Below are 56,006 nucleotides of genomic sequence, written 5' to 3' on the forward strand. Positions count from 1 at the left end.
GGGGTCGATATCATTGTTGTGGATACCGCACATGGTCATTCGCAAGGTGTTCTGGATGCGGTGAAACGTGCCAAGACGCTGTCGAACGAGGTTCAGATCATCGCCGGTAACGTCGCCACTGCCGAGGCCACCAAAGCGCTGATCGATGCAGGTGCAGACGCGATCAAAGTGGGCATCGGGCCCGGCTCGATCTGTACCACACGGATGGTCGCGGGTGTTGGTGTGCCTCAGTTGACGGCAATCATGGATTGCGCCGCTTCGGCGGGGGAGGTTCCGGTCATTGCGGATGGTGGCATTAAATTCTCGGGCGATTTCGCCAAGGCGATTGCGGCGGGTGCGTCTTGCGCTATGGTCGGTTCGATGATTGCGGGCACGGATGAAAGCCCGGGCGAGGTGATCCTCTATCAAGGCCGCTCGTTCAAATCGTATCGCGGCATGGGCAGCCTGGGTGCGATGGCGCGCGGCTCGGCGGATCGCTATTTCCAGAAGGACGCCGCGAATGACAAGCTGGTGCCTGAAGGGATCGAAGGACAGGTGCCGTACAAAGGGTCCGCAAGCGCTGTTGTGCACCAACTGGTTGGAGGTTTGCGCGCGGCGATGGGCTATACCGGTTGTGCCACCGTCGATGAGATGCGCCAGAACTGCAACTTTGTCAAAATCACTGGCGCAGGTTTGAAGGAAAGCCATGTGCATGACGTTCAGATCACACGGGAAAGCCCCAATTATCGCGTGATGTAAGTTTGTGAGACCCTTCAGGGGGTCTCTCGAAATTGATCGTGTAGACGAACGGAAAACGCGATGACACCTGCTGCTCGGGTTCAGGCCTCGATCGAGATCCTCGATGACATTCTTGCCGGTGCACCGGTCGAGAAGGCGTTGACCGGCTGGGCTCGACGCAGTCGGTTCGCGGGATCTAAGGATCGCGCTGCGATCCGGGATCATGTGTTTGATGCATTGCGGTGCAAACGATCCTTCTCGGCGCTCGGTGGGTCCGAGACGGGGCGCGGCCTGATGATCGGTGCCGCCCGATCCTTGGACTCAGACCTAACGTCATTATTTTCGGGTGCGCGGTATGCACCTGCAGAGGTAACCGAAGCTGACCAACCCAGGTCATTTCAGAGCGACGCAGAACGTCTGGATATCCCCGAATGGTTGTGGCCTCAATTTCAGGCCGCGTTGAAGGACGAAGCTGAACTTGCCGCAGCCGCGCTACAATCGCGCGCTCCGATTCATCTGAGGGTCAACCTGCTGAAAACTGACCGACCCTCGGCCATTCAGCGATTGGCTGCCGATGGGATTACGGCGCATCCACATTCGGCTTGCGACACCGCATTGGAAGTTACCGAGGGCGCACGCAAGATATCAATGAGCGGCCCGTATACAGATGGACTTGTTGAGTTGCAGGATGCCGCGAGCCAAGCGGTAATTGCCGCGCTTGATTTGCAGCCAGGCATGCGAGTTCTGGACTACTGTGCAGGCGGCGGTGGTAAGGCGTTGGCTTTGGCGGCAAGGGCCCCCGGCGTTCACGTCTTTGCCCATGATGCCAGTCCCAAACGCATGCGGGATTTGTCAGCACGCGCGGCAAGGGCGGGCGCAGATGTCACAATCTTGACCACAGGCCAAGTCTCCAGTCAGGCGCCGTTCGATGTCGTTTTGACAGATGTGCCCTGTTCCGGCAGCGGATCGTGGCGCCGCGCACCGGCAGGGAAATGGGCGCTTACGCCGGAGCGCTTGGACGAGCTGACGCAGATTCAGGCCGCTATTCTACGAGACGTTTCACCTCTCGTTGCGCCCAAAGGCGTGCTTGCCTATGCGACCTGCTCGATGCTGACGATTGAAAACGACGGCATTATTGATGGATTCTTGGCCAGCAATCCCGAATGGCAGAGCGAATACCGCAAAACGTGGCTGGTTTCACACGGGACCGATGGATTTTTTGCTGCACACTTGACGCGAATATAAACTTTAAAACACAACCTTAAGAAGTTTATGTCACTGATCATTAAGCAGCAATTAACCATTGCAGGCAGATATTGATCAGAAATTGTAATAATCCGGGCTGTTTATGTCTATTCAATCTGAATTTACCCCCTCTCGATCAAGTGGATGGGGTATTGATCGTGGGCGCTATGCCTCACTGGCATTGATCGCCATTTTATTGAGCGTACTTTCCTTCTTTGACGTCTTGCCGCCACGGTTAAGTGCTGGGGTCGCAGCCGTTGGCTTGTCCTTCCTGGTAGTAGTGGTCTTTGCCTTGGCGCGCGCTTGGATATTGAATCAGATCGAAGCGCAAACATACGCTGCGATGACGGGTTTTCTAGAGCAAGAAACCGATGCCTGTGTCATTTCGGATGCGACGGGCGAGGTGCTAGTTGCAAACGCTCAGGCCAATGCGCGTCTTATTCGGAACGCGGGTACGCGACTAGATGGGTCTCTGCGTACCGTATTTGCAAACCCGTCGGCGGTGCTGTTGCGTTTGCAGTCTCATGCCCTGAAACGGGGCTTTTGGGAAGAAGATGTTGTCACGCGCGGACAAACAATACCCGTGTCTGTTTCAAAGCTGGGTGAAAATCGGTTTTGCTGGCGTTTTAGAATAGATGCACCCCAGATCTGGCGCAGCGTGCAGCGGCCGGTTCTGACGGTCGGACGAAATGACGTGGTGCTGGATGCCAATGATGCGGCAATCGAACTTTTTGGTCAGATTCCCACATGCCTCAAGCCGATGGTTCAAGCTGGCGGTGCAGTTGATGGTAGCATCATACAGATTAAAACCGGGGAAACCGAAGCACCATTCACTGTCACAACGCTAAGGCACAGCGGTATTGTGCGTGAGTTGCTTTTAACGCCGCTGCAGCACGCCGAAGGACCACAGCACACGACATCATTTGCAGATTTGCCAGTTGCGATCATGTGCATGTCTCCCGATGGAGATGTTAGCGAAGCAAACCACCTCGCAGTTGAATTGGTCGGTGAGATCCAACCGGGGCGGACGAATATCGAAAGCATGATGCAGGGGCTCGGCTATCCGATCAGGGACTGGCTGGCGAGTGCTGCCGAACAAGGCGCAGCACCGCGGTCTGAATTCCTGCGTTTGGTGCGCAAGGACAAAGAGGTATTTGTGCAAGTTACGCTGTCACGGATTCTCAGGGATGGTCAGGTTTGTCTTATTGCGGTTCTGAACGATGCCACCGAACTGAAAACGATGGAGGCGCAGTTTGTCCAAGGCCAGAAGATGCAAGCCGTTGGGCAATTGGCTGGCGGGGTCGCACATGATTTCAATAACTTGCTGACGGCGATTTCGGGGCATTGTGATCTGTTGCTGTTGCGCCATGACCAAGATGACCCGAATTACGGCGATCTTATACAGATCAATCAGAACGCCAACCGTGCTGCAGCGTTGGTCAGCCAGCTTCTGGCCTTTTCGCGCAAACAAACGCTCCGGCCCGAGGTGCTGGATCTGCGAGATACGATTTCAGACCTTATCCATTTGCTAAACCGTCTTGTGGGCGAGAAGGTCCGCCTGACGCTCAGTCATGATCCGGTGCTCAAATCCGTCTGTGCGGACAAGCGCCAGTTAGAGCAGGTCTTGATGAACCTGGTCGTCAATGCGCGTGATGCGATGCCTGAGGGTGGGGAGATTCGGATCGAGACCGAAGTAGTGACATTGGATCAATCGATCACGCGCGATCGGGCGACGGTACAGCCGGGGGAATATGTTACGGTCAAAGTCATCGATAGCGGCATCGGGATTCCTGCAGACAAACTGCAAAAGGTGTTTGAGCCATTTTATACGACCAAACGCACAGGCGAGGGGACGGGGCTGGGGCTATCGACTGTTTACGGGATCGTAAAACAGACTGGTGGTTTCATATTTGTCGACAGTGTGCAGGACCGGGGAACGGAATTCACCGTGCTCTTGCCGGTGAGTTCCCGGGTCCAAGAATCGGAGCCTGAGGTACCCGATACGTCAGAGGTGCAAAGTTCCCGATTGGGTGAAGGCGTGGTTTTGTTGGTCGAAGACGAAGCCCCGGTGCGCGCCTTCGCGACGCGGGCGCTTCGCTTGAAAGGCTACACTGTGCTTGAAGCTGAATCAGCCGAAGATGCGCTGCAATTGTTGGACGACCCCAATTTGCTGGTGGATGTTTTTGTTACCGATGTCGTCATGCCCGGAATGGACGGCCCGACCTGGGTGCGCGAGGCCATGAAAACACGGCCTGACGTGCGGGTGGTCTTCATGTCAGGCTATACTGAGGGGGCATTCGGCGAATCTGGTCCTCAGATCGAAAATTCCACCTTCCTGCCCAAGCCGTTTTCGTTGACCCAGCTGACCGAAGCGGTGTTTCAGCAAATGAATTGAAAACGCTATTCGGCAGCACGATACAATGCGTATTCTGCGGCGTTCAATGATTGGAACCGGAGTTCAGTTTGTTTTGAGAAGTCCATCGGGCAAGCGGGCGAGACGTTCTCACGCGGTAGATCGATTTTACATTCCAGCCGATTCTGAAGGAAATCCAGTATCTTTTGCTGGCTGTCATATTTGAAGATATGCGCAACACCTTTACCGTTACTGCGGGGTTGCAAAAAATCGGTTTGGCATCCCACATCTGCGTAGACCGGGCGGGGGGTTTGCATATAGGCGTCAAGGAATGCCTCGAAGCTTAAACCTTTTGTGGAATGCGGATGACCTGCCAATTCGGCGCGCGTTCGATATCGATACCAACTTCCCAACCAATCGACAGGTTCGCGCACAATGGCCATGACGTCCATTTCTGCATCAAACATCTTGCGAAACATGGTCTGGAAGAAACGATCATAGCGACGCATGTTCGCATGTTTCAGGTCTGTTGGTCCGGACACGACGATATCGGCCCTATCGCGTAAAGCTGATTGATACGCGGTGGAGCCGGTCTTTGGAACAGACAGAAGCGCAAGCCGCTTTTCATAGAAAACAAGCATTTATCTTTTCTCTTCAATGCCTTTCATGTCTCAGATTGTCGTAAACGACTCTTTAACACAATTGCTGAAGAGTAGTTTTCATAAGTTTTAGTTGAAATGTTCTCTTTTTGGTCCCATAAGGAACAAGAGGCGAACAAAGCAGCGATTGCCGCCCGATCAAGGGTGTGACAAAAGAGAAGGCGACAGGACAATGGCGGATCTTCTGACGATGAGCGACAAGAAAAACGCAGACAAGCAAAAGGCGCTCGACAGCGCATTGGCCCAGATCGAACGGCAGTTCGGCAAAGGCTCGATCATGAAGTTGGGCGAAGATTCCAAGCAGGATATCGATGCGAGCTCGACCGGGTCGCTGGGCTTGGATATCGCGCTGGGGATCGGCGGCCTGCCGATGGGGCGGATCGTCGAGATTTATGGCCCGGAAAGCTCGGGTAAGACCACGCTGACGCTGCACTGCATCGCTGAACAGCAAAAACGCGGCGGAGTCTGCGCGTTCGTCGACGCAGAACATGCGCTGGACCCTCAATATGCGCGCAAGCTGGGTGTGGATCTGGATGAATTGCTGATCTCTCAGCCCGACACTGGCGAGCAGGCACTTGAGATCACCGACACCTTGGTGCGGTCGGGAGCCGTGAACATGGTCGTGGTCGACTCGGTTGCGGCGCTGACGCCGAAATCCGAGTTGGAAGGCGACATGGGTGACAGCAGCGTCGGTGTTCAGGCCCGGCTGATGAGCCAGGCGATGCGCAAGCTGACCGGCTCGATCAATCGCTCGAACTGCATGGTGATCTTCATAAACCAGATCAGGATGAAGATCGGTGTGATGTTTGGCAGCCCGGAAACCACTACCGGTGGTAATGCGTTGAAATTCTACAGCTCGGTCCGTCTGGATATTCGCCGTATCGGTGCGATCAAGGATCGGGACGAAGTTGTGGGCAACCAGACCCGCGTCAAGGTCGTCAAGAACAAGGTGGCACCGCCGTTCAAGCAGGTGGAATTCGACATCATGTATGGCGAAGGCATCAGCAAAATGGGTGAGCTGCTGGATTTGGGCGTCAAGGCCGGTGTGGTCGAAAAGTCGGGTTCGTGGTTCAGCTACGGTGATGAGCGGATCGGGCAGGGGCGTGAGAATGCCAAGCAATATCTGCGTGACAATTCCCGTGCGGCGCTCGAGATCGAAGACAAAATACGTGCCGCGCATGGGTTAGACTTTGAAATGCCACCCGAGGCGGAAGAGGATGACATCCTCGAAGCTTAAAGCGTGCCTGAGGGGGAACCAAAGAAATCCCCCGCACCCCGGTAATGCTAAAATATCTGGAACAGGGTGGTCCCTCGGGGCCGCCTTGTTTCGTTTCGGATGGGCCAATGCTGTGGACACTCTTGGGGGGTGGGGCTAAACCTTTGCTGACCATAACGACTGCGCGCCGAGAGAGCCTTATGCCAACGCTGAACGACATTCGATCTACCTTCCTGAACTACTTTGCCAAGCAGGGGCACGAAGTGGTTGCGTCTAGCCCGCTGGTTCCGCGCAATGATCCGACACTGATGTTCGTCAACTCGGGTATGGTTCAGTTCAAGAATCTGTTTACTGGCGTCGAAACCCGCGACTACAGCCGTGCTACCACTGCACAGAAATGCGTGCGTGCAGGCGGCAAACACAACGATCTGGACAATGTGGGCTATACCGCTCGCCACCATACGTTCTTTGAAATGCTGGGGAATTTCTCATTCGGGGATTACTTTAAGCATGAGGCGATACCGTTCGCTTGGGAACTGATCACCAAAGAATTTGGTATCGATAAGAACCGTCTGTTGGCCACTGTCTATCACACCGATGATGAGGCATTTGAAATCTGGAAAAAGGTTGGTGTCCCTGAAGACCGGATCATCCGCATCGCTACTAATGACAATTTCTGGCAAATGGGCCCTACCGGCCCCTGCGGCCCGTGCACCGAGATTTTCTATGACCACGGTGATCACATCTGGGGCGGGCCTCCGGGTTCGGCTGAGGAAGATGGTGATCGGTTCATCGAAATCTGGAACATCGTTTTCATGCAGAACGAACAGTTCGAAGACGGCTCGATGGTCGAACTCGACATGCAGTCGATCGACACCGGCATGGGATTGGAACGCATTGGAGCGTTGCTGCAAGGCAGCCACGACAATTATGACACCGATCTGTTCAAAACGCTGATCGAAGCCTCCGCGGATGCGACCGGTGTTGATCCTTATGGGGATCAAAACGTGCATCATCGCGTGATTGCGGACCACTTGCGTTCAACTTCGTTCCTGATCGCGGATGGTGTGATGCCGTCAAATGATGGGCGAGGGTATGTTCTGCGCCGTATCATGCGCCGCGCGATGCGCCATGCGCATCTGTTGGGGGCCAAAGATCCGGTGATGCACCGCCTGGTACCCACGCTGGTGCAATTGATGGGTGCGCAATATTCAGAGCTTGGTCAGGCGCAGCCACTGATCGAAGAGACACTGCTGCTTGAGGAAACTCGGTTCAAGCAAACTTTGGATCGCGGTTTGAAGCTGTTGGATGAGGAAGTCTCGGGCCTACCTGAAGGCGATCCACTACCCGGAGACGCGGCGTTCAAACTGTATGATACCTATGGTTTCCCGCTTGATCTGACGCAGGATGCGCTGCGCGAGAAAGGTCGAACCGTCGACACCGATGGATTTGACGTGGCCATGGCCGAACAAAAAGCCAAGGCTCGCGCGGCGTGGGCCGGGTCTGGCGAATCTGCCGATCAGGTGGTTTGGTTCGATGTGCTGGATGCGGCCGGTGCGACCGATTTCCTTGGCTACGATACTGAAAAGGCCGAAGGGCAGGTCGCTGCGTTGGTGGTCGATGGTGCATTGGTCGACAAGATCGAGAAGGGTGGTACCGGCTGGGTCGTAGTCAACCAGACACCGTTCTATGGCGAGGCCGGTGGCCAGGTCGGCGACACCGGTGAAATTCGCAGGCTGGATGAGCGCGACGATATCGCCCGTGTTGAAGACACCAGAAAGTTTGCTGATGGCAAAGTCTATGCTCACAAGGTCACGATTGATCATGGGGAGATCTCAAAAGGTGACGCAGTTGAGCTGGAAGTCGATCACGCGCGCCGCACGGCCATTCGTGCCAACCACTCCGCGACGCACCTTCTGCATGAAGCCCTGCGTGAGACATTGGGTGATCACGTGGCGCAGCGCGGGTCGCTCAACGCATCAGATCGTTTGCGGTTCGATTTCAGCCATTCCAAGGCTCTGACACTGGAAGAAGTGCAGAAAGTTGAGCGAGAGGTGAACGCATTCATCCGCCAAAACTCAACCGTGGAAACCAGGATTATGACACCGGATGACGCCCGTGAACTGGGTGCTCAAGCTCTGTTCGGTGAGAAATACGGGGATGAGGTGCGCGTGGTTTCGATGGGCAAAGCACCCACCGGCAAAGGCCAGGATGGTGAGACATGGTCGATTGAACTGTGTGGCGGCACCCATGTGCGCCAGACCGGTGATATCGGAACCTTCGTCGTGCTGGGCGACAGTGCCAGCAGCGCGGGCGTGCGGCGGATCGAGGCTTTGACCGGTGATGACGCATTTAAGTATCTGTCGAAACAGGATCATCGCCTTTCCTCAATTGCGCTTGAGTTGAAAGCGCAGCCTGATGACGTTGTGGCGCGTGTGAAGACTCTGTTGGATGAGCGTAAGTCGCTGCAAAACGAAGTTGCGCAGTTGCGCCGTGATCTGGCCATGGCCGGAGGCGCGGGGCAGGGCGGTGGAGCGGAAGCGCGCGATGTGAACGGTGTGGCGTTCTTTGCGCAGTCGCTCTCGGGTGTGTCCGGAAAGGACCTGCCTGCATTGATTGATGAGCACAAAAGCCGTTTAGGAACCGGTGCAGTATTGTTGATTGCTGATACCGGCGGCAAAGCGGCTGTTGCTGCGGGCGTCACGTCTGACCTGACAGACACGGTATCTGCGGTGGATCTGGTCCGCGCGGCGGTCGCTGAACTGGGCGGCAAAGGCGGTGGCGGACGGCCTGACATGGCACAGGGGGGGGGCAAGGATGCCTCGAATGCAGAGGCTGCAATCAAGGCCGCTGAACAGGTTTTGGGAGGATAAGATGCCAGCACTTTGGATCGCACACGTCACTGTGACAGACGCCGATGCTTATGGAAAATACGCCGAGCTTGCAGGGCCGGCAATTGCGGCGCATGGGGGTGAATTCATCGCCCGCGCGGCACGTTACGTGCAGTTAGAGGGCAAAGAGCGACCACGCAATGTGGTCGCCCGCTTCCCAACCGTAGAGGCTGCGGTAGAGTGCTACAATTCTCCTGCATATCAGCAGGCATTGGATCATGCCCGTGGCGCCAGCGAGCGAGAGCTGGTGGTCGTTGAAATTACCGACTGAGAATCAGGCTAAATCTACCTTCGCATGAAATTTGCAAATTCTGCCCGGCCCCGAGCCGTGCGACCTGCCATGCATTTTAGCGTGGGCGGCTCTTCACGATCGCTCTGAATTTATACACATTATTACAATGGGTTGTGCGTACTTCCTGTTGATGTTGAACATATTTCTCTGTCCGATTGTGGCACTTCGCGCCACTTTCTTGCGCGGAAATGGTCACGAAATGTGACGAATTTCCGCCGTTTTTTCCGCTCAATCTCGGATTTGATTGCGTGACAACCACGGTTTGCGGATATGGTCCGGTATACAGATGGGTTCTGATCCACGCAGTTTGCAGGGATTAATAGGACTCGAGGGACAGCATGAAATTCTTTGGTACGACCATAGATGCCCACTTAAAGAGCGCTGCCAAGCTTGGCGGGCTGTTTGGTTTGGCTATCCTGATTAACGGTTCGCTGTTGTTTGGGACTGAAGCATCGGCGAAAGATGCCGCGTTTATCCCGAGTATCGCTGCCTCGCCACCACCCTCGGGTGCGCGTCAGCTTTGCGGTAAGTATTCCTGGGCATGTGCGCAAAAAGGTATCGGTTCCTTATCTACCAGCCAAGAATTGAAGCTTGTCAAAGAGATCAACCGCCGCGTTAATCGATCCACGCGAGAGGTCACGGATCAGTCGCAATACAAAACCAGTGAACTTTGGGCGCTTCCAACGTCGCGCGGTGGTGACTGCGAAGATTTTGCGCTTCTAAAGAAAAGAGATTTGATCCAGGCTGGTTTCGACCCTCGTAAACTACTGCTCGCGACAGTGTTGGATACGCGCAGAAACTCTCATGCTGTTTTGGTTTATCGGTCGAGCGGCGGCGATCTGGTCCTGGATAATTTGACCAATCAGATCAAGCCTTGGAAAGCGACGCGCTATCTGTTCCTGAGGATGCAAGACCCAAAGCAGCCACGAAATTGGGTCGGGGTTTTCGGTAAGAGCTAGAAAATCGTGAAACAAAAAAGGGCGCCTGTAATGAGCAGCGCCCTTTTTCAGCATTAGTTATCAAATATACTAGTATTAACTTTGTTTTTCGACTTTTTGTTTTTCGACTTTTTGTTTTTTGACTTTTTGTCTTTGGACTTTTTGTTCTTCATTTTTTTGTCTTTGGACTTTTTGCCCTTGGATTTCTTGTCATTAGACTTTAGTTCCTTCAACTTTCCGTCGTCCGAATTGTCGTCATCAGGCTCATTGTCATCGGGCTGGTTGTCATCAGGATCATTGTCATCAGGATCATTGTCATCAGGATCGTTGTCATTTCCGTTGTTGTTACCTCCCGGCGTCGACGAACCGGGGTCGTTGTCCGGAGAAGAATCACCGCTAGGGCCGGAACTTGAACTTTCCCGCTCAGATTCATCTGATGGACCGTCGCCAGATCTTTGGTCGGCGAAGCCGATGCTTGCAGTTGGCAGGTCGGTCAAAACAGCTGCAAATCGCGGGCAATCAAGAATGGTACGTTCCAAGATAGACTCGAAGTCGGCGCGTCGCTGGATATACCGGAGCATGCCCGAAGTAACCACGTCACACGCACAAAGCGTGTTCGAAGATACAGATTGTTTGGCCGTTCTCACGGTACATGTGCCAGCTGCCTGAGCGGAATTTACGAAGGTGAAGGGTAAGATTGCGGAAGCAAAAGCAATCGATAACAGTTTGGATCTAATGCGCATCGCACGCTCCTTAAGCACTCGTTAACTAATCTGCCGTTTACTCAAACGGCGTCACACTTTGAACACAAAGTCCTCTTTCTATCGCCTATATTCAAGCAAACTTTCTGTTGGATTTCTGTGATCCAGCTCACTCAAACGCGATTAACCCATAAAAAACAAAAAGAAGACCTGCTGTTGCACCAGGTCTTCTTTTTCTGTGTTGTTTCTAGCCTGACGCAAAAATGTCACGAATGTGGCAATGTTTCCAAAACGTGAACAAGTTCACAGCATTGATCAGGCTGATTTTGACATCCGTTTACGCTCATGCGGATCCAGATAACGTTTGCGAAGCCGGATCGCATTGGGCGTAACCTCGACCAGTTCATCGTCGTCGATATAAGCGATTGCCTCTTCAAGCGAGAACTGAATATGAGGGGTCAGCCTTACTGCGTCGTCCGAGCCGCTGGCACGCACGTTTGTCAGCTTCTTCCCTTTCAGCGGATTCACTTCCAGATCGTTGTCTCGCGAATGCTCTCCGATCACCATGCCCCGATAGACATCAGTTTGCGGGCCAACAAACATGCGGCCACGCTCTTCCAAATTCCACAGCGCATAGGCGACCGCCTGACCGTTTTCCATCGAGATCAGAACACCCGCACGTCGACCAGGAATCTGCCCTTTATGAGCCGCCCAGCCGTGGAAGACCCGGTTCAAGACACCAGTTCCGCGTGTATCGGTCAGGAACTCTCCGTGATAGCCGATCAGGCCACGAGACGGCACGTGGGCGATGATCCGGGTTTTGCCTGCCCCTGCAGGGCGCATTTCAGCCAGTTCACCTTTGCGCGTACCCGTGATTTTCTCGATCACCGCGCCAGAATATTCATCATCCACATCGATCGTGACTTCTTCGATAGGTTCAAGGCGCTGGCCGCTCTCCTCGCGGAACAAAACCTGAGGGCGCGAGATGCTGAGCTCGAATCCTTCGCGACGCATGTTTTCGATCAGAACACCCATCTGCAATTCGCCGCGACCAGCAACCTCGAAAGCCTCACCGCCGGGCGTGTCGCTGATGCGGATGGCTACGTTCGATTCGGCTTCTTTCATCAGGCGATCACGAATGACCCGAGACTGAACCTTTTTGCCGTCTCGACCGGCCAGTGGGGAATCGTTTATGCCGAAGGTCACTGTGATGGTTGGCGGATCGATCGGCTGGGCGGGCAGGGCCTCTTCGACTTGCGGGGATACAAGGGAATCTGCCACGGTGGCTTTGCTCATACCCGCAATCGTGACAATATCGCCTGCTTCGGCGACGTCGATGGGTTGTTGAGCTAATCCACGGAATGCCAGGATTTTCGACGCGCGGAAGCTTTCAATCTGGGTGCCGTCTCGGCTGAGTGCTTTGAGGCTGTCACCCGCTTTCAGAGTTCCACTTTCCACGCGACCGGTCAAAATGCGACCGATGAATGGATCGCTGCCCAAAGTGGTGGCGAGCATCCTGAACGGTTCGTCCTTTTTCTCGATCTGCTTGGGGGCGGGGACGTGATCAACGATCAGATCGAACAGGGCGGTCAAGTCCTTGCGCGGACCGTCAAGCTCCATATCGGCCCAGCCGGACCGGCCCGAAGCATACATGGCCGGGAAGTCCAGCTGATCGTCATCGGCGCCCAAGTTGGCGAAAAGGTCGAAACATTCGTCCAGCGCGCGATCAGGCTCGGCATCGGGTTTGTCGACCTTGTTCAGCACGACAATCGGGCGCAGGCCCAAAGCCAGCGCCTTTGAGGTCACGAATTTGGTTTGCGGCATCGGGCCTTCGGCGGCATCGACCAGCAGTACAACGCCGTCGACCATGCTGAGAATACGTTCGACTTCCCCACCGAAATCAGCGTGGCCGGGGGTGTCGACGATGTTAATGCGGGTATCCTTCCACTCAACGCTGGTGGCTTTGGCCAGGATGGTAATGCCGCGTTCGCGTTCCAGGTCGTTGCTGTCCATGGCGCGTTCTGCCACGGCCTGGTTTTCCCGGAACGCGCCGGATTGTTTAAGCAGCTCATCCACCAGGGTCGTCTTGCCGTGGTCCACGTGAGCGATGATTGCGATATTGCGCAGGTCCATGAGAGGTCAGCCTTTGAACGGGAAGTTGCCGCGCGCATAACGCGGCGCGACAAAATATACCAGCCCTAACCGGCGGTCAGTGGCCCGCTGTGGCTGAAAACAGGTGGATGATCAGAATGCCACTCAAAATCATGCCCAAACCCAAGACTGCGGGCCAATCGAGTTTTTGGCCAAAAACCAGAAATCCAATCAGTGCGATCAGGGCAATACCGAGGCCCGACCAGATTGCATAGACAATGCCCACGGGCATGACCTTTAACGTGAGGGCCATAAGATAAAAGGCTGCCCCATAGCCAACCACGACAAGAGCCGACGGCCAAAATCGCGTAAACTGATGGCTAGCCTGCAACGCAGTCGTGCCGATGGTTTCCGCGATAACAGCCAACATTAGGATTAGGTAGGTCTTTGGCACGAGCGATGCCTCTCTGAATTATCGCGAAAGGTTGAGCATACTTGCGATTATTTGGGCAAGGGGATTCAGATGCAGATGATCAAAACCCTAACTTTACCAAAGGTCAGGTAAACCCGACTATTCGGGCTTTTGCATTCGTGCTAAACACTCGATTGTTTTTAGTGTGTTTTTAATGAGTTTGATAAGATGACGACTTTTGCAAAATCGGTCATTATCGCTTCGGTTTTGATTGTGGCGTTGGGGTGGCTTGCAGACGGGGGGTCCGTCGACATTGATGCAGCCCAGAATGTTGAGCGGTTCACAGGTTTTCCGGTTTAGGCGCCCACCGAGCGATATCCTCGAAAAGGAGCTTTCGGGCTCCTTTTCTTTTCTTCAGACGCTAAGCAATCTTTACTGCTTTTCGATCGCTTTCAGCTTGGATCGATGTTCAGACAGTCTTTTCACCACGAATTGCCGCGCCTTGCGTTCCGCCAGCCTAACCCGGATTTCGGTCAAGAACGCTTCTTCCAGAGATTGCGAGGCTGCACCGAGAACGTCTCCAACCTCCACAAAGAATCGATCCTCGCCTGTCTCGTCCATAACCTTCATCGTGTCCTCGGCCAATCTGGCGGCGAGGGTAGTGATGGTATCGGACATCAGCGCGTATTCTCTGTCAGGCGGCGTTTCACGTAATCCGTCACATCTGTCATCAGCGTGTCCATGTGGCGGTCTTGGAAGAAGTGATCGGCACCTTCCACCTCATTATGGGTGATGGTGATACCCTTTTGTTCATGCAGCTTTCCGACCAGAGACGCAGTGTCTGCAGGTGGTGCCACACGGTCCGCCAATCCGTTGATGATCAAGCCAGAAGACGGGCAGGGTGCCAGGAACGAAAAGTCGTACATGTTTGCGGGCGGCGATACACTGATGAAGCCAGTGATCTCGGGGCGGCGCATCAGAAGCTGCATTCCGATCCATGCACCGAACGAGAACCCAGCGACCCAGCAATGCTTGGAGTTGTTGTTCATCGACTGAAGGTAATCCAGCGCTGATGCTGCATCGCTCAGCTCACCTACACCCTGGTCATACTCGCCCTGGCTGCGACCAACGCCGCGAAAGTTAAAACGCAGAACCGTGAAGCCCATGTTGTAAAAGGCGTAATGCAGGTTATAGACCACCTTGTTGTTCATGGTCCCGCCAAATTGTGGATGCGGATGAAGCACGATAGCGATCGGTGCGTCTTTTTCCTTTTGCGGGTGGTAGCGGCCTTCCAGGCGGCCTTCGGGTCCGGGAAAAATCACCTCGGGCATGTGTGCTTTGGTCCTGTTTTTTGACGCGTCGGCCCCGAGATTATCTTGACGGTAATCCTCAGGTACCTTAGAACGGTTCTAATTACATTGTGTCGCGTGAAAACGCTGTCAGTGGGAGATACGCACTGGCTCGGGCGACGTCAATGTTTTCGCGCAGTTCTTGCCTGAAGGAAACAAAATGAAGCTGTCGACCAAAGGCCGCTATGCGATGGTTGCGCTGGCGGATATCGCCCTTCAGTCCTCGGACAAACTCGTCACGTTGGGCGAGATTTCCGAACGTCAGGATATTTCACTGCCGTATTTGGAGCAGCTTTTCGTGAAACTGCGCCGAGCTGATCTGGTCAGTTCAGTACGCGGACCGGGTGGGGGCTATCGCCTGGCGCGACCAGCCTCGGAAATCCGTGTGGTCGAGATACTGGCCGCGGTTGATGAGACGGTGGATGCGATGCACAAGGGGGCAGGTGCCTCGGGCGCGTCTTCGGGCAGCCGGGCGCAGTCACTGACCAATCGGTTGTGGGAAAGCCTGAGCGCGAATGTTTACGTATTCCTGCATCAAACGCGGCTGTCGGATGTAATTCGGAATGATCTTGCACCGTGTCCCGCTGTTCCTAGCTTGTTCGCAGTCGTGGACGATTGATCTGATGACGTTTTTCTGTGTTCCGTCAAAACCCATCTTGGAAAAGATACATCTATGAAACGGGTTTATCTCGACCATAACGCAACCTCCGCTCTGAGGCCCAAGGCCCGCGATGCAATGATCGCGGCGATGGATTTGGTGGGCAATCCGTCCTCGGTCCATGCCGAAGGGCGCGCCGCAAAAGCGGTGGTCGAGAAAGCGCGGGCTCAAATCGCAACAGCGTTTGGGGCCGATGGTGCCGACATCGTGTTTACATCCGGCGCGACTGAGGCAGCGGCTTTGGCCATGGCGGGGCGCGATCTTCAAGGTGCAGCGATTGAACATGACGCGGTAAGAGCTTGGATTAATGAGGTTCTGCCTGTCTCCCAAGGCGGTTACGTTGACGTGCCGGACGCTTCCCGATCCACGCTGCAACTGGCCAATTCGGAAACTGGAATTGTTCAAACTTTGCCTGCCGGTCTTGCGGTCACCGACGCGACTCAGGCTTTTGGTAAGTTGCCGATAGCCTTCAACTGGCTGGGGGCTGAGATGGCGCTGATTTCAGCCCACAAACTTGGCGGGCCAAAAGGGATCGGGGCGTTGGTGATGAAACGCGGCACCGATCTTGCTGCGCAAATCAAGGGCGGCGGGCAGGAGATGGGGCGTCGCTCGGGTACAGAAAATGTCACTGGAATTGCGGGGTTCGGAGCAGCAGCTGAAGCCGCGTCCCGTGATTTAGCAAATGGCGTTTGGGAAAACGTTGCAGAACTTAGAAATATTCTAGAAAACGCTCTTGAGGCTGGTACGAAAGCTACTATTTTTGTCGGGAAAGACCAAAGGCGACTCCCCAACACTCTGTGCTTCGCCACACCGGGATGGAAGGGCGAGACACAGGTCATGCAGATGGATTTGTCAGGCTTCGCGATCAGTGCGGGCTCGGCCTGTTCCAGTGGCAAGGTTCGTGCAAGCGCCGTACTGACGGCCATGGGATTTGATGAGATGAAGGCCTCCAGCGCAATCCGCGTATCGCTGGGGCCGGAGACGGCAGAAGAAGATGTGCTGCGTTTCGCGGAAACGTGGCTTGAAAAAGAGAAAAAGCATCGCGCGCGGGCCGCGTGATCTGACGGAGGGTGAATTATGGCCGCTTTGGACCAGACCCAGGTGAAAGAGGGTGTCGATCAGGAAACCGTAGACGCGGTTCGCGAGGTCAGCACTTATAAATACGGCTGGGAAACTGATATCGAGATGGAGTATGCGCCAAAAGGCGTGAATCCCGATATTGTACGTCTGATTTCGGACAAAAATGATGAGCCTGAGTGGATGACCGAATGGCGTCTGGCCGCGTTCGAGCGCTGGACCCAGATGGAAGAGCCTAAATGGGCGATGGTGCACTACCCGCCGATCGACTTTCAGGACCAGTATTATTATGCCCGTCCGAAATCGATGGAAGATAAACCCAAATCTCTGGATGAGGTCGATCCCAAGCTTCTGGCGACTTACGAAAAGCTGGGTATCCCTTTGAAAGAACAGATGATCCTGGCAGGTGTCGAGGGCGCTGAGAATGCACCGGCAGAAGGCCGCAAGGTCGCGGTTGACGCGGTGTTTGACTCGGTTTCGGTCGGGACGACTTTTCAGGAAGAGTTGAAGAAAGCCGGTGTTATTTTCTGCTCGATTTCCGAGGCGATCAAAGAGCATCCGGAACTGGTCAAGAAATACCTGGGGACGGTCGTACCGGTCTCGGACAATTTCTATGCCACGCTCAACTCAGCTGTGTTCTCGGACGGCTCGTTTGTTTATGTCCCTCCGGGCGTGCGCTGCCCGATGGAACTGAGCACATACTTCCGCATCAATGCGGAAAATACCGGCCAGTTTGAGCGCACGCTGATCATCGCCGACAAGGGCTCTTACGTCTCGTATTTGGAAGGCTGCACAGCGCCTCAGCGCGACACTGCACAGCTTCACGCGGCGGTTGTCGAGATCATCGTCGAAGAAGATGCCGAGGTGAAATACTCGACCGTTCAGAACTGGTTCCCCGGAGATGAGAATGGCAAGGGCGGTATCTACAACTTCGTGACCAAGCGCGCCGATTGTCGGGGTGATCGCTCCAAGGTGATGTGGACGCAGGTCGAAACCGGCTCAGCCGTAACCTGGAAATACCCGTCTTGCATCCTGCGTGGCGACGATAGCCAGGGTGAGTTCTACTCGATCGCAATCACGAACAACATGCAGCAAGCCGACACCGGCACCAAGATGGTGCATCTGGGCAAGAACACCAAGTCGCGGATCGTATCGAAAGGGATCAGCGCCGGTAAGGCGCAGAATACCTATCGTGGTCTGGTGTCGATGCATCCAAAGGCCAAGGACAGCCGCAACTATACGCAGTGCGACAGCTTGCTGATTGGCGACAAATGCGGGGCGCATACGGTTCCGTATATCGAGGTGAAGAACAACTCATCTCGGGTCGAGCACGAGGCGACGACATCAAAAGTGGATGACGATCAGCTGTTCTATTGCCGTCAGCGTGGCATGGACGAGGAAGAAGCCGTGGCCTTGGTCGTCAACGGGTTCTGCAAGGACGTTCTGCAGGCGCTGCCGATGGAATTTGCGATGGAAGCGCAACAGCTTGTGGCAATCAGCCTTGAGGGATCAGTCGGCTGATGACACCAAAACCCCAACAGCGAATCCGAAAGGACGATGTCCTGACCGTGCTTGGCTATGCGTTGCCGGTGCTCGGCGGCCTGTTGGGGGTTGCTTACGTCAATACCAAGTACATGGACTTCATAAACCCGGTTTGGGCAGTGGGCGCAGGCGCGTTGCTTGGATGGATCATCGCCCGCGTGATCCGCAAGGTGCTGGGATAAGAACTTATCGGGGTCGCAATGCGCCCCTTGCGAGATGCTAAAGGACAGAAAATGCTGGAAATCAATAACCTGCACGTCAAACTTGAGGAAGAAGACAAGCAAATTCTGAAAGGGGTCGACCTGACGGTCGAGCCTGGCAAGGTGCATGCGATCATGGGGCCCAATGGCTCGGGCAAATCAACGCTCAGCTACGTGTTGTCTGGTCGTGATGGCTATGAGGTGACCGAGGGCGGCGCGACGCTTGATGGCGAGGATCTGCTTGAGATGGAACCGGAAGAACGTGCAGCCGCAGGTGTGTTTCTGGCGTTCCAGTACCCGGTCGAGATTCCCGGTGTGGGCAACATGACCTTCCTGCGCACCGCCGTGAATGCGCAGCGCAAAGCACGTGGCGAGGAAGAGCTGTCGGCGACAGATTTTTTGAAAGAGGTTCGTGCCAAGGCCAAGGCGCTGAAAATCGACGCTGAAATGTTGAAACGTCCGGTCAATGTTGGCTTTTCGGGTGGTGAGAAAAAGCGCAACGAAATCCTGCAAATGGCGATGCTTGAGCCGAAGATGTGCATCCTGGATGAGACAGACTCGGGCCTTGACGTGGACGCGATGAAACTGGTGGCCGAGGGCGTGAACGCGTTGCGTGATGAGGGGCGCGGGTTCCTTGTTATCACGCACTATCAGCGGCTTCTCGATCACATCAAACCTGACGTGGTTCACATCATGGCGGATGGTCGCATCGTGAAATCCGGCGGCCCCGAACTCGCGCTGGAAGTGGAAAACAACGGCTATGCCGACATTCTGGCCGAGGTGAACTGATGGCTTTGCCCCAAGCGAAACAAACGGCGACCGAGGAACGGCTGGCAGCGCTGACCATGCCGGATGCGGGATGCACACGCAAAGCGCGCGAAGCCGCAATTGCACGTGTACGCGCGATGGGTTTGCCCAGTCGTCGAGATGAATACTGGAAATATACCCGTCCAGACACTCTGGTCTCTGCGGAAGCTCCCAGTGCTGCTTTGTTCAAAACAGATGAACCGGCTCTGTTCCACGCGCTCGACCGGCTGAAGATCGTTTTCATTGATGGCGTATTCAGCCCGGAAGAGTCTGATGATCTGTCTCTGGAGGGTGTAACGATCGATCGGCTGGAAGATATCTGTTGCAAAGATATCCATTGGGCCAAAGAGTTATACGGCGTTCTTGAAGCAAAAGGCCAACAACCGGTGCCGCGTCCATTGGCGGCGTTGAATACGGCCTATGCGTCAGATGGAGTTGCCATTCATGTATCCGGCAAGCCGAGCAAACCGATTAACCTGATTTATCGCCATGAATCTGAAACGTCGGATGCGATCCTGCATCATGTCGTTCGGGTTGAAAGCGGTGCCGAAGTCACGATCCTTGAAAACGGACCCGCAGCGTCGCGCTTCAACAAATGCATGGAAATCGATATCGCCGACAATGGCACACTGCATCACATCCGTGCGCAGGGCCGGGATCATCAACGTCGTGCGGCGACTCATATGTTCTCGCGGCTTGGTAAGGAATCCGTCTATAAATCCTTCACGCTGACCGTGAACGGAGTTTTGACGCGAAACGAGCAAGTCGTCGAACTGACGGGTGACGATGCGGTCGCGCACGTGGCGGGTGCGTGTGTTGGAGATGGTGATTTTCTCCATGATGACACGGTCTTTGTCACCCATGATGCGGTGAATTGCGAAAGCCGCCAAGTGTTCAAGAAGGTGCTTCGCAACGGGGCGACGGGTGTTTTTCAGGGCAAGATCTTGGTAAAGGAAGGCGCTCAGAAAACCGACGGTTACCAGATCAGCCAGTCGCTGCTTCTGGACGATGACAGTCAGTTCCTCGCAAAGCCCGAGCTCGAGATTTACGCCGATGACGTGGCGTGTTCGCACGGTTCAACCTCTGGCGCCATTGATGAAACGGCTTTATTCTACCTACGCTCGCGTGGAGTCCCGACGGCAGAGGCAACGGACATGTTGACACTGGCCTTCCTGGCTGAAGCCGTTGATGAAATCGAGGACGAGGATCTGGCGGCTGATATCGTGTCCCGATTGCAAGATTGGCTGGCACGCCGCCGCTGATGCCTGTCACAACTGATATCGTGGCCACGTATCGCGGACCGGGGCGTGTGGTGCGTCGGCTGCTTGATATGGGGCCGCGCGAAGACCGCGCATTGGCGTTTGTGATGGCGTTCTGTGTAATAGGCTTTATCGCACAATTGCCCGGACTTGCACGGAGGGCTCATCTGGAAGGGATAGAGCTGAACATGCTGATGGGCGGGGCCCTGTTGGGATCGGTCTTTATTCTGCCATTGTGCTTTTATCTTCTTGCTTGGCTCACCCATTTCATCGCGCGGATGATGGGGGGCGTTGGCACCAGCTATGGTGCGCGGCTAGCCTTGTTCTGGGCGCTTCTCGCGTCAGCGCCTTTGGTGTTGCTGAATGGGCTGGTTTCCGGTTTCATCGGCCCCGGGTCAGCGCAAACACTTGTGGGGCTGTTATGGGTTGCGGTTTTTCTCTGGTTCTGGTTGTCGGGCCTCAAGCAATCGCAAAAGGCTGCTAAATGAATTCCACCGCACTGCTCAACCTGGTCGTTCTGACCCTGTCCAATCCAGCCGAAGCCGCAAGACGATTGCTCGCGTTGCGGCTGGGTACGGATGTACTGTGGCTCGCCTTCTCTCTCGCGGTGATCCTGAACGCTCTGGTCCAGTCTGCGTCCAGCTTCGTCCTGCCGCTTATCAGTCCGGATGTTCAGCAATTGGCTGAGCCACTATCGAGGACGCTTTTTGTTTCTGTTGCGGCAATCATGATCAGCGTCGTGACGTTCCTGTTAGTGGGCCGCGTCCTAGGTGGAACGGGAACGTTCAATGACTTCATGACGCTGATTGTCTGGTTGCAAATCCTGCAAATTGCGGGGCAAGCAATCATTCTAGCGCTGGTTGCGGCGCTGCCGTTTCTATTCTTACCGGCCAGTCTGGCGATGCTGGGTCTTAGCCTTTATATCACTCTGCATTTTCTCAACGAGGCGCATCGATTTAAGTCGTTGGGAAAGTCGTTTGTTGTGATCCTGATCTCTGGTCTTGTGGCCCTCCCGTTTGTTCTTTGGCTGATCCCCGCTGGGTCTGTATAGGGAAGTCCTGTCTATGTATGACGTACAAAAAATCCGCGCAGATTTTCCAATCCTGTCACGTCAGGTCAACGGAAAGCCGCTGACTTATCTAGACAATGGGGCCTCCGCGCAGAAACCCCAGGTAGTGATCGACGCGATCACGCAGGCCTATGCGCACGAATATTCGAACGTGCATCGAGGGCTTCACTATCTGTCAAATCTCGCGACCGAGAAATATGAGGCCGTCCGTGGCACGGTTGCGCGGTTTCTGGGCGTATCAAACGAGAATGAGATTGTCCTGAATTCGGGTACGACCGAAGGAATCAATTTGGTCGCCTACGGTTGGGCAATGCCACGCCTGCAGGCGGGGGACGAGATTGTCCTCAGCGTGATGGAACATCACGCCAACATCGTACCGTGGCACTTCCTGCGCGAACGGCAGGGCGTGGTGCTGAAATGGGTCGATGTCGATGCGACCGGCCATCTTGACCCTCAGGCGGTAATCGACGCCATTGGCCCCAAGACAAAGCTGGTTGCTGTGACCCAATGCTCGAACGTGCTGGGCACTGTGGTTGATGTCAAAGCAATCACGCAAGGCGCCCACGCCAAAGGCGTTCCGGTTCTGGTGGATGGCAGCCAGGGCGCGGTTCATATGCCCGTCAATGTCGATGACATCGGATGTGACTTCTATGCCATCACGGGTCATAAACTGTACGGCCCGTCCGGTTCTGGCGCAATTTTTATCAAATCGGACCGCATGGCTGAAATGCGCCCCTTTATTGGTGGCGGTGACATGATCAAAGAGGTTTCAAAAGATCAGGTGATCTACAACGATCCGCCAATGAAGTTCGAGGCCGGAACCCCCGGCATCGTGCAGACCATCGGGTTGGGGGTGGCGCTTGACTATATGATGGACCTTGGCATGGAGAGCATCGCATCGCATGAGGCCGGCTTGCGCGACTATGCAATGCAACGGTTGAATGGATTGAACTGGCTGCAGGTTCAAGGCACCACAGCGAACAAAGCCGCGATATTCAGCTTTACTTTGGATGGGGCAGGGCATGCCCATGATGTTTCAACCATTCTGGACAAAAAGGGTGTCGCCGTGCGCGCAGGCCACCACTGCGCCGGGCCGCTGATGGATCATTTGGGGGTCACTGCTACCTGTCGTGCCAGCTTTGGGCTCTATAACACGACGGATGAGGTCGACACTCTGATCGATGCGTTGGAGCTTGCCCACGATCTGTTTGCCTGATCGTACTGCGGATTTGCAGTTGCACCCGGATTGGAACGAGGGTAGCTAACGGCCAAGGCACCTGTAGCTCAGCTGGATAGAGCGCTGCCCTCCGAAGGCAGAGGCCAGAGGTTCGAATCCTCTCAGGTGCGCCATTTCACCCTTGCTAGTCGTCATATTACGCAGAACTGACGGTGCACGAACCTGTTTTTCCAGGCAAAACAAAACCCCCGCCAGAACTATCTGATGGGGGTTGTGCAACAGCGAAAGATGAAATGCTCGATTAGCCGCGCCACGAGCGGATGACACCGCAATCCATGTGAACGAAATTCGAACGATAGTACTGTCCAACGCCACCGGCACGACAGGCCATCGCTGCTTTGCCCATTTGCGAGACCGAGCGTGATGACAGTCGCAGATCAGCAGCCTGACCCTTCATATGAAGCGAATTCTTCGCAACACCCCGCGAGCGGCGGCGCAGCATTGCGTTGGTTTGCGGCGAGCGGTAACCCGACAGCAGCATGTATGGCTCGCTGACATCCAGAAGGTTATGAGTGGCCGCCATGATGTCGATGGTCCTCAGGTCCACTGACTTGACTTGATCGCTGCGCCAGTCGCGCATGAAGTGATTGACCTCTTTCACCGCGTCTTTGATGTATTTGCCATCAACCCAATAGACCATATCGATACGTTCACCGGTACGGCCGGAATACATGCGGATACGGCGAATATCACCTCCGCCGCGAAGGAAACCTGCTGCGTTGGAATATGTGGGGGCTGCAACAACTGCGGTTGCGGCGAATGCGCCCAATAGGGCACGCCGGGTCAGGCCCGAGGTACTGCTCTTGGTCATTTTTTGTTTCGTCCCGTACTGTTCCTGCCTGCACACGATGTTACGCGCGCCGTATTAATTTTTTCCCATCCCAGATGCGGGATTTATGGCACAGTAGGATTCAACAGCCAAGAAATCTTTGGTCGCAGTCAAATCAAGGGGGAAATTTCGGCAGTTTTTTGCGCAACTGATGCAAGTATGCTTGCTTTTGGCGCAGTTCGCGCGTCGGCGATGCAAACGCGCACCAGGGGTCAAAGAAGCGGTCTGGTGATGAATTTGTGAATAGACATCAGGCGCTCGGCAAAACATTATTTTCAGACGCCGGTTATAGGGCGTGACAAGTCATTGAAGAAACAGGGCCATCCTATGTCATTTGTTACCCGTGCTCGTTCAAGTGTTTTTATCGCCGCTTTCCTTGTGGCTTCGGCCTCAGTCGCGCAGGCGGGGACGGATGGCACAGCGTTTCAAATGGCCGTTGCTGAAAGTGTGTCCAACAGCCCGGCAATTGCTGAGTTTTATCGCACAAACGGGTTTGATCCTGTTTGGGTTGGCGATACGCCCGAACATGCTGCACGACGCAAAGCCCTGATCGAAGCGCTTTCGACGACCGATCTGCATGGATTGCCTGGGGCACGTTACGACGTCCAGACTTTGAAGACAAAGATGCAGGACGCGCGTAACACCCGTGATCTGGGCATGCTCGAGGCCGAGCTGACTCGGGTTTTTGTCAAATATGCCAGAGACTTGCACTCTGGTTCTGTAACGCCTTCACAGATTGATCCCGGCCTAGTGCGGGCGGTGGAACGACGCAGCGCCGCAGAGCATCTTGAACTGCTCGTTTCCAGCCAGGGTGATACCTATTTCAGGGATATGATGCCTCAATCGCGCCAGTATCTTGCGCTGTTGAAACAGAAGAAGGCGCTGGAAGCGCTGATGACACAAGGTGGCTGGGGCGAGACCGTTCCTGTCTCCAAGCTTGAGCTTGGGGACACAGGGAGCAATGTCATCAGGCTGCGCAATCGACTTGTCGCGATGGGTTATCTGAAGCCTACTGCCAGCCCAAACTATGATGATGCGCTGTTTGCGGCGGTGCAATCCTTTCAGGCTGCTCATGGTCTTGAGGCGGATGGCGTAGCTGGCAAAGGCACTATTTCCGAGATCAATCGCCCAGTTTCAGACCGCTTGAAAGCTGTTTACGTTGCGCTTGAACGGGAGCGCTGGTTACCCAAAGACCGTGGTGAGCGGCATATTCTGGTGAATCTGGCCGATTTTTCTGCCAAGATCGTCGATGACGGGCAGGTCACGTTTGAGACTCGTGCCGTGATCGGCAAAAACACACATGATCGCCGTAGCCCAGAGTTCTCGGATGAGATGGAGCATATGGTGATCAACCCAAGTTGGTATGTGCCACGCTCGATCATCACGAAGGAATATCTGCCGCAATTACGGGCCAATCCAAATGCTGTCGGCCATATCCAGATCACCGACCGCCGTGGCCGTCAGGTGAATCGTGGAGCGGTTGACTTTACCCAGTTCACTGCGCGTAATTTCCCGTTTTCCATGCGTCAGCCCCCGAGCAAAAGCAACGCACTTGGGCTGGTGAAGTTCATGTTCCCTAATAAGTACAACATCTATCTGCATGATACGCCTCAGAAATCTCTGTTCGCACGCGAGGTTCGGGCATTCTCTCATGGATGCATCCGTTTGGCGCAACCGTTCGAGTTTGCCTATAAGCTGCTGGCCAAGCAGGAAGAGGATCCTAAGGCGTTTTTCCACCGCGTTCTGAACACGGGCAAAGAAACGAAGGTTGAACTGGATAAAAAAATTCCGGTGCATCTGATTTACCGCACGGCCTATATTGGCCCCAAAGGCGAGGTGCAGTATCGCCGCGACGTGTATGACCGGGATCGCAAGATCTGGGAAGCGCTGCAAAAGGCAGGGGTGGTCCTGCCGGACGTTCAAGGGTAATCACGAGGCAAATCCCGCCACGAGGACGCCCGACATGCAGTTTACCGTTCAACAAATCGCCGATTCCCTGGGGGTCGTCGCAGAGGGCCAGACTGGTCTAACCATCTTGCGGGCAGCCGAGCCGGGAGATGCCGGGCCAACCGATCTGGCCATGGCGATGTCGCCAAAATATGCTGAAGCCTTGGAGACCGGTACAGCACGGGCCGCGGTTTTGTGGGATGGCGCGGACTGGAAAGCACTGGGGCTTGAGGCCGCCATTTTTGTGCAACGCCCCCGCATGGCGATGGCAGGGATCACCGCGATGCTGGATCGCGGGCAGGGGATTGCGCCGGGAATTCATCCATCGGCTGTCATTGATGAAACCGCCGAGATCGGGGTTGACGTAACGGTCGGCCCGCTTGCTGTTATCGGTGCGCGCGCGCGCGTCGGCGCGGGTTCGGTTATCGGCCCGCATTGCGTGATCGGTATGGATGCGTCGCTTGGTGAAAACGCTCTGCTGCGCGAAATGGTCAGCATCGGTGCGCGGGCTCAAATCGGTGATCGCTTTATCGCGCAGCCGGGAGCCCGTATCGGCGGGGACGGTTTCAGCTATGTCACACCAGAAGTCTCGGGTGCCGAAAATGCGCGGAAAACTCTGGGTGATCAGGGGGATGCAAAGGCGCAAAGCTGGTTGCGCATCCATTCGCTGGGTGCGGTCGAGATTGGCGACGATGTCGAAGTCGGCTCGAACTGCACTGTCGACAACGGGACCATACGCAATACTGTAATCGGTAGTGGATCGAAACTGGATAATCTTGTCCACGTGGGACACAACACCCGAGTCGGGCAGGATTGTTTGTTATGTGGGCAAACCGGCGTTTCTGGTTCGGTCGAGATTGGTAATAACGTAGTACTGGGTGGTCAGACTGGTGTTGTCGATAATATTTTCATCGGTGATGGCGTGATTGCCGGTGGCGGCACCAAGATTCTGTCAAATGTTCCTGCTGGTCGCGTGATCATGGGCTACCCGGGCATTAAAATGGAAAGCCATACCGAGATATATAAAGCCCAACGTCGTCTGCCCCGATTGTCGCGCGACGTCGAGGCGTTGAAAAAGGCTGTTTTCAAACAGCCTTCAAGTGATTAAATCATCCCCAAGGCGAAAATCAGGGGATCGAGATGAGCATCAGCGACCGCGTCATAGCAATCATTGCCGAACAGGCCGTGCTTGAGCCTTCGGATGTGACGCCCGACAGTACGCTCGAAGAATTGGGCATCGATAGCCTGGGTCTTGTTGAGAGTATCTTTGCCATCGAGGAAGAGTTCGATATCACCGTGCCCTTCAACGCAAACGAGCCCACATCTAGCGATTTCGACATTTCGAATGTGACAGCGATCATTGCGGGTATCGAAAAACTCGTATCGGAAAAGGTCTGACCGCCGGTATGAAACGCGTCGTCATTACGGGTGCTGGCACCATTAATGCGTTGGGCCATTCCGTCCCCGACACTCTGGAAGCCATGCGCGAGGGTCGTTGTGGTATCTCCGAGCTTGAGTTTCGTGATGTGGATCGCCTGTCGATCAAGATCGGCGGTCAAGTCCGGGGTTTTGAGGCCGAGGGCCGTTTCAACCGCCAACAGATGACGCTGTATGATCGGTTCACGCAGTTCACGTTAACCGCCGCCAAAGAAGCGATCGATCAATCCGGCATTGTATTCTCGGGTGACACAGCCGCGCGGTCGGGGGTGGTTCTGGGAACGGCCGGTGGTGGCGTCTCCACCTGGGATGACAACTACCGCTCGGTTTACGAGGATGGCAAAAATCGCGTGCATCCTTTTGTCGTGCCCAAGCTGATGAACAACGCGGCGGCCAGCCACGTTTCAATGGAGCACAACCTCAAAGGCCCTAGCTTTACAGTATCAACAGCGTGTGCGTCCTCGAACCATGCAATGGCGCAGGCATTTCAGATGGTGCGCAGCGGTGCAGCGCCCACCATGGTGACCGGTGGTTCGGAGTCGATGCTGTGCTTTGGGGGCGTCAAGGCATGGGAAGGGCTTCGCGTCATGTCAAAAGATGCCTGTCGGCCCTTTAGCGCAAACCGAAACGGGATGGTGCAAGGCGAAGGTGCGGGTGTTTTTGTGTTCGAAGAATACGAACACGCGCGCGCGCGCGGAGCAGATATCCTGTGCGAGGTCGTGGGATTCGCCATGTCCTCGGACGCGGCCGACATAGTTATGCCCAGCAAACAAGGGGCAGCACGGGCCATGGCCGGGGCGTTATCGGATGCACGGCTGAATGCAAGCGATGTGGGTTACATAAATGCCCATGGGACCGGCACGGCTGCAAATGACAAAACCGAATGTGCAGCCGTTGCTGGTGTGTTTGGTCCGCACGCCGACGATCTGATGATTTCGTCAACAAAGTCCATGCACGGACACCTGATCGGCGGTACCGGCGCAGTTGAGCTGTTAGCCTGTATCATGGCCCTGCGCGACGGGGTGATCGCCCCGACCATTGGCTATGAAGAGCCCGACCCCGAATGCGCGCTGGATGTGGTGCCAAACGAGTCGCGTGAGGCGAAAGTTAATGTCGCCCTTAGCAATGCTTTCGCCTTTGGTGGGCTGAACGCCGTTCTTGCGTTGAAGCGTATATGAAGAAACCGCCGTGTTATCACGGCGGCTTTCTTATTCGATGTTTTTGCGGGGCTTAGTTTATGGAAACATTCAGCCCGTCAAAGCCTGCTGTGAAGCCAGACAAAGACATGTCCATATTCAGAACCTGATCTGGCAGGCGCGCAGGAACCAGCGACAGCACCGCCTTTTGGCCTGATTTCATCGCGTCGATATCACCCTGAGTCAAACCCAGTTGCGCCACGCAGCCAACCGGAATGCAGTGGTGATAATTGTAAAGCTTGCGCGGTGCCCCATCGATCGACATAGCCAATTGCGCCTGCAGCAGGGTTTCGAGCGGTACAACAACATTCGCCCAAGCAACAGCGGCACCGCCTTCGGGCAGTTTTCCGATCGAAACTTCGGCAATCGGATCACCCTGTTGGTTATTCAGGATCTGAACCATCGCGCAGGGATCGTCTTCGCCTTCGGTTTTGATGCAGGAAATATTCCATTCACCCGTTTGTTCTTTGACGTATTGCTCGCCAACACGGGGACCGGATTCACCCAGATCCAGATCGCTGCCAACTTCGGCTTCAGCACCGGCTTCAGGTTGCTGTGCGGTTTCCTGCGCAAATGCTGTTCCGCATAAAAGTGCTGCGGCCGCCACATTAAAAGGGACAAGTTTCCTGATCATGAATGCCTCATCTAACTGATCCAGTTTTTTGTTTCCTCTATCACCGCAATTCAGTGGTGTCAGGGTAAATCCGAATTCCAGACCGGGAATTGATCGTTTTTTGCCGAAATGCGTGGGAAACACCGCGATCTGCAACGAAAAAGGGAGCCGGTGGAGCGGCTCCCTTCCTGAATATTTTCTCCCCGTCGGACTGGCCGACTTAGTTATGCGCAGACGTTACGAAAGGGGAACCCGTTGGTCAACTCCTAACCCTAAAAAACTATTCTTGCGTCTTTCGGTTTTTGTAGAATTTAAAAAAAGCCGTGCCCAAAGGCACGGCCAGTCGACAGGGAGGAAGTTTGCCCCCGCAGCCAAGCCACGAGAAGCAACATTTACTCTCGCAGCGAAAGGTTAACTTTGTATGCTTGCAGCAGATCGGTAGAATTCGGGACAGATTTTCAATGGACAACAAGATCTTCGTAGGCGGTGGTGGCGACGGCTATTCAGTGGCACAGGGGCTGTCGCTGAAATATGCGAACCGCCATGGCCTGATTGCTGGTGCGACCGGTACGGGCAAAACGGTTACGCTGCAAATTCTGGCTGAAGGCTTCTCACAGGCGGGGGTTCCAGTGTTTCTGGCCGATGTGAAAGGTGACTTGTCGGGGCTGGCGCTGCCTGGAAGCGAAACCCACAAATTACACCAGGCTTTTTTGGATCGGGCCGAGAAGATCGGGTTCGGCACATTCTCTTACGCCGCGTGTCCAGTCACGTTCTGGGATCTGTTTGGCGAGCAGGGGCACCCGGTCCGAACCACAGTGACCGAGATGGGCCCACTGCTGCTATCGCGATTGATGGAACTGAGTGAGGCGCAGGAAGGCATTCTGAACATCGCCTTTCGGGTCGCAGACGAAGAAGGCATGCCGCTGCTCGACCTGAAAGACCTGCAGGCATTGCTGGTCTGGATAGGCGAGAATCGCGCCCAACTATCGCTGCGCTATGGCAATGTCTCGACATCTTCGATCGGTGCTATTCAACGCCGCTTGCTGGTTCTGGATAATCAGGGCGGTACCAATCTGTTTGGCGAGCCTGCGTTGGACCTGGCCGACCTGATGCGGACAGATGCGAACGGGCAGGGGATGGTGAACATTCTGGCCTCTGACAAGCTGATGGGCTCTCCGCGCCTATACGCGACTTTCCTGTTGTGGCTGCTTAGCGAATTGTTTGAAGAACTGCCCGAAGTGGGGGACCCTGAAAAACCGAAGCTGGTGTTCTTCTTTGACGAAGCGCACTTGCTGTTCGAGGACGCCCCCAAGGTGCTGGTGGACAAGGTCGAGCAGGTGGCGCGCCTGATCCGATCAAAGGGCGTTGGCGTTTATTTCATCTCGCAGAATCCGGCAGACATCCCGGAAGATATTTTGGGTCAGCTGGGCAACCGGGTCCAACATGCGCTGCGGGCCTTCACAGCGCGCGACCGCAAGAATCTGCGACTTGCTGCTGAGACCTATCGTGAAAACCCAGCTTTCGATACTGAGACCGCAATCCGAGAGGTGGGCGTGGGCGAGGCCGTGACGTCGATGCTGCAAAAGAAGGGTGTACCGGGCGTGGTCGAGCGCACTTTGATCCGGCCACCGGGCTCACAACTTGGTCCGATTACCAAAGCTGAGCGTCAGTCGGTGATCAAAGCTTCGCCGATGGATGCAAAATACGGCAAGCGTATCGACCGCAAATCGGCGTTTGAGATTCTGCAGGCGCGCGCGGATGCCGCTGCGAATGCGGCGGAACAGGCGGAATCCGACGAAGTTCTGGAACAGCAGACCCCGGCAGAACGCGAATACGCCTCGGCCCGAAGGTATTCGGGCAACCGCGTTGGGCGATCGTCATCTCGTCTTTCGCGCAAAAAGGATACCTTCGCCACGGCCATGAGCGAGGCCGTGATCAAAGAGCTGAAAGGAACAACTGGCCGCCGCATCGTCAGGGGCATACTGGGCGGCTTGTTCCGCAATCGCTAGAATCCGGAGTGCGGCGCGCGCCGAACCAGTCGCGCGCCCATATTGTTATCGATTAAGCCGGCGCAGGCCTTCCTGTCTGCAATAATTATCCGCCTCGGGCACCGACATTTTGGTGGCCGGAAAATCGATTGCGCGGTCCCAGGTGACGCGGTCCTGGCGGTAAAGCTGACAGGTCACAACACCTTTGGGCGTCTGGACCTTGACCGGGGTGGTCTCCAATTGTTCAGGTGAGGGAATACACGCTGATAGCGTTGCCATCAGCGGGATCCCGATTGCGAAAACTCTGAGTGGTTTAATCATTGCGACTACGGTGCTCTCATCTTGGTTAACTGTCAGATCGTTACAACTCCGCACCAAACAAACATGGTATGGGGCACAGCGCGATGTGGTGGATCACGATACACCGATTTAGAGCGTTCTGACTCGCCGCACAATAAAACGCACCGATTAACGGTGCGTTAGGGGAATTTCGCAGGAAATTTTGCTTATTTCTCGGGGATCAGCCCTCTTGGACTGAATCTGAGAACAATCAAAAGAATCAGCCCCATGGTGAACAGGCGCATATGTGCGGCGCTATCTATCAGATGCGTCTTAAGTGCGCTGCCGTCAGGCATGCCTGAGGTTATCAGGTTCATCAGCCACAGGCCCATGGGTTCAACCTGAACCCACAGGAACCAGATCAGGAACGCTCCCAGTACGGCTCCGAAATTGTTGCCCGACCCGCCGACGATCACCATGACCCAGACAAGGAAGGTAAAGCGAAGCGGGTTGTAGGTGCCCGGCGTCAGCTGCCCGTCCAAAGTGGTCATCATCGCACCGGCGATGCCGCAGATGGCTGAGCCCAGAACAAAGATCTGTAGATGGCGGCGGGTGACATCCTTGCCCATCGCCTCGGCGGCGACCTCGTTGTCGCGGATGGCGCGCATCATGCGGCCCCAAGGGCTTTTCAACGCCATCTGAGCCATCCACAGCAGCACCAGTAGCACGATCAGGAACAGCAAAGAGTAGCCCAGCTTGACGGAAAGCGTCGAGGCAGTAACCGGATCCAGCCCGAACCACTCGGCCCTTGCAAGGAAAGTTGGGTCTTGCTGCAATTCAACTTCGTAGCCAACCACCGGTGAGGGGCGTGGAATGCCGTAGACGTTCTTGACCCCACGTGCCAGCCAGTCCTCGTTTTTCATGACGGCGATGATGATCTCGGCGATACCAAGTGTGGCAATTGCCAAATAGTCCGAGCGCAGGCCCAGCGCCGTTTTTCCGATCAGCCATGCTGCGCCCGCCGCCAAAAGTCCCCCGGCAGGCCAAGCGAATAGGACAGGAAGGTTCAAACCGCCGATATTACCTGCGACAGCAGGATCAATCGCTTCGATCGCAGCTACGTTGGGATCAAAAATTGCGCGGTAAACAAAAAAACCTACGACCAGAATACCGATGATTGCAAAGGTTTGTGTGCGTCCCTTGGGCATTTTTTGGGCCACCATCACAGCTGCAACCACGGTTGCCGCGCCCATCAAAAGCGACAGGATGACGCCATATCCTCCACCTGACCAGGCGCCGGGGGTTGGGGGTGTCGAGACCAGCACAACCGCCAGCCCGCCCAGCGCGACAAAGCCCATGACACCAACGTTGAAGAGGCCAGCAAAGCCCCATTGCAGATTCACGCCAATCGACATGATGGCCGAGATCAAGCCCATGTTCAGGATCAGGATTGCGGCGTTCCAGCTTTGGGTGAATCCGGTCAACAGGATGAGTGCGCCGACGACCACAAAAAGCAGCGTGTTTTTGACGGGCTCGCTCATATCACTTTTCCTTTGAACAAGCCGGTTGGCTTAAACAGAAGTACGATCAGCAAAATGGCAAAGCTGACAGCGAATTTGTAATCGGTGGACAGGAACTGCACCAAACCTGACGGCTCCAGATTTTCAGGTGCCAGATAGGTGAGCACTTTCTTCCACGCGTAGGTGATCGTCACCTCAGAAAACGCGATGATGAAACCGCCTGCGATGGCTCCCAGAGGGTTTCCGAGGCCACCCACGATAGCCGAGGCAAAGATCGGCAGCAAAAGCTGGAAATAGACAAATGGCTTGAAGCTTTTGTCGAGGCCGTAAAGCACGCCCGCAGTGGTCGCCAGCGCGGCAACGATGATCCATGTGATCATCACCACGCGCTCGGGGTTGATACCGGACAGCAACGCAAGATCCTCATTGTCAGAATAGGCCCGCATTGATTTGCCGGTGCGCGTTTTGTTCAGGAACCAGAACAACAGCGCCACGGCGACAACCGCCACGATCACCGTGATGCCCTGGGAGGTCTTGATAGCCAGCCCCTCACGCAGCCCAGTCATCGCCTTGAAATCTCGCGCCGAGACGATGAAACGCGCTCCGTCCGAGAACCTTTGGTCATCCGGACCGATGATGAAACGAACCAGCCCGTTCATGATGAACATCACACCCATCGAGACGATCACCAGAATGACAGGTTTGGCCTTCTGTTCCCGATAGAAGCGATAGACCAACCGGTCGGTGATCAGCACCAGAACGATACAGCCCAGAATGGCAAAGGGCAGGGCGAGCAGAGCCGTTGGCAACGGCCCGAAACTGACGCCTGCGGCTTGCAGGCCCCAAGTGACCAGCACCGCGATCATCGCGCCAAAGGCCATCGTATCGCCATGGGCAAAGTTCGAAAACCGCAGGATGCCGTAAATCAGCGTCACCCCCAAAGCGCCCAGCGCCAACTGACTGCCATAGGCGATTGCGGGAACAAGAACGAAGTTGGAGAGCGCCACAAGGGCGTTGAGGAAGTCCATTAGTTCGTTACCTCATTTTCCAAGTTCGTACGTCTTTTTGACCTGATTTCAGAGTGATCAAACACGAGAGTAGCTGTCACTGGCGTCATCCCCCCAAGAAACTCTTGCGAACTTCTGGATCGGCCAACAGCTCCTTGCCTGTCCCGGTATAGGCATTGCGACCCTGGACCAGTACATATCCCTTGTCCGCAATCTCCAGCGCCTGACGGGCATTCTGTTCGACCATCAGGATCGGTAACCCGGTGCGCGAGACCTCGATGATCCGGTCGAACAGCTCATCCATCACGATTGGTGAGACACCGGCGGTGGGTTCGTCCAGCATCAACACCTTGGGCTGGGTCATTAGCGCACGGCCCACGGCGACCTGTTGACGTTGACCACCTGACAGCTCTCCGGCGGCCTGATTGCGTTTGTCGCGGAGAATGGGGAAGAGGTCATAGACCTGTTCCATCGTCTGGCTGATGTCGTCGCGCCGGATGAAAGCACCCATCTCTAGGTTCTCTTCCACTGTCATCGACGTAAAAATGTTCGAGGTCTGCGGGACAAAGCCCATGCCGCGTACCACGCGGTCTTGCGGGCTGAGATTGGTGATATCTTCGCCATCCAGCCGCACAGACCCTTGGCGTACGTCCAGCATACCAAACACAGCCTTCATTGCGGTGGATTTGCCCGCGCCGTTGGGGCCGACGATCACCGCGATCTCGCCCTTGTCAACGGCGATGGTGCAGTCATGCAGGATGTCCGGCCCTTTGCCATAGCCACCAGTCATGGTGTCGCCAATCAGGAAAGGACCGCCCTCGACCCGATGCGTTTCACCGCTTTTGCGATGTGCTGGAGTCATGGTGCCGACGCCATGCGTATTGGTGATCGAGGCGTCCTTGTTGCCCTTGTCGTCCTGGTAGGGGTTGTCGCTCATGCGCCCGCCTCCAGCTTGTCTTTGTTCTTAAGGCCGGTGCCTAGGTAGGCTTCGATCACGTGTTCATTGGCCTTGATCTCGTCCAGAGTGCCTTCGGCCAGCACCTTTCCCTCGGCCATACAGATGACCGGGTCGCAAATCTTGCCGATGAAATCCATGTCGTGCTCGATAACGACGAAGGTATAGCCGCGCTCCTTGTTCAGGCGCAGGATCGTGTCGGCGATGGTCATCAGGAGGGTGCGGTTCACACCAGCGCCGACCTCGTCCAAAAACACGATCTTGGCGTCGACCATCATGGTACGGCCAAGTTCCAGCAGCTTCTTCTGACCGCCCGAGACCTGACCGGCCTTGTGATCGGCCAGATGTTCGATTGTCAGGAACTCCAGCACCTCATCGGCTTTCGCCCTAAGTGCGCGTTCTTCATCCGCGATACGCTTACGCCCGAACCATGTGTTCCACAGCGATTCCCCGGATTGTGCGCCGGGCACCATCATCAGGTTTTCACGGCAGCTCATCGACGAAAACTCATGCGCGATCTGGAAGGTGCGCAGCAGGCCTTTATGAAACAGCTCATGCGGGGGCAGGCCAGTGATATCCTCACCGTCCATGTGTACCTTACCGCTAGTCGGTGGAAGTACGCCCGCGATCACGTTGAATAGCGTGGTTTTTCCGGCCCCGTTCGGTCCGATCAGACCGGTGATCGAGCCCTTTTGGATTTCCAGCGATGCCCCGTCCACCGCATGAAACCCGCCGAAATGCTTGTGCACGTCATCGACGACGATCATCTTTTCCCCTAGCCGCCGTTTTCGGCGTTTTTACCATCCCCGTTAACCGGAGTGCGGCCTTTTTTCATTGAAACAGCCCGGACACAAGGGCCGGGCTGCTTGTTTTTATGACTTTTAACCTTGGATCAACGGAAGTTGACGGTCTTGTTTTCGCCGTCGGTCACCTCGATCTCGCGATAGGAACCTGCGCTTTCACCAGGGCCGATCAGCTCAACGCCCGATGCGCCGACATAATCGATGTCCTGACCGGCAGCCAACAGCTCCAGACCTTTAGCCAGTTCTCCGGGGAAGATTTGCTCACCCGGAGCGTTGGCGACATCCATGATTTTCGCGCCGTATTCAGCGGGGTTGGTCGAACCTGCGGCCTGCATCGCCAGCATGAACAGCGCGGCGGCGTCATAGCTTTCCGGCGAGTAGGGCGACGAACCGTCAAAGCCCGCAGCTTCAGCCATGGCAAAGTACTTCTCGGCACCTTCACCGCCCGAGCCAGCGATCTGACCGAACGAGCCGTTCAGGTCGGGACCAACGTTTGCCGGCAGCGAGTCACCGATCATGCCGCCGGGCAGACCGAATGTATCAAACGCGCCGCTGTCCAGCGCCGACTGGATGATGCCCAGACCACCCTGATCCAGATAGCCGGCAACGACCAGAATATCGCCACCGGCCGAGGCCAGCGCGCCCACTTCAGCCGAGTAGTCGGCTTTGCCGTCTTCGTGCGCGGCAACGATGGTCACCTCGCCACCCGATGCCTCGAACGAGGACTGGATCGCATCCGCCAGACCCTTGCCATAGTCGTTGTTGGTGTATGTCAGAGCAATCGAGCTGATGCCACGGTCATTCAGGATGTCTGCCATTACCTGACCTTCACGCGCATCCGACGGCGCGGTGCGGAAGAACAGGCCGTTGTCTTCCATGGTCGACAGACCCGGAGACGTGGCCGACGGCGAGATCATGACCATGCCGTTCGGGATTGCGACGTTTTGCAGGATCGCGCCAGTGACGCCCGAGCAGTCGCCGCCGATGATACCGGCAACGCCATCGGCAATCATACGTTCGCCGTTCGAGGTGGCCAGACCATTGTCGATACAGCCGGTATCGGCGCGGGTTCCGGTCACGCTTGCGCCGTCCAGCAGTTTGCCGGATTCGGTGACCTCGGCCATCGCCATTTCAGCGCCCGAACCCATGGCCGGGGCCAGCGATTCAATCGGGCCTGTAAAGCCGAACAGCACGCCCAGCTTCACGTCCTCGGCCATAGCGGTACCCGCCAGCAGAGCGGTTGCTGCAGTAGCGGTAAGCAGCTTTTTCATTAGGTTACTCCCTATTTATCGTTTGAACGTCGTCGTTCTGGGCATGACCCTAGGCAAGCTGTCCGAAAAAGAAAAGTCCTAACAAAAAAGTGCTTTTGAAAGCAGCAATCCTATCTGTTTTGTTAGGCTAGGTCAGTTTGTTGCGGAGCACCACTAGGGATTGGGTCGGTATGATCAGAACTTTTGCGATTCTCATTCTGTCGTGCTGGTCGATTGCAGGCTGGTCCGATGTCATCAACACAACCGGCGGGCCGGTTCAGGTTACTCAGGTGGTTAGAGGCCTTGATACACCTTGGGCGATTGGCATTCTTCCGGATGGCAGCTTTGTTGTCACTGAGCGAGATGGCGAGCTTTTGTACGTTGCCGGAGGTGAGGCGAAGCGCATCAAGGGTCTGCCAAAAGTGGTCGCGAACGGGCAGGGCGGTCTGCTAGATGTCACCATCGCGCGTGACTTTAATCAGACCCGCGAGCTTTTTCTGACTTTCTCCAAATCGCAACGAGGCGGTGCAGGCACCGCTGTCGCTGTCGCTCGTTTATCGGAAAACGGAGAACGTCTAACCAATCTGCGCGTGATATTCGAGGCCTCTCCCGGTGGCTCCGGCGGGCGCCACTTTGGCTCTCGTGTCGTTGAAGCGAATGATGGCACGTTGTTCGTCACTATCGGTGACCGAGGTGATCGCCCGGCTGCGCAGGATCGAACGAACCACATGGGTACGGTCATTCGGATCAACCGTGATGGTTCAGTTCCCAGTGATAACCCGTTTGTGGGCAATCCCGGTGTCCGCCCCGAGATCTGGTCGTTTGGTCACAGAAACCCTCAGGGTGCCAATTTGGATCAGCAGGGCCGGCTTTGGGTTTCGGAACACGGGGCAAAAGGCGGGGATGAGGTTAATCTGATCAGACCCGGTGCCAATTATGGCTGGCCAGTGATTTCGTATGGCGTTCATTATTCGGGTCAGAAGATCGGTGAAGGCACGTCGAAGCAAGGAATGCAACAGCCCGAGCATTATTGGGATCCTTCCATCGCGCCCTCTGGCTTGATGGTCTATTCCGGGAAACTATGGCCGGAATGGAAGGGAAATCTGTTCGTTGGCTCTTTGAAATTCGACTACATTGCACGTTTGGCGGGCGATCCACTGCGTGAGGCTGAGCAGATCGAAGGCCCCGAGACCGAACGTGTTCGCGACATCGTCGAATCACCAGATGGGTCGATCTGGTTCATTTCCGTTGGGCAAGGCGCGGTTTACCGAATGACGCCCCTCTGACGGTATTAAACGGGGTTAGGGCGTTTGCTTCTATGCCATTCGGTCACGGTGTATCTGTTCCGGGCTTCAGGGTGATGAGGAGATTTGAATGAGTGATTTTGTAATCGAGCTTTGTGAAACAATGCCGCCAAAGCGCGAACTGAATACGATTCTGGCACAGTATTACGCGCTTATCGTGCAACGAATGCAGGATATGGGCTTTGAGATTGATCCAGCAGCCCCCGAAAGCGCATTGGCGGAGTTTTGGGCGCATACAGAGGATTACCTACCCCCGAATGGATGTCTTGTGGTGGCGCGAAACGATGCCGGAGATATCATTGGATGTGGGATGCTGAAACGATTTGATCACCAAACCGGTGAACTTAAGCGGGTTTTTGTGACCGAGGAGGCACGGGGGACCGGTGCCGGGCGTGCCTTGATCGAAGCCCGGGAACAGGCCGCGCGTGATATGGGTTTGAAACGCCTCATCGCCGATACGCTTACACCGAATGTCGAAATGCGCGACCTGTACCCCAAACTTGGTTTTGTTGAACTGGACTCACCAATCGAAACCACGACCTATCTGGATCAACCGATGTTACGGCCGCACCTGCACTACTTTGCGAAAGATTTGTAAGGTTTCCCTGCGGCTTTGGATTAAACAGACAACCGACCGCTCTGTGCACCGCGTTCGCGATAAGGCGTGGTGTTGTAATGCGCCCGGTAGCATTTGGAGAAATGCGACGGGCTGGCAAAGCCGCAAGCCAGCGCCACATTGATGACGCTCATATCGGTCTGCATCAGCAAGTTCCGCGCTTTATGCAGGCGCAGTTCCATGTAGTAGCGCTTGGGCGAGCGGCTGAGATAGCGGCGGAACAGACGTTCTAGCTGGCGCGTCGACATGCCTACGTCCTTGGCTAGAATAGAAGGCGAGATTGGCTCTTCTATGTTCTTTTCCATCATCAGGATAACCTGACTGAGCTTGGGGTGGCGTACGCCGATCCGTGTAGGGGTCGACAAACGTTGCGTGTCCTGATCCGTACGTATCGAAGAATAGATCATCTGATCAGCGACCGCGTTGGCCAGATCTTCTCCGTAATCTTCGGCAATCAGCTTGAGCATCAGGTCAATCGAGGATGTGCCGCCAGCAGTTGTCATTCGGTTGCCATCAACCAAAAACACCGACTTGGTCAGCTCTACTGTGTCGAATTCTTCGGCAAAACTGTCTGAGTTTTCCCAATGGATCGTTGCGCGCTTGCCTTCCAGCAAACCGGCTTTGGCCAGCGTATAGGCCGCGGTGCAAAGACCGCCGATTTTCAACCCTTTACGCGCTTCGCGGCGTACCCAGTTCAGAATGCGCTTGGTGGTTGCCGCTTGTACATCGACCCCCCCGCAGATCAGGACGACGTCGTCACGCTGTAATTCGGTCAGATCAGAATCAAGATTGAAAGAAGTACCGGCTGAACAAGTCACTGTTTCACCGCCTTCGCCCGTCAAGGTCCAGGTATAAAGCTCTCGGTTGGCCATTCGATTGGCGATCCGCAGACTGTCCAAAGCCGAAGCGAATGACAAAAGGGAAAACTTGTCCAAAAGCACAAATACAAAGTTATGCGGCTTGCCTGTGCTATGATCCACAGTGACAACTTGGCGTTGCTCTTGCATGGCGAACTGTCCTTGATTCGGCGCGCACCGGGATTTCCACGGTGGCGGATATGCCAGTCACCATGCTCAAAGCTTGATTATGGCGTCAAGAGGCGCAAAAGGGATATGGCCTCTCATTCATGCATTTTGTATAGAGGCCACCTGAAATACTTCAGCGGAGATAAAAGCTATGACTGAATGGCAAAAAACGAACTGGCGCAACAAGCCCCGGGTTCAGATGCCAGACTATACCGACGCGGCCGCGCTGGCCAAAGTCGAGGCGCAGCTTTCGCAGTATCCCCCGCTGGTTTTTGCGGGTGAAGCGAGACGGCTGAAGCAGCATCTGGGAGCCGCGGGTCGTGGCGAAGCGTTCCTGTTGCAAGGCGGGGATTGCGCTGAAAGCTTTGAGCAGTTCAGCGCGGATGCGATCCGTGACACGTTCAAGGTGATGCTGCAGATGGCAATGGTGCTAACCTACGGCGCCAAGGTTCCCGTGGTTAAAGTTGGCCGCATGGCGGGCCAGTTCGCAAAACCGCGCAGTGCGCCGACAGAGGTTGTGGACGGTGTGGAGCTGCCCAGCTACCGCGGTGACATCATCAATGAGCTGGCCTTTACACCCGAGGCACGTATTCCGAATCCCGACAAGATGCTTCAGGCCTATACACAGGCGGCGGCAACACTGAATCTGCTGCGGGCGTTCTCGACCGGTGGTTTTGCGGATATGAGCCACGTGCATTCGTGGACGCTGGGTTTTGCCGACGGGCAAGACGTTCAGAAATACTCTGAGATCGCCGACCGCATTCAGGATTCGATTGACTTCATGGGGGCTGCTGGCATCACCGCCGACACCACCCACGAATTCTCATCGGTGGAGTTTTACACCAGCCACGAGAGCCTGTTGCTTGAGTACGAAGAGGCGTTGACCCGTCTGGATTCGACCTCGGGCAATTGGTTGGCCGGTTCTGGGCACATGATCTGGATCGGCGATCGGACCCGTCAGCCCGACGGTGCGCATGTCGAGTTCTGCCGGGGTGTTCTGAACCCGATTGGTCTGAAATGTGGCCCGACAACCAGTGCCGAAGACCTCAAGGTTCTGATGTCCAAGTTGAATCCCGAAAACGAAGAGGGGCGTCTGACTCTGATCGCGCGCTTTGGTGCAGGTAAAGCGGGTGAGCATCTGCCGCGTCTGGTCAAAGCCGTAAAGGAAGAGGGCGCACAGGTTACTTGGGTCTGCGATCCGATGCATGGCAACACGATCAAATCCGCGACCGGCTACAAGACCCGGCCGTTTGATTCCGTGCTGCGCGAAGTACGCGATTTCTTTGGCGTACATCAGGCTGAAGGCACGATCCCCGGTGGTGTTCATTTCGAGATGACAGGGCTGGATGTCACCGAATGCACCGGAGGTGTGCGCGCGGTGACCGAAGAGGATCTTTCGGATCGCTATCACACAGCTTGTGACCCGCGCCTGAACGCCTCGCAGTCGCTGGAACTTGCATTCCTTGTCGCGGAAGAACTGACCAACCTACGTCGTGACCGCAGCAAGCGCGCTGCAAGCTGACTTCGAATACATCCTGAATTAGTAAGACGGCGGGCCTCATGCCCGCCGTTTTCATTTAGTCGTCACGTGATGATACCAACCTTAAGTGCGGTGCCCCTTTGAACGTGGTCTGGTCTTCAGCGAACCCCTCTGCTTGCTGTTGGACAGGCCTCGGAGGCTGTTGCAAATCAGAGATCGTGTTGACGCGGCGATCCGAGACGATGAAGCGACGCGGTGTCGACCCGATGGTTCCGTCGCTGACCATGACCCCAAGAATGCGGCTGACGTCGCCCAGATCGCTTTTAAGCGGCAGCAGGATCATGCGGGCCTGAAGGCTGGTTCGTCCCAGCTTGCCTTTCGAAAGCAAGCCCAGTTCGGCAACCGCGGGGCGGGTGAGGACTTGGTCCAGAATGGATTTGACATCATCGCGGGCGCTCGGTTCGAAAAAAGCCGTTAGAGGCATACCGCGAACTTCCATGCCCGCCAGATTGTTCAGGTGACTTCCCGCCAGCCGAAACCGGGCCAAACCCGGCGCGATGCGTTCCAGTATGAAAGTGTATTCGAGAATATTCTCCAGGCCGCGCGGATCGATCTGCGAGCGCATCGGAACGCCTTCACCTGTCAGCAAGGCGGTCCAATAGGCTTCGGCCTGACGGATGGGAGAAAGGCTTCGCCCGCTGTCAAATCGGTCCATTGCGATGATCTTTCCAAGTTCTGAGCCGGAACCAGTCCCGAAAAAGGTTTTCATTTCATCACCCTACCATCAATCACTCGCGATTTTCCTAAAATGCCATCTAATGGGCAAAGCTGCGATCCGCCAGCTTTTCTGATTGTCAGATTGACACGGGTTAATACAATTTTGGAGCAATTCTTTAACGAATGGTTAACCTCTCGGCTTCGGGCCAGAATTGAGCAAGGTCTTGCCCCTTGCTGGTCAATGGCATTAGGTGCGACCAATGAATTTGACGGAAAGGGCAGGCATGATCAAATCCATGACCGGGTTCGCCTCGGGCAAGGGGGAGTTCGGCCCTCATAGCTGGACTTGGGAGTTGCGTAGCGTCAACGGCAAGGGGCTGGATTTGCGCCTGCGGTTGCCCGATTGGCTGACAGGGCTTGAGGCCGCGCTAAGAGGCGATCTGTCGAAGCAGGTTAACCGAGGCAATATTACGCTGTCCCTTCGGATGGGCCGCGAAGAAACCGCCGCGGATATCCAGCTGAACACCCCAGCGATGGAGGCGGCGCTGGATGCGTTGGCCCAAACCGAAGCGCTGGCAGGTGCGCGGGGCGTATTGTTGGCTCCGTCCAAAGCCAGCGATCTTCTTGCTTTGAAGGGGATGTTGGAAGCCGGAAATGACGCGGACGATCCGGCACAGCTTGTCGAGCACCTGAAATCCGAGTTCGGCGGCCTGCTTGCTGCATTCCTAGAGATGCGCGGTTCCGAAGGTGAAGCTCTGTCAGGCATTCTTGCGGGGCAGCTCAACCAGGTCGCAAAGCTGACGGATCAGGCCGCTGATCTGGCCGAGCGTCGCCGCGAAGAGATGGCGCAGAACATGCGCGAAAATCTGACACGTGTTCTCGACAATGCGCAAGGTGCCGAACCTGATCGCGTCGCGCAAGAGCTGGCCCTGATCGCGGTCAAGGCTGATATCACCGAAGAAATCGACCGGTTGAAGGCCCATGTCACAGCAGCGCGTGCCCTGTTGACGCAAGACGGCCCAGTCGGGCGCAAGCTGGATTTCCTGATGCAGGAGTTCAACCGTGAGGCCAACACGCTCTGCTCGAAATCGCAGAATGCCGAACTGACGGCGGTTGGGTTGGAACTAAAAGCGGTCATCGACCAGATGCGCGAGCAAGTACAGAACGTGGAATAAGGACGGGAACATCACATGGCGGATCGCCGCGGTCTATTAATCATACTGTCCTCGCCTTCGGGCGCAGGTAAATCCACTCTGGCCCGCCGTTTGATGCAGTGGGATGTCGGTTTGGAGTTCTCGATCTCGGCCACCACCCGCGCGCCACGCCCGGGGGAAGAGCATGGTCGGGAATATTATTTCCTCTCCGAGGACGAGTTCAAACAACAGGTGGCAGATGGGCAGATGCTGGAACATGCGCATGTGTTTGGCAACTTCTACGGCTCGCCTGCGGGACCTGTGCGCGAGTCCATAACGCAAGGGCGTGATGTGCTGTTCGATGTCGACTGGCAGGGCGAAGTGCAGATCCGCAATTCGGATCTGGGCAAGCATGCGCTGTCGATTTTCATCCTCCCGCCATCGATCCGTGAGCTTCGGCGCAGGCTGGAAGGGCGAGGGCAGGACAGCGAAGACGTGATCGCCAAGCGTATGTTGAAAAGCTGGGATGAGATCAGCCACTGGGGCTACTACGACTATGTCCTGATCAACGATGATCTGGATTCGACCGAGGAAAAGCTGAAAACCATTGTCAGCGCAGAACGCATGCGTCGCATCCAACAGCCCAGCCTGCAAAACCACATCCGCTCATTGCAGACCGAGTTTGAGGGCCTGTCATGACCATCTATGCTTTGGGCGAGCATTCGCCACAGATTCACGAAGACACCTGGGTGGCCCCCGACGCCAACCTGATCGGCAAAGTGGTGTTGGAACAGCGCGCTTCGGTCTGGTTCGGGTGCACCATCCGGGCTGATCACGAAGAAATCCGCGTAGGTGCTGGAAGCAACGTACAGGAAAACTGCGTGATGCATATCGATGCGGGCTATCCGCTAACCATTGGGAAGAACTGCACCATTGGTCACAAGGTCATGCTGCATGGTTGCACGATCGGAGACAATACGCTGATCGGTATGGGGGCTATCGTTCTAAACGGGGCGAAGATCGGAAAGAACTGTCTGATCGGGGCGGGGGCGCTGATCACCGAAGGCAAAGAGGTTCCCGATAATTCGTTGGTTATGGGCTCGCCGGGCAAAGTTGTGCGGCAGCTTGATGAGGCGGCGGCCCAGAAACTAACGCTGAGTGCGCTGCACTATCAGGACAACATGCGCAAGTTTCGCCAAACATTGCGTCCGGTCTAAACGCGCATGACGGATACCCTGCTTGCCGAATTGGTTTCAGCCATTCCGATGCCCGCCGTGCTGGTTGGTCGGACCGAGCGTATTGTCGCCGCAAATAGCGAGGCGCGGACGCTTTTGGGGCACGCAATCGAAGGCAGGCATTTTGCCACAATCCTGCGCCAGCCTCAGGTCATCGATGCCGTCGAACAATGCCTGCGCTCGAAGCAGCCCGGCAAAGCGCGGCATCTGTCCAATGATGGTGCTCAGGATACGACGTTTGAGGTGCAGTGCAGATTCGTCGGCGGGACCGAAGCGGTATTGGCGGTATTTCAGGATATCACGCATTTGGAACAGGCAGGTCAGATGCGGCGCGATTTTGTGGCCAATGTCAGCCATGAATTGCGCACGCCGCTAACGGCCTTGATGGGGTTTATCGAAACATTGCGAGGCCCCGCCCGCGACGACACCGCCGCCCGCGACCGCTTTCTTCAGATCATGGCGGATGAGGCCAATCGGATGAACCGGCTTGTGGGGGATTTGCTGTCGCTGAATCGAGTGGAAAGTGAAGAACGGGTCAGACCCAAAGAGCCATTGGAACTGACAGGTCTGATTCAATCGACCTTAAACACTCTGCGACCGCTGGCGGATGATGCCAGTGTTGTTGTTTCGTTGGATGCCCCAAACGAGTCGATCGAGATGGTCGGAGACAGCGATCAGCTTCGTCAGGTGATAACCAATCTCGTTGAAAACGCGATCAAATACGGGGGCAGCGGTGGCAAGGTCGGTGTGGTCGTAACCCTGTCTGAGCGGGATACGGCGATGCGCGGTCCTGCGGTACGGATCAAGATCATTGATCAAGGGCCCGGTATTGATGCCAAACACCTGCCCAGGTTGACCGAACGGTTCTATCGCGCAGACAGTCACCGCTCGCGCGAGTTGGGCGGAACCGGACTGGGGCTTGCAATCGTGAAGCATATCGTCAATCGCCATCGGGGCAGGTTGCGTGTGGAAAGTGAACCGGGGCAGGGAGCGACGTTTACGGTCATTCTACCACGCTGAGGGCGTGCCAAACGCGGGCTTTACTGGGGTGACGCTTCGTCAAGTTAAGATTTTCTGAGAAATTCATGAGTTGTCATGAAACCGTTACATACCTGTCACAAAAGACTTACGCAGGCGTCATAGTGCTGCGCTCAGATCATCATGGGGATGATCAGTACCCATCCTTTTCAAGGAGACTGAAATGTCCTTTGTAAAACTGTCGGCTTCTGCGCTGGCTATCGCTGCCGTCTCGGCAACCACTGCTGCTGCGCGTGACAACGTTCAAGTTGCTGGCTCTTCCACCGTTCTGCCTTATGCGTCAATCGTTGCAGAACTATTCGGTGAAAATACCGACTTCCCCACACCGGTTGTTGAATCAGGCGGCTCGTCCGCCGGTCTGAAACGCTTCTGCGAAGGCGTCGGTGAAAACACGATCGACGTTGCAAACGCATCGCGTGCCATCCGTGAAAAAGAGATTAAAGCATGCGCCGAAAACGGTGTGACCGACATCATGGAAGTCCGCATCGGTTATGACGGCATCGTATTTGCAAGCCAGCAGTCGGGTCCTGCCTTCACGGCGTTTGAGCCTGCGGATATTTACAATGCCATCGGATCGAAAGTGATGAAAGATGGCGCGCTGGTCGACAACAGCTTCAACAGCTGGGCCGAGTTCAACGCTGACCTGCCGGATGTGGAAATCGCAATGTTCATCCCGGGCACCAAGCACGGCACCCGCGAAGTGTTCGAAGACAAAGTTCTGCTGGCAGGTTGTGAAGCGACGGGCGCGATGGAAGCCATGGTCGCGGGCGGCCTAAGCGAAGATGACGCCGAAGATGCATGCCTGGACGTGCGCACCGACGGCAAATCGGTCGATATCGACGGTGACTACACCGAAACTCTGGCCCGCATCGACACCAACACCAATGGTATCGGCGTGTTTGGTCTGGCGTTCTACGAGAACAACACCGACAAGCTGAAAGTGGCTACGATGGGTGGTATCGCACCGTCGACCGAGAGCATCGCGTCGGGTGAATACCCCGTCTCGCGTCCGCTGTTTTTCTACGTCAAGAAAGCGCATATCGGCGTGATCCCCGGTCTGAAAGAATACGCCCAGTTCTTCACTCATGAAGAAATTGCTGGTCCCTCGGGCCCGCTGGCCAACTACGGTCTGGTTGCCGATCCTGAACTGGCAAAAACGCAGGACGCGATTGCCAACGAAGTAACCTTGGGTTCGGGCAGCTAATCCCTCACCCCGATCGAATTGACTGGGGGCGGCGTTTTCTGTCGCCCCCAATTTTTCCCTAATCCCGATCAAGACCTATGGGGGCGTCATGCCAATTCTTTGGCTCATTCTGATCGTGCTTGCGATCGCGGCAGTCGGATATGTTTTGGGGCGAATGCGCGCCTTGCAAAGTGCCGGAGGGGACAGCCGCAATCTGCATTCTCTTCCCTCGTTTTATGGCGCGAACGTCGCACTGAAAGTCATAGTTCCCGCCTTAGGTTTGTTGATCGTCTGGCTGCTGGTTCAGCCGCTCTACGTTAACTCTCAGATCTCGGAGATGGTTCCCGAAACGGCTATCAAGGAAGGATCGTCGCGCAGTCTTGTTATGGCCGAGGTGCGTCGGACCGCAAATGGTCTGGACAGTGCCGTTGCGCAGGGACATCTCACCGAAACGCTCGCACAGGATGCGCGGGCAGATATTTCCGAGATGACCCAAAAGTTGAAGGACGCGGGTCAAGTCGTAACCTCGGACATCACGCAGACGGTTTTGCATGCAGCTCAAGCCTATCGGGCGATAAATTCAACCGGTTACGCGATCATGTCCGTCGCTGTGATACTGGTCGCCTTGGCCGGTGCTGCGTTCAGTTGGTTACAGACGCATTCTGAATATCGTGCCCGCAATGTGGTTGAGCAGGGAATTCGTGTGATGCTGCTGGCGGCTGCGTCGATTGCGATCCTGACAACGGTCGGCATCGTCCTTTCGCTGGTTTTCAATACGTGGGAGTTCTTCAAGCTTTACCCGGCATCAGAGTTCTTTTTCGGTACCACCTGGGCGCCCAGTTTCTCGGGCCGTGGCGGGGCATCAGATCTGGGTATCATCCCTTTGCTGTGGGGCACGTTCTATATCTCGTTGGTGGCGTTGTTGGTGGCCGTGCCAATCGGTCTTTTCGCTGCGATTTATCTCAGTGAGTACGCTTCTTCACGCGTGCGCTCGATCGCCAAACCGATGCTTGAGGTGCTGGCCGGTATCCCGACCATCGTTTACGGCCTTTTCGCCCTGCTGACCGTTGGCCCGCTGTTGCTGAGCGTGTTCGGGGATGATGGTTTGGGCTGGATGAAAGCCGGTACGGCGGTGATGACCGCCGGTCTTGTCATGGGCATCATGCTGATCCCGTTCGTTTCGTCGCTTTCCGACGACATCATCAACGCGGTGCCTCAGGCCATGCGTGATGGCTCTTACGGGCTGGGGGCCACACAATCCGAGACCATCCGGCAGGTCGTTTTGCCCGCAGCCTTGCCCGGGATCGTGGGAGCGATCCTGCTGGCGGCATCGCGCGCCATCGGTGAGACCATGATCGTGGTTCTGGGGGCAGGGGCCGCCGCGCGTCTGGACCTGAACCCGTTCGAGGCCATGACCACCGTCACCGCCAAGATCGTCAGCCAGCTGACAGGCGACGCCGATTTCGCCTCGCCCGAGGCCCTCGTCGCCTTCGCGCTTGGCATGACGCTGTTCATCCTCACGCTGGGGCTGAACGTTTTCGCCCTTTATATCGTGCGCAAGTATCGGGAGCAGTACGAATGACCGACGCCAGCATGCAAAATACCTCGACCTCGCTGACTGCATCCGATGCCCGGACCAAAAAACGCGCGGCTGCCGAAAAGCGTTTTCGCGCCTACGGGATCGTCGCTATCGCGACCGGACTGTTCTTTCTGATTGTGCTGTTTGCCTCAATCCTGTCGCAGGGCATCCCGGCCTTCCAGCGCACAGTGATCAGTTTAGAATTCACGCTGAGCGAAGCGCAGCGCGATGAAGCCGAAGGCACGATGTTCAAGACAAAGGCCTACTCCAATCTGTTCATTGCGGAACTGAATGAACAACTAGCCGAAAGTGGCATCACCGTGGATTTCGATCAGGATGCCATCGAGCGTCTGTTGGGCAAAATTGGGGGTACGATCCGAACCTTCTATGCCGATAATCCTAGCAAGCTGGGTGAGCCGATCATGTTCGATCTGGCGGCTTCAAGCCGTGTGGATGGCTACTTCAAGGGTCGGGTGTCTCGTGACACACTGCAGGACAGCCGCTTCCTGCAACTCAGCGATCTGGATCTGGTGGACGCGCTGAAAGAAGCGGGGATCATTAAACAGGCTTTCAACTGGCCGTTCATCACTGGTGCGGACTCGGGCGTGGATAACCCCGGTGGCGCGGGTATTGGTGCCTCGGTCGTCGGTTCGTTCTTCATGATGTTGGTGGTGCTGTGCCTGTCGCTGCCCATTGGGGTCGCCGCCTCGATCTATCTGGAAGAGTTTGCGCCGCAGAATAAATTCACCGATCTGATTGAGGTAAATATTTCGAACCTGGCCGCCGTTCCGTCTATCGTGTTCGGTATCCTGGGTCTGGCCGTGTTCATCCAATTTATGCACCTGCCGCAATCGGCGCCGCTGGTGGGTGGTCTGGTGCTGACGCTGATGACCCTGCCAACGATCATCATCTCAACCCGCGCCTCGCTAAAGGCGGTTCCCCCGTCTATCCGCGACGCGGCGTTGGGGGTAGGGGCCTCGAAGATGCAGGCCGTCTTCCACCACGTGCTGCCGTTGGCCGCGCCCGGTATCCTGACTGGTACCATCATTGGTCTGGCGCAGGCGCTGGGTGAAACTGCTCCGTTGCTGTTGATCGGCATGGTGGGCTTTGTCGCCCGAGGCTATCCCGATGGCTTTTTGGCGGGCTTCACCGAGCCGAACTCGGCCATGCCGGCACAGATCTACACATGGGCCGCGCGTGCCGATGTGGGTTTTTACGAGAAAGCCTGGGGCGGCATCATCATCCTTTTGATGTTCCTGCTGACCATGAATATCATCGCTATCATCCTGCGCCGCCGCTTTGAACGCCGCTGGTAGGAGGGGTTTAAAATGAACGATATGACACGAGTGGAGAGAACCGTGGACTCCAAAGACATCAAGATCAACGCCAAGCAGGTTCAGGTCTACTACGGTGAGACCCACGCCATTAAGGACGTGAGCGTCGATATCGAAGACAAGACTGTGACGGCTTTCATCGGTCCCTCTGGCTGCGGTAAATCCACCTTCCTACGCTGTCTGAACCGGATGAACGACACAATCGACATTTGCCGGGTGCAGGGTGATATCCTGCTGGACGGTGAAGACATTTACGACAAGCGCGTCGATCCGGTACAGTTGCGTGCAAAGGTCGGCATGGTTTTTCAAAAACCGAACCCGTTCCCCAAATCGATCTATGACAACGTGGCTTACGGTCCGCGTATCCACGGCCTTGCCAAGAATAAGGCAGAACTGGATGAAATCGTAGAGAAATCTCTGCGTCGTGGTGCGATCTGGGATGAGGTCAAGGACCGTCTGGATGCCCCCGGTACCGGCCTTTCTGGTGGTCAGCAACAGCGTCTTTGCATCGCGCGCGCCGTAGCCACCGAGCCTGAGGTGCTATTGATGGACGAACCCTGTTCGGCGCTCGACCCAATCGCAACCGCGCAGGTCGAGGAACTGATTGACGAACTGCGTTCACGCTATTCAGTGGTGATCGTAACCCATTCGATGCAACAGGCCGCGCGGGTCAGTCAGAAGACAGCGTTTTTCCATCTGGGGAACTTGGTTGAGTTCGGCGAAACCGGGCAGATCTTCACCAACCCCGAAGATCCCCGAACCGAAAGTTACATCACCGGCCGGATTGGCTGAGCACAGGATAACTGCAATGAGCGAACAACATATTGCATCCGCGTTCGACCGCGACCTTGAGGCCATCCAAGCACACATCATGAAGATGGGTGGACTGGTCGAAGCCGCCATTATGGGCGCGGCCCGGTCGCTGGAGACCCGCGACGAAGAACTGGCAAATGAAGTGCGTCAAGGCGACAAGGCCATCGACGCACTGGAAGAACTGATTGACGAAGAGACCGCGCGCCTGATTGCCTTGCGTGCACCGACGGCCAGCGATTTGCGGCTGGTGCTGTCCGTGCTGAAGGTTGCGACCAACCTTGAACGGATTGGAGATTACTCCAAGAACATCGCCAAGCGAACGACCGTTCTGGTGAATGCCGGCGAAATCAACGGCAGTGCCGCCGCTCTGCGCCGAATGGCGCGCGAGGTCGAGCGGATGCTGCGCGACGCGCTGGATGCCTATATCCAGCGTGATGCTGAGCTGGCGCAGGACGTGATCGAACGGGATCTGGAAGTGGACCAGATGTATAACGGCCTGTTTCGCGAGTTCCTGACCTTCATGGCGGAGGATCCGCGCAATATCTCATCGTGCATGCACCTGCATTTCATCGCAAAAAATATCGAACGCATGGGCGATCACGTCACCGCCATTGCCGAGCAGGTCGTCTATCTCGTCACCGGCGAGAGACCCAGCGAAGCGCGCCCCAAAGCCGACAACACGTCGCAAACGATCTAGGAGATCTAAGTCATGTCCGCTGATCAACCGACGGTACTGGTTGTTGAGGATGAGTTGGCCCAAAGAGAGGTACTGGCCTATAATCTGGACGCCGAAGGGTTCCGGGTAATCCGTGCCGCTAATGGCGACGAAGCTTTGTTGCTGGTCGAAGAAGACCGCCCGGATATCATCGTTCTGGATTGGATGATGCCCAATCTCAGCGGTATCGAGGTCTGCCGCCGCCTGAAAACGCGGCCGGACACCCGATCAATTCCGATCATCATGCTGTCGGCGCGCTCAGAAGAGGTTGATAAAGTGCGCGGCCTTGAAACCGGTGCCGATGATTATGTGGTTAAGCCTTACTCGGTTGTCGAATTGATGGCGCGTGTACGGACACAATTGCGCAGAGTGCGTCCAGCGACCGTGGGCATCCGGTTGGAGTTTGACGATATCATATTGGACTCTGAGACCCACAAGGTAAGCCGCGACAACAAGCTGTTAAAACTGGGCCCGACCGAGTTCCGGTTGCTGAGCACATTCATGGAAAAGCCCGGCCGGGTCTGGAGCCGAGAGCAGTTGCTTGACCGCGTCTGGGGCCGCGATATCTACGTCGACACGCGTACTGTTGATGTTCATATCGGTCGTCTGCGCAAAGCGTTGACCCAACATGGCGGTGAAGATCCGGTGCGCACGGTGCGCGGGGCAGGATACGCGCTCGGCTAACGTGGCAGTGCTTCTTCGGTCTGGGCCTGAGAAGCAAGCCAGTGTCGAAACTCTCGCAATGATGCGTCATCCGATTTTTCGCGCGGCCAAACCAGATAATATGCCCCCATCGTCTCTATCGCGTCAGGGAAGGCTGCAACCAGCCTACCTGTCGCAAGGTCTAGTTCCACCAGATAGTTTGGCAACAGGGCAACACCCAGGCCGTGCAGCGCGGCTTGGTTGATGGTGTTGAACTGGTCGTGGACGGTGCCGGGCAGGGGATGCGGGTGCGTGACACCCATCTGTTGAAACCAGTCCTGCCAGGCGCGCGGTCTTGTCTGGATATGCAGCAGCGGCAGTTTTAGCAGATCGCGGGGTGACGTCGGAGTGCCTTTGGGTAAAAGCTCGGGCGCGCAGACGGGCAAAACCCGCTCGACACTTAATAACAAGCGATCAGTTCCCGGCCAATCAGGTTCCCCAAAATGTAAAGCCGCATCAAAGGGTTCCGAAGCAAAACTAAACGGTCGCAACCGCGTGGTCATGTTGATTGTGATATCCGGATGGCGGCGGGCGAAATCCGGCAGACGCGGTACCAGCCAGCGCATTCCGAATGTCGGCAGAATCGCCAGATTCAATGTCCCACCGACAGGGGAAATGTGCAGTTTCAGCGCCGCCTGCGCGATCTGAGACAAGGCTGGCCGAATTTCTTGTACATAGTCTTGTCCAGCCTTTGTCAGTGACAATCGCTTGCGATCACGGCTGACCAATTCTGCGTCCAAATGCGCTTCAAGCGTCTGCAGTTGCCGACTGACCGCGCTCTGCGTCAGTGCCATTTCGTCCGCGACTGCCGAGGCTGATCCAAGGCGATCCAAAGCCTCAAGCGCGCGCAGCGCGGATATAGGCGGCAGGATAGGGCGCTTGGTGTCCATCTATGCGTTTTGATCATGAAACAATGCAAATGTCTCGCTGTTTTTTGAATATTACTCAGATTATAGTTGCGCAAACCTAGTCAAGTCGGAGAAGCAAAATGAACGCTCCAGATACAAAGCCTGTCCTGCGCGCAAAAGATGCGCCTGACCTTGGACGTTTCAACTGGGACGACCCGTTTCGCTTGTCGGACCAGTTGGAAGAGGATGAACGCCTGATTGCCGACAGCGCGCGCGCTTACGCCCAGGAGAAATTGCAGCCGCGTGTCACTAAGGCTTTTGCAAACGAAGAAACCGATCCTGAGATCTTTCGTGAAATGGGTGAAATGGGGCTGTTGGGCACGACAATCCCGGAAGAATATGGTGGGATCGGTGCGAGCTACGTATCTTATGGACTGGTGGCGCGGGAAGTTGAACGGGTGGATTCCGGCTATCGCTCGATGATGTCGGTGCAAAGCTCGTTGGTGATGTACCCGATTTTCGCCTATGGCAGCGAAGAACAGCGTCGCAAATATCTGCCGAAACTGGCAAGTGGCGAATGGATTGGGTGTTTTGGCCTGACAGAGCCGGATGCGGGTTCGGACCCGGCGGCGATGAAGACCCGTGCCGAGAAGATTGATGGCGGGTATCGTCTGACCGGCAGCAAGATGTGGATTTCAAACGCACCGATCGCAGATGTCTATGTGGTCTGGGCCAAGTCAGATGCGCATGACGGCAAGATTCGTGGATTCGTGCTGGATAAAGGCACCAAGGGCCTGAGCGCACCGAAGATCGAGAACAAGCTGAGCCTGCGTACTTCGATCACAGGTGAAATTGTCATGGATGGCGTTGAGGTGGACGAGGGCGCTTTGCTTCCACATGTTCAGGGTCTCAAGGGACCGTTCGGCTGCCTGAACCGCGCACGCTATGGTATCAGCTGGGGTGCGATGGGGGCCGCGGAATGCTGCTGGCACGCAGCGCGTCAATACGGCTTGGATCGTAAACAGTTCAATCGACCACTTGCGCAGACCCAGTTGTTTCAACGCAAACTGGCAGAGATGCAGACCGAAATCTCTTTGGGACTGCAAGCAAGCTTGCGCGTCGGCCGACTGATGGATCAGGCTGAAGCTGCGCCCGAGATGATCTCGATCATCAAACGTAACAATTGCGGCAAGGCATTGGACATTGCGCGGATGTCGCGTGACATGCACGGCGGCAACGGTATCTCACTTGAGTTCCAGGTGGTGCGTCACATGATCAATCTTGAGACAGTCAACACCTATGAGGGCACGCACGACGTTCATGCATTGATCCTGGGGCGGGCGCAAACCGGACTACAGGCATTTTACTGAGGCTGCACCTATTACTCGCATAATCGGTATTATGTAAAATACGTAGCAAGCGAGCCACGACTATAGAACACACATTGGTCGTGGCTTGCCAATATGTTACGCTGTGTTTGAGAAGTAAGACACGAGCTATGCAATGGTTCTGATTGGGAAGACCGTCGTCATCACTGGCGCTGCAAATGGCATAGGTAAAGGTCTTGCCAAGCGGTTCTCAGAAGAAGGTGCGCATGTAGTCTGCGCCGATATCGACCTTGCCGGCGCGCAGGCCGTGGCGGCGCAAATTGGCGGTGATGCACTCAGCTGTGATGTGTCCAAGGAAAGTGATATTCGAAATCTGATTGAGACTGTCGAGGATACGATCGCTCCGATTGATTTATTCTGTGCCAATGCGGGAATACTCACCTTAGGTGGATTTGAAGTGCCGGATGCTGAATGGGACCGCATCTGGCAGATCAACGTGATGTCTCATGTCTGGACCGCGCGGCACCTGGTCCCAAGGATGGTTGCGCGTGGTGGTGGTTATTTGATGATCACAGCATCAGCGGCTGGATTGCTCAATCAACCCGGCGCAGCCCCTTATGGCGTAACCAAACATGCGGCTGTGGGTTTTGCTGAATGGGTCGCGATGACCTATGGCGACAAAGGTCTCAGGGTCTCAGTTCTGTGTCCACAGGCCGTTCGGTCCGAGATGATACTTGGACATGAGGATTCGGTCGCCGCGATTGACGGAATAATTGAACCTGATGAGGTCGCCCAAGCCTGTGTCGAGGCGCTGGCGGATGAACGTTTCTTGATTCTTCCGCATCCACAAGTGCTTGACTATATGCGTTTAAAAACAGAAGACTACGACCGATGGTTAGGTGGAATGATGAAGCTTAATCAAAGGTTTGCTGGCAGTACTTAGCGTTGCTTCCGTCGTCTGAGTAGGCCTTCCTGCGCGACGGACGCAACCAGTTTGCCATCCTGCGAAAAGATCGAACCCCGATTGAAGCTGCGCCCCTGCCCTGTCCACGGCGACTCCATCGAATACAGATGCCAGTTTTGAAACTGCACGGGTGCATGAAACCAGATTGCATGGTCCAGACTGGCCCCATCAATTTCACCAGTGAACCAGCTCAGCCCATGGGGCCGCATTCCGGAACTGAGCAAGCTCATATCCGAGGCATAGGCCAATAGAAGATGTTGTGTAACGGTGTCCGCGTGGTTCGCTGCGCCCATGCGAAACCAGACGTGGTTCTTGTCATCTGCCTTTGCGGGTGCAAACAGGTCCAGCGGACCGATTTCGCGCACTTCGATCGGGCGCTCGCGCAGCAATTCAGCTTTCAGCTTTTCGGGAACGCGATCCAGGTATTTTTCGCGCAATTCGTCACGCGATGGATGGTGCTCGGGCGCTTGAACGTCCGGAATCGGATGCTGATGTTCCCATCCGTCATCCTGCTTGTGAAACGAGGCCGACATGTTCAAAATTTGCTTGCCATGCTGGATCGCAACCACGCGGCGGGTTGTAAAAGAACCTCCATCGCGCGCGCGATCCACTTGATATATAACCGGAATTGACGGATCTCCGGGCCTTATGAAATAGGCGTGCAAGGAATGGCATAGACGATCCTCGACCGTCCTGTATGCTGCCGCAAGCGCTTGCGCGATCACCTGCCCGCCAAAGATACGCGTTGGTGTCTCGCCACCAGAACCGGTCCCGCGAAACAAATCGACCTCAAGCGGTTCGATATTCAGCAGATCAAGTAATATGCGTTCGGCTTCGGTCATTCGGGGCTCTCCGGCGTCTTGGCCTTTTCCGGTATCACTCAAACACCGATCATTCAACGAGCGCCGCGTGAACAAGCGCCTTTAACTCGGCTCGGGATGGATAAGAGCTGGATGGCGAGAGCTGTGTAAAAAACACTGTTGAAAACGCGTTGACCGGATCGATCCAGAAGTAGGTCGAGGCCATCCCGCCCCAGCCAAAGTCGCCAACCGAGCTTGGGGCTCGGGTGCGCGCCGGGTTCAGTACCACCGCGCCTCCGATGCCAAAGCCTGTGCCTTCCATGGGTTGCTCGGCAAAGCTTTGTGGACCCATGGATGCAATATCGTCCGGTAAATGGTTGCGAAACATGAATTCTACAGTCTTCGGTCCGAGCAATCGCGCGCCATTTGCGGTTCCTTTGTTTCGCAACATCTCGGCGAACTTGCTGTAATCGTCGATGGTACTGATCAATCCGCCACCGCCAGAAAAGGTCGTTGCCGCCTCAAACGGGGACTCTCCGGCCCGATCCACCAACCGCAATGTTTCGCCACCCGATTTTGCGGCATTCAGCGCCATGGCATCGCCTTCGAGCGGGGTGTAGAGCGCGGCAAATCGGTCCCCTGCCCCTTCAGGCAC

The 56,006-nt window shown here is 55.7% G+C and carries 56 protein-coding genes and 1 tRNA gene (2 of these 57 running past the window's edge); 38 read left to right on the forward strand and 19 right to left on the reverse strand.

The annotated features are described in order from the left end of the window. From guaB to ACR0AU_RS02835, 3 genes are all read left to right on the forward strand, one after another. Positions 1–738, forward strand: partial view of an IMP dehydrogenase gene (gene guaB, locus ACR0AU_RS02825; RefSeq protein WP_480795243.1) — the 3' portion only. 711 nt of this gene lie to the left of the window's left edge; 738 of the gene's 1,449 nt are visible here — the last part of the coding sequence; its start codon lies off the left edge, out of view; its stop codon occupies positions 736–738. A gap of 60 nt (positions 739–798) precedes the next feature. Continuing rightward, on the forward strand, positions 799–1,962 hold the full coding sequence (locus ACR0AU_RS02830) for an RsmB/NOP family class I SAM-dependent RNA methyltransferase (RefSeq protein WP_480795244.1): 1,164 nt from the start codon (positions 799–801) through the stop codon (positions 1,960–1,962). Between the two features lie 103 nt (positions 1,963–2,065). Continuing rightward, entirely contained in the window at positions 2,066–4,357 is a 2,292-nt protein-coding gene (locus ACR0AU_RS02835) for an ATP-binding protein (RefSeq protein ID WP_480795245.1), read from the forward strand. A gap of 5 nt (positions 4,358–4,362) precedes the next feature. On the opposite strand, the gene ACR0AU_RS02840 is transcribed toward ACR0AU_RS02835, so the two are convergent. After that, positions 4,363–4,956 (reverse strand): sulfotransferase family 2 domain-containing protein, encoded by a 594-nt coding sequence (locus tag ACR0AU_RS02840; RefSeq protein WP_170405857.1) that lies wholly within the window; start codon positions 4,954–4,956, stop codon positions 4,363–4,365. A 190-nt stretch (positions 4,957–5,146) separates the two neighbouring features. Between ACR0AU_RS02840 and recA the strand changes: the two genes are divergently transcribed. From recA to ACR0AU_RS02860, 4 genes are all read left to right on the forward strand, one after another. Beyond that, the gene (recA, locus tag ACR0AU_RS02845) at positions 5,147–6,211 is read left to right on the forward strand and encodes a recombinase RecA (RefSeq protein ID WP_170393025.1); all 1,065 of its coding nucleotides are present in this window, start codon (positions 5,147–5,149) and stop codon (positions 6,209–6,211) included. Positions 6,212–6,390: 179 nt separating this feature from the next. After that, on the forward strand, positions 6,391–9,063 hold the full coding sequence (gene alaS / locus ACR0AU_RS02850) for an alanine--tRNA ligase (protein ID WP_170732444.1): 2,673 nt from the start codon (positions 6,391–6,393) through the stop codon (positions 9,061–9,063). 1 nt (position 9,064) lies between these two features. Further along, on the forward strand, positions 9,065–9,352 hold the full coding sequence (locus ACR0AU_RS02855) for a DUF1330 domain-containing protein (protein ID WP_170393026.1): 288 nt from the start codon (positions 9,065–9,067) through the stop codon (positions 9,350–9,352). A 359-nt stretch (positions 9,353–9,711) separates the two neighbouring features. Next, complete coding sequence (locus ACR0AU_RS02860; protein WP_170405851.1) at positions 9,712–10,332, forward strand: transglutaminase-like cysteine peptidase; 621 nt, start codon at positions 9,712–9,714, stop codon at positions 10,330–10,332. Between the two features lie 53 nt (positions 10,333–10,385). Here the strand turns inward: ACR0AU_RS02860 and ACR0AU_RS02865 are convergent, their stop codons facing one another. The 3 genes from ACR0AU_RS02865 to ACR0AU_RS02875 all read right to left on the reverse strand — a co-directional run bounded on the left by ACR0AU_RS02865 (position 10,386) and on the right by ACR0AU_RS02875 (position 13,557). Continuing rightward, positions 10,386–11,054 (reverse strand): hypothetical protein, encoded by a 669-nt coding sequence (locus ACR0AU_RS02865; protein WP_480795246.1) that lies wholly within the window; start codon positions 11,052–11,054, stop codon positions 10,386–10,388. Between the two features lie 273 nt (positions 11,055–11,327). Continuing rightward, a complete protein-coding gene (typA, locus tag ACR0AU_RS02870) occupies positions 11,328–13,145 on the reverse strand; it encodes a translational GTPase TypA (RefSeq protein ID WP_480590290.1) in 1,818 nt (605 codons plus the stop codon). 76 nt (positions 13,146–13,221) lie between these two features. Then, on the reverse strand, positions 13,222–13,557 hold the full coding sequence (locus ACR0AU_RS02875; RefSeq protein ID WP_480438560.1) for a DMT family transporter: 336 nt from the start codon (positions 13,555–13,557) through the stop codon (positions 13,222–13,224). A gap of 186 nt (positions 13,558–13,743) precedes the next feature. On the opposite strand from ACR0AU_RS02875, the gene ACR0AU_RS02880 reads away from it, so the two are divergent. After that, positions 13,744–13,875, forward strand: coding sequence for a hypothetical protein (locus tag ACR0AU_RS02880; RefSeq protein WP_255612097.1), 132 nt, complete (start codon positions 13,744–13,746; stop codon positions 13,873–13,875). 72 nt (positions 13,876–13,947) lie between these two features. On the opposite strand, the gene ACR0AU_RS02885 is transcribed toward ACR0AU_RS02880, so the two are convergent. Beyond that, positions 13,948–14,193, reverse strand: a complete 246-nt coding sequence (locus ACR0AU_RS02885) for a hypothetical protein (protein ID WP_170393030.1) — start codon at positions 14,191–14,193, stop codon at positions 13,948–13,950. Beyond that, on the reverse strand, positions 14,193–14,846 hold the full coding sequence (locus ACR0AU_RS02890; protein WP_008758207.1) for an alpha/beta hydrolase: 654 nt from the start codon (positions 14,844–14,846) through the stop codon (positions 14,193–14,195). Before ACR0AU_RS02890 ends, ACR0AU_RS02885 begins: the two co-directional genes overlap by 1 nt. Before the next feature lie 178 nt (positions 14,847–15,024). Between ACR0AU_RS02890 and iscR the strand changes: the two genes are divergently transcribed. The 10 genes from iscR to ACR0AU_RS02940 all read left to right on the forward strand — a co-directional run bounded on the left by iscR (position 15,025) and on the right by ACR0AU_RS02940 (position 22,826). Next, positions 15,025–15,483, forward strand: coding sequence for a Fe-S cluster assembly transcriptional regulator IscR (iscR, locus tag ACR0AU_RS02895; protein WP_170393031.1), 459 nt, complete (start codon positions 15,025–15,027; stop codon positions 15,481–15,483). 54 nt (positions 15,484–15,537) lie between these two features. Continuing rightward, positions 15,538–16,581, forward strand: coding sequence for a cysteine desulfurase family protein (locus ACR0AU_RS02900; protein WP_480590300.1), 1,044 nt, complete (start codon positions 15,538–15,540; stop codon positions 16,579–16,581). Between the two features lie 18 nt (positions 16,582–16,599). Next, complete coding sequence (gene sufB / locus ACR0AU_RS02905) at positions 16,600–18,120, forward strand: Fe-S cluster assembly protein SufB (protein WP_170393033.1); 1,521 nt, start codon at positions 16,600–16,602, stop codon at positions 18,118–18,120. Beyond that, the gene (locus tag ACR0AU_RS02910) at positions 18,120–18,323 is read left to right on the forward strand and encodes a hypothetical protein (RefSeq protein ID WP_170405842.1); all 204 of its coding nucleotides are present in this window, start codon (positions 18,120–18,122) and stop codon (positions 18,321–18,323) included. The genes sufB and ACR0AU_RS02910 overlap by 1 nt, the downstream gene beginning before the upstream one ends. 51 nt (positions 18,324–18,374) lie before the next feature. Then, on the forward strand, positions 18,375–19,130 hold the full coding sequence (gene sufC / locus ACR0AU_RS02915) for a Fe-S cluster assembly ATPase SufC (RefSeq protein ID WP_170393035.1): 756 nt from the start codon (positions 18,375–18,377) through the stop codon (positions 19,128–19,130). Then, entirely contained in the window at positions 19,130–20,410 is a 1,281-nt protein-coding gene (sufD, locus tag ACR0AU_RS02920) for a Fe-S cluster assembly protein SufD (protein WP_170610723.1), read from the forward strand. Before sufC ends, sufD begins: the two co-directional genes overlap by 1 nt. Then, positions 20,410–20,895: a YIP1 family protein gene (locus ACR0AU_RS02925; protein WP_170393037.1), complete on the forward strand. Its 486-nt coding sequence runs from the start codon at positions 20,410–20,412 to the stop codon at positions 20,893–20,895. Before sufD ends, ACR0AU_RS02925 begins: the two co-directional genes overlap by 1 nt. After that, positions 20,892–21,458, forward strand: coding sequence for a Yip1 family protein (locus ACR0AU_RS02930; protein WP_480795247.1), 567 nt, complete (start codon positions 20,892–20,894; stop codon positions 21,456–21,458). Before ACR0AU_RS02925 ends, ACR0AU_RS02930 begins: the two co-directional genes overlap by 4 nt. Positions 21,459–21,471: 13 nt before the next feature. Further along, positions 21,472–22,692 carry a cysteine desulfurase gene (locus tag ACR0AU_RS02935; protein WP_170510270.1) on the forward strand — a complete coding sequence of 407 codons (1,221 nt, stop codon included), beginning with the start codon at positions 21,472–21,474 and terminating at the stop codon, positions 22,690–22,692. A 57-nt stretch (positions 22,693–22,749) separates the two neighbouring features. Next, a tRNA-Arg gene (locus ACR0AU_RS02940) sits at positions 22,750–22,826 on the forward strand. A gap of 128 nt (positions 22,827–22,954) precedes the next feature. Here ACR0AU_RS02940 and mepK read toward each other — a convergent pair. After that, a complete protein-coding gene (mepK, locus tag ACR0AU_RS02945) occupies positions 22,955–23,524 on the reverse strand; it encodes a peptidoglycan L,D-endopeptidase MepK (protein WP_170393040.1) in 570 nt (189 codons plus the stop codon). Between the two features lie 345 nt (positions 23,525–23,869). On the opposite strand from mepK, the gene ACR0AU_RS02950 reads away from it, so the two are divergent. Genes ACR0AU_RS02950 through ACR0AU_RS02965 form a run of 4 tightly spaced genes read left to right on the forward strand, consistent with a single transcriptional unit; the run spans position 23,870 to position 28,104 of the window. Beyond that, positions 23,870–25,471 carry a L,D-transpeptidase family protein gene (locus tag ACR0AU_RS02950; protein ID WP_480590305.1) on the forward strand — a complete coding sequence of 534 codons (1,602 nt, stop codon included), beginning with the start codon at positions 23,870–23,872 and terminating at the stop codon, positions 25,469–25,471. Positions 25,472–25,505: 34 nt separating this feature from the next. Further along, a complete protein-coding gene (gene lpxD / locus ACR0AU_RS02955) occupies positions 25,506–26,597 on the forward strand; it encodes a UDP-3-O-(3-hydroxymyristoyl)glucosamine N-acyltransferase (protein WP_170732232.1) in 1,092 nt (363 codons plus the stop codon). A gap of 32 nt (positions 26,598–26,629) precedes the next feature. Beyond that, positions 26,630–26,887: an acyl carrier protein gene (locus tag ACR0AU_RS02960; protein WP_170732231.1), complete on the forward strand. Its 258-nt coding sequence runs from the start codon at positions 26,630–26,632 to the stop codon at positions 26,885–26,887. A gap of 8 nt (positions 26,888–26,895) precedes the next feature. Next, entirely contained in the window at positions 26,896–28,104 is a 1,209-nt protein-coding gene (locus tag ACR0AU_RS02965) for a beta-ketoacyl-[acyl-carrier-protein] synthase family protein (protein ID WP_170732230.1), read from the forward strand. A gap of 52 nt (positions 28,105–28,156) precedes the next feature. On the opposite strand, the gene ACR0AU_RS02970 is transcribed toward ACR0AU_RS02965, so the two are convergent. Further along, positions 28,157–28,756: an invasion associated locus B family protein gene (locus ACR0AU_RS02970; protein ID WP_170732229.1), complete on the reverse strand. Its 600-nt coding sequence runs from the start codon at positions 28,754–28,756 to the stop codon at positions 28,157–28,159. A gap of 440 nt (positions 28,757–29,196) precedes the next feature. Here ACR0AU_RS02970 and ACR0AU_RS02975 point away from each other — a divergent pair, with 440 nt between their 5' ends. Next, positions 29,197–30,744, forward strand: a complete 1,548-nt coding sequence (locus ACR0AU_RS02975) for a helicase HerA-like domain-containing protein (protein WP_170732228.1) — start codon at positions 29,197–29,199, stop codon at positions 30,742–30,744. A 45-nt stretch (positions 30,745–30,789) separates the two neighbouring features. Here ACR0AU_RS02975 and ACR0AU_RS02980 read toward each other — a convergent pair whose 3' ends face one another. The 6 genes from ACR0AU_RS02980 to ACR0AU_RS03005 form a co-directional block, all read right to left on the reverse strand. Then, positions 30,790–31,002: a hypothetical protein gene (locus ACR0AU_RS02980; protein WP_480438555.1), complete on the reverse strand. Its 213-nt coding sequence runs from the start codon at positions 31,000–31,002 to the stop codon at positions 30,790–30,792. A gap of 227 nt (positions 31,003–31,229) precedes the next feature. After that, positions 31,230–32,543, reverse strand: a complete 1,314-nt coding sequence (locus ACR0AU_RS02985; protein ID WP_170421678.1) for a branched-chain amino acid ABC transporter permease — start codon at positions 32,541–32,543, stop codon at positions 31,230–31,232. Further along, positions 32,540–33,550 carry a branched-chain amino acid ABC transporter permease gene (locus tag ACR0AU_RS02990; protein ID WP_170393049.1) on the reverse strand — a complete coding sequence of 337 codons (1,011 nt, stop codon included), beginning with the start codon at positions 33,548–33,550 and terminating at the stop codon, positions 32,540–32,542. Before ACR0AU_RS02990 ends, ACR0AU_RS02985 begins: the two co-directional genes overlap by 4 nt. Before the next feature lie 85 nt (positions 33,551–33,635). Further along, complete coding sequence (locus tag ACR0AU_RS02995; protein WP_170393050.1) at positions 33,636–34,466, reverse strand: ABC transporter ATP-binding protein; 831 nt, start codon at positions 34,464–34,466, stop codon at positions 33,636–33,638. Beyond that, positions 34,463–35,251, reverse strand: coding sequence for an ABC transporter ATP-binding protein (locus tag ACR0AU_RS03000; protein WP_170393051.1), 789 nt, complete (start codon positions 35,249–35,251; stop codon positions 34,463–34,465). Before ACR0AU_RS03000 ends, ACR0AU_RS02995 begins: the two co-directional genes overlap by 4 nt. A gap of 125 nt (positions 35,252–35,376) precedes the next feature. Beyond that, positions 35,377–36,558: an ABC transporter substrate-binding protein gene (locus ACR0AU_RS03005; protein ID WP_170393052.1), complete on the reverse strand. Its 1,182-nt coding sequence runs from the start codon at positions 36,556–36,558 to the stop codon at positions 35,377–35,379. Between the two features lie 170 nt (positions 36,559–36,728). Between ACR0AU_RS03005 and ACR0AU_RS03010 the strand changes: the two genes are divergently transcribed. Then, the gene (locus ACR0AU_RS03010) at positions 36,729–37,823 is read left to right on the forward strand and encodes a PQQ-dependent sugar dehydrogenase (protein ID WP_170776187.1); all 1,095 of its coding nucleotides are present in this window, start codon (positions 36,729–36,731) and stop codon (positions 37,821–37,823) included. An 88-nt stretch (positions 37,824–37,911) separates the two neighbouring features. Continuing rightward, the gene (locus ACR0AU_RS03015; RefSeq protein WP_170562711.1) at positions 37,912–38,439 is read left to right on the forward strand and encodes a GNAT family N-acetyltransferase; all 528 of its coding nucleotides are present in this window, start codon (positions 37,912–37,914) and stop codon (positions 38,437–38,439) included. Between the two features lie 20 nt (positions 38,440–38,459). On the opposite strand, the gene ACR0AU_RS03020 is transcribed toward ACR0AU_RS03015, so the two are convergent. After that, positions 38,460–39,464 carry a GlxA family transcriptional regulator gene (locus ACR0AU_RS03020; RefSeq protein WP_170393055.1) on the reverse strand — a complete coding sequence of 335 codons (1,005 nt, stop codon included), beginning with the start codon at positions 39,462–39,464 and terminating at the stop codon, positions 38,460–38,462. A gap of 169 nt (positions 39,465–39,633) precedes the next feature. On the opposite strand from ACR0AU_RS03020, the gene ACR0AU_RS03025 reads away from it, so the two are divergent. Beyond that, the gene (locus ACR0AU_RS03025; protein ID WP_170393056.1) at positions 39,634–41,004 is read left to right on the forward strand and encodes a class II 3-deoxy-7-phosphoheptulonate synthase; all 1,371 of its coding nucleotides are present in this window, start codon (positions 39,634–39,636) and stop codon (positions 41,002–41,004) included. Between the two features lie 55 nt (positions 41,005–41,059). On the opposite strand, the gene ACR0AU_RS03030 is transcribed toward ACR0AU_RS03025, so the two are convergent. Beyond that, positions 41,060–41,731: a PAS domain-containing protein gene (locus ACR0AU_RS03030; RefSeq protein ID WP_170405809.1), complete on the reverse strand. Its 672-nt coding sequence runs from the start codon at positions 41,729–41,731 to the stop codon at positions 41,060–41,062. A gap of 232 nt (positions 41,732–41,963) precedes the next feature. Between ACR0AU_RS03030 and ACR0AU_RS03035 the strand changes: the two genes are divergently transcribed. From ACR0AU_RS03035 to phoB, 10 genes are all read left to right on the forward strand, one after another. After that, the gene (locus ACR0AU_RS03035) at positions 41,964–42,854 is read left to right on the forward strand and encodes a YicC/YloC family endoribonuclease (protein ID WP_480795396.1); all 891 of its coding nucleotides are present in this window, start codon (positions 41,964–41,966) and stop codon (positions 42,852–42,854) included. Positions 42,855–42,869: 15 nt separating this feature from the next. Next, entirely contained in the window at positions 42,870–43,511 is a 642-nt protein-coding gene (gmk, locus tag ACR0AU_RS03040) for a guanylate kinase (protein WP_170719008.1), read from the forward strand. Further along, the gene (locus tag ACR0AU_RS03045; RefSeq protein ID WP_480795248.1) at positions 43,508–44,029 is read left to right on the forward strand and encodes a gamma carbonic anhydrase family protein; all 522 of its coding nucleotides are present in this window, start codon (positions 43,508–43,510) and stop codon (positions 44,027–44,029) included. The genes gmk and ACR0AU_RS03045 overlap by 4 nt, the downstream gene beginning before the upstream one ends. A gap of 6 nt (positions 44,030–44,035) precedes the next feature. Continuing rightward, positions 44,036–45,067 carry an ATP-binding protein gene (locus ACR0AU_RS03050; RefSeq protein WP_170646058.1) on the forward strand — a complete coding sequence of 344 codons (1,032 nt, stop codon included), beginning with the start codon at positions 44,036–44,038 and terminating at the stop codon, positions 45,065–45,067. A 181-nt stretch (positions 45,068–45,248) separates the two neighbouring features. Beyond that, entirely contained in the window at positions 45,249–46,289 is a 1,041-nt protein-coding gene (locus ACR0AU_RS03055) for a substrate-binding domain-containing protein (RefSeq protein ID WP_170393061.1), read from the forward strand. Between the two features lie 88 nt (positions 46,290–46,377). Then, the gene (gene pstC, locus ACR0AU_RS03060; protein ID WP_170732224.1) at positions 46,378–47,850 is read left to right on the forward strand and encodes a phosphate ABC transporter permease subunit PstC; all 1,473 of its coding nucleotides are present in this window, start codon (positions 46,378–46,380) and stop codon (positions 47,848–47,850) included. Then, the gene (pstA, locus tag ACR0AU_RS03065) at positions 47,847–49,163 is read left to right on the forward strand and encodes a phosphate ABC transporter permease PstA (protein ID WP_170393063.1); all 1,317 of its coding nucleotides are present in this window, start codon (positions 47,847–47,849) and stop codon (positions 49,161–49,163) included. The genes pstC and pstA overlap by 4 nt, the downstream gene beginning before the upstream one ends. Positions 49,164–49,175: 12 nt before the next feature. Then, on the forward strand, positions 49,176–49,973 hold the full coding sequence (gene pstB / locus ACR0AU_RS03070) for a phosphate ABC transporter ATP-binding protein PstB (protein ID WP_170393064.1): 798 nt from the start codon (positions 49,176–49,178) through the stop codon (positions 49,971–49,973). Between the two features lie 16 nt (positions 49,974–49,989). Continuing rightward, positions 49,990–50,691 carry a phosphate signaling complex protein PhoU gene (phoU, locus tag ACR0AU_RS03075; RefSeq protein WP_170393065.1) on the forward strand — a complete coding sequence of 234 codons (702 nt, stop codon included), beginning with the start codon at positions 49,990–49,992 and terminating at the stop codon, positions 50,689–50,691. Between the two features lie 12 nt (positions 50,692–50,703). Beyond that, the gene (phoB, locus tag ACR0AU_RS03080; protein ID WP_170393066.1) at positions 50,704–51,393 is read left to right on the forward strand and encodes a phosphate regulon transcriptional regulator PhoB; all 690 of its coding nucleotides are present in this window, start codon (positions 50,704–50,706) and stop codon (positions 51,391–51,393) included. On the opposite strand, the gene ACR0AU_RS03085 is transcribed toward phoB, so the two are convergent. Next, complete coding sequence (locus ACR0AU_RS03085; protein WP_170636113.1) at positions 51,390–52,301, reverse strand: LysR family transcriptional regulator; 912 nt, start codon at positions 52,299–52,301, stop codon at positions 51,390–51,392. The genes phoB and ACR0AU_RS03085 overlap by 4 nt on opposite strands. A 98-nt stretch (positions 52,302–52,399) precedes the next feature. Here ACR0AU_RS03085 and ACR0AU_RS03090 point away from each other — a divergent pair, with 98 nt between their 5' ends. Beyond that, positions 52,400–53,629 (forward strand): acyl-CoA dehydrogenase, encoded by a 1,230-nt coding sequence (locus ACR0AU_RS03090; protein WP_170393068.1) that lies wholly within the window; start codon positions 52,400–52,402, stop codon positions 53,627–53,629. Positions 53,630–53,762: 133 nt separating this feature from the next. Then, positions 53,763–54,530, forward strand: coding sequence for an SDR family oxidoreductase (locus ACR0AU_RS03095; protein ID WP_170732222.1), 768 nt, complete (start codon positions 53,763–53,765; stop codon positions 54,528–54,530). On the opposite strand, the gene ACR0AU_RS03100 is transcribed toward ACR0AU_RS03095, so the two are convergent. Together ACR0AU_RS03100 and ACR0AU_RS03105 are read right to left on the reverse strand one after the other, a co-directional pair. After that, complete coding sequence (locus ACR0AU_RS03100) at positions 54,527–55,393, reverse strand: acyl-CoA thioesterase (RefSeq protein ID WP_480795249.1); 867 nt, start codon at positions 55,391–55,393, stop codon at positions 54,527–54,529. The two genes, ACR0AU_RS03095 and ACR0AU_RS03100, sit on opposite strands and share 4 nt — an antisense overlap. 49 nt (positions 55,394–55,442) lie before the next feature. After that, on the reverse strand, positions 55,443–56,006 hold the 3' end of the coding sequence (locus ACR0AU_RS03105) for a serine hydrolase domain-containing protein (protein ID WP_480795250.1). The gene runs 654 nt beyond the window's last position; the window shows 564 of its 1,218 coding nt (coding positions 655–1,218); its start codon lies beyond the right edge, outside the window — the gene reads right to left on this strand; it ends in the stop codon at positions 55,443–55,445.

It is taken from the genome of Ruegeria sp. CG1, assembly GCF_056537265.1.

Excerpts from the sequence above, each read along its gene's own strand:
- ACR0AU_RS02830 (WP_480795244.1), top strand. The coding sequence starts at position 799 with ATGACACCTGCTGCTCGGGTTCAGGCCTCGATCGAGATCCTCGATGAC.
- ACR0AU_RS02835 (WP_480795245.1), top strand. The coding sequence starts at position 2,066 with ATGTCTATTCAATCTGAATTTACCCCCTCTCGATCAAGTGGATGGGGT.
- ACR0AU_RS02840 (WP_170405857.1), bottom strand. The coding sequence starts at position 4,956 with ATGCTTGTTTTCTATGAAAAGCGGCTTGCGCTTCTGTCTGTTCCAAAG.
- recA (WP_170393025.1), top strand. The coding sequence starts at position 5,147 with ATGGCGGATCTTCTGACGATGAGCGACAAGAAAAACGCAGACAAGCAA.
- alaS (WP_170732444.1), top strand. The coding sequence starts at position 6,391 with ATGCCAACGCTGAACGACATTCGATCTACCTTCCTGAACTACTTTGCC.
- ACR0AU_RS02855 (WP_170393026.1), top strand. The coding sequence starts at position 9,065 with ATGCCAGCACTTTGGATCGCACACGTCACTGTGACAGACGCCGATGCT.
- ACR0AU_RS02860 (WP_170405851.1), top strand. The coding sequence starts at position 9,712 with ATGAAATTCTTTGGTACGACCATAGATGCCCACTTAAAGAGCGCTGCC.
- ACR0AU_RS02865 (WP_480795246.1), bottom strand. The coding sequence starts at position 11,054 with ATGCGCATTAGATCCAAACTGTTATCGATTGCTTTTGCTTCCGCAATC.
- typA (WP_480590290.1), bottom strand. The coding sequence starts at position 13,145 with ATGGACCTGCGCAATATCGCAATCATCGCTCACGTGGACCACGGCAAG.
- ACR0AU_RS02880 (WP_255612097.1), top strand. The coding sequence starts at position 13,744 with ATGACGACTTTTGCAAAATCGGTCATTATCGCTTCGGTTTTGATTGTG.
- ACR0AU_RS02885 (WP_170393030.1), bottom strand. The coding sequence starts at position 14,193 with ATGTCCGATACCATCACTACCCTCGCCGCCAGATTGGCCGAGGACACG.
- ACR0AU_RS02890 (WP_008758207.1), bottom strand. The coding sequence starts at position 14,846 with ATGCCCGAGGTGATTTTTCCCGGACCCGAAGGCCGCCTGGAAGGCCGC.
- iscR (WP_170393031.1), top strand. The coding sequence starts at position 15,025 with ATGAAGCTGTCGACCAAAGGCCGCTATGCGATGGTTGCGCTGGCGGAT.
- ACR0AU_RS02900 (WP_480590300.1), top strand. The coding sequence starts at position 15,538 with ATGAAACGGGTTTATCTCGACCATAACGCAACCTCCGCTCTGAGGCCC.
- sufB (WP_170393033.1), top strand. The coding sequence starts at position 16,600 with ATGGCCGCTTTGGACCAGACCCAGGTGAAAGAGGGTGTCGATCAGGAA.
- ACR0AU_RS02910 (WP_170405842.1), top strand. The coding sequence starts at position 18,120 with ATGACACCAAAACCCCAACAGCGAATCCGAAAGGACGATGTCCTGACC.
- sufC (WP_170393035.1), top strand. The coding sequence starts at position 18,375 with ATGCTGGAAATCAATAACCTGCACGTCAAACTTGAGGAAGAAGACAAG.
- sufD (WP_170610723.1), top strand. The coding sequence starts at position 19,130 with ATGGCTTTGCCCCAAGCGAAACAAACGGCGACCGAGGAACGGCTGGCA.
- ACR0AU_RS02925 (WP_170393037.1), top strand. The coding sequence starts at position 20,410 with ATGCCTGTCACAACTGATATCGTGGCCACGTATCGCGGACCGGGGCGT.
- ACR0AU_RS02930 (WP_480795247.1), top strand. The coding sequence starts at position 20,892 with ATGAATTCCACCGCACTGCTCAACCTGGTCGTTCTGACCCTGTCCAAT.
- ACR0AU_RS02935 (WP_170510270.1), top strand. The coding sequence starts at position 21,472 with ATGTATGACGTACAAAAAATCCGCGCAGATTTTCCAATCCTGTCACGT.
- mepK (WP_170393040.1), bottom strand. The coding sequence starts at position 23,524 with ATGACCAAGAGCAGTACCTCGGGCCTGACCCGGCGTGCCCTATTGGGC.
- ACR0AU_RS02950 (WP_480590305.1), top strand. The coding sequence starts at position 23,870 with ATGTCATTTGTTACCCGTGCTCGTTCAAGTGTTTTTATCGCCGCTTTC.
- lpxD (WP_170732232.1), top strand. The coding sequence starts at position 25,506 with ATGCAGTTTACCGTTCAACAAATCGCCGATTCCCTGGGGGTCGTCGCA.
- ACR0AU_RS02960 (WP_170732231.1), top strand. The coding sequence starts at position 26,630 with ATGAGCATCAGCGACCGCGTCATAGCAATCATTGCCGAACAGGCCGTG.
- ACR0AU_RS02965 (WP_170732230.1), top strand. The coding sequence starts at position 26,896 with ATGAAACGCGTCGTCATTACGGGTGCTGGCACCATTAATGCGTTGGGC.
- ACR0AU_RS02970 (WP_170732229.1), bottom strand. The coding sequence starts at position 28,756 with ATGATCAGGAAACTTGTCCCTTTTAATGTGGCGGCCGCAGCACTTTTA.
- ACR0AU_RS02975 (WP_170732228.1), top strand. The coding sequence starts at position 29,197 with ATGGACAACAAGATCTTCGTAGGCGGTGGTGGCGACGGCTATTCAGTG.
- ACR0AU_RS02980 (WP_480438555.1), bottom strand. The coding sequence starts at position 31,002 with ATGGCAACGCTATCAGCGTGTATTCCCTCACCTGAACAATTGGAGACC.
- ACR0AU_RS02985 (WP_170421678.1), bottom strand. The coding sequence starts at position 32,543 with ATGAGCGAGCCCGTCAAAAACACGCTGCTTTTTGTGGTCGTCGGCGCA.
- ACR0AU_RS02990 (WP_170393049.1), bottom strand. The coding sequence starts at position 33,550 with ATGGACTTCCTCAACGCCCTTGTGGCGCTCTCCAACTTCGTTCTTGTT.
- ACR0AU_RS02995 (WP_170393050.1), bottom strand. The coding sequence starts at position 34,466 with ATGAGCGACAACCCCTACCAGGACGACAAGGGCAACAAGGACGCCTCG.
- ACR0AU_RS03000 (WP_170393051.1), bottom strand. The coding sequence starts at position 35,251 with ATGATCGTCGTCGATGACGTGCACAAGCATTTCGGCGGGTTTCATGCG.
- ACR0AU_RS03005 (WP_170393052.1), bottom strand. The coding sequence starts at position 36,558 with ATGAAAAAGCTGCTTACCGCTACTGCAGCAACCGCTCTGCTGGCGGGT.
- ACR0AU_RS03010 (WP_170776187.1), top strand. The coding sequence starts at position 36,729 with ATGATCAGAACTTTTGCGATTCTCATTCTGTCGTGCTGGTCGATTGCA.
- ACR0AU_RS03015 (WP_170562711.1), top strand. The coding sequence starts at position 37,912 with ATGAGTGATTTTGTAATCGAGCTTTGTGAAACAATGCCGCCAAAGCGC.
- ACR0AU_RS03020 (WP_170393055.1), bottom strand. The coding sequence starts at position 39,464 with ATGCAAGAGCAACGCCAAGTTGTCACTGTGGATCATAGCACAGGCAAG.
- ACR0AU_RS03025 (WP_170393056.1), top strand. The coding sequence starts at position 39,634 with ATGACTGAATGGCAAAAAACGAACTGGCGCAACAAGCCCCGGGTTCAG.
- ACR0AU_RS03030 (WP_170405809.1), bottom strand. The coding sequence starts at position 41,731 with ATGAAAACCTTTTTCGGGACTGGTTCCGGCTCAGAACTTGGAAAGATC.
- ACR0AU_RS03035 (WP_480795396.1), top strand. The coding sequence starts at position 41,964 with ATGATCAAATCCATGACCGGGTTCGCCTCGGGCAAGGGGGAGTTCGGC.
- gmk (WP_170719008.1), top strand. The coding sequence starts at position 42,870 with ATGGCGGATCGCCGCGGTCTATTAATCATACTGTCCTCGCCTTCGGGC.
- ACR0AU_RS03045 (WP_480795248.1), top strand. The coding sequence starts at position 43,508 with ATGACCATCTATGCTTTGGGCGAGCATTCGCCACAGATTCACGAAGAC.
- ACR0AU_RS03050 (WP_170646058.1), top strand. The coding sequence starts at position 44,036 with ATGACGGATACCCTGCTTGCCGAATTGGTTTCAGCCATTCCGATGCCC.
- ACR0AU_RS03055 (WP_170393061.1), top strand. The coding sequence starts at position 45,249 with ATGTCCTTTGTAAAACTGTCGGCTTCTGCGCTGGCTATCGCTGCCGTC.
- pstC (WP_170732224.1), top strand. The coding sequence starts at position 46,378 with ATGCCAATTCTTTGGCTCATTCTGATCGTGCTTGCGATCGCGGCAGTC.
- pstA (WP_170393063.1), top strand. The coding sequence starts at position 47,847 with ATGACCGACGCCAGCATGCAAAATACCTCGACCTCGCTGACTGCATCC.
- pstB (WP_170393064.1), top strand. The coding sequence starts at position 49,176 with ATGAACGATATGACACGAGTGGAGAGAACCGTGGACTCCAAAGACATC.
- phoU (WP_170393065.1), top strand. The coding sequence starts at position 49,990 with ATGAGCGAACAACATATTGCATCCGCGTTCGACCGCGACCTTGAGGCC.
- phoB (WP_170393066.1), top strand. The coding sequence starts at position 50,704 with ATGTCCGCTGATCAACCGACGGTACTGGTTGTTGAGGATGAGTTGGCC.
- ACR0AU_RS03085 (WP_170636113.1), bottom strand. The coding sequence starts at position 52,301 with ATGGACACCAAGCGCCCTATCCTGCCGCCTATATCCGCGCTGCGCGCG.
- ACR0AU_RS03090 (WP_170393068.1), top strand. The coding sequence starts at position 52,400 with ATGAACGCTCCAGATACAAAGCCTGTCCTGCGCGCAAAAGATGCGCCT.
- ACR0AU_RS03095 (WP_170732222.1), top strand. The coding sequence starts at position 53,763 with ATGGTTCTGATTGGGAAGACCGTCGTCATCACTGGCGCTGCAAATGGC.
- ACR0AU_RS03100 (WP_480795249.1), bottom strand. The coding sequence starts at position 55,393 with ATGACCGAAGCCGAACGCATATTACTTGATCTGCTGAATATCGAACCG.